We start from the raw sequence: 57671 nt of genomic DNA on the forward strand, positions 1-57671 counted from the left end.
CCATACGGCCGGCAGCCCAAATGCGGGATCTTTGGTTATCTCTCCCGGGAGTTCACCAACCGCATTACCCGGATTAATCGCCATCCAGCGGCCGGGATAGGCTTCGCCATGACCAACCTCTACCCCTTTCATCAGAATACGATAGCTGGCAGGCTGTAGTTCCAAATTGTCACGAATATGTACAACAGGCGGCAGATAGCCCATTTCCTGAGCAAATTTCTTTCTGATGCTACGAATTCTGCCAAGCAACTCGCCATCCTGCTGAAAATCTACCATAGGAATAAGCCGATACCCCACCTCCATGCCTAATGGATCTTCCAGTTGAACATCCGCCCAACTGGCTTCAACCACCTTATGCTTTTCCATTGAGGAAGGCTCGGGAGCCACAGCGGGCATTTTCTGTTGCGCGCCGCGCATCCACCAGGCTAACCCCAACAATGACGCTGTAAAAAGCAGAAACACGAAATTAGGCATCCCGGGCACCAGGCCTATTAATCCTAGTACGGCCGCACTTAACACCATCACCCGGGGATTGTTAAACAACTGGGTAACCATCTGCTGACCGACGTCCTGATCGGTGCTGACGCGCGTCACAATCACACCAGCGGCAGTCGAGATAACCAACGCCGGAATTTGAGCCACCAGACCATCGCCGATGGTCAGTAGGGTGTAACTTTCAGCGGCCTGGCCCACTGGCATATTATGCTGAATGACGCCGACCAGTAATCCGCCAATAATATTGATCACCATAATCATCAGGCCGGCGATGGCGTCGCCACGCACAAACTTGCTGGCGCCATCCATCGAACCGTAGAAATCCGCTTCCTGGGTTACTTCGGAACGGCGTTTTTTTGCCTCATCTTCCCCAATCAGTCCAGCGTTCAGATCGGCATCGATAGCCATCTGTTTACCTGGCATACCATCCAACACAAAGCGCGCGCCCACTTCGGCGATACGTCCGGCGCCCTTGGTGATAACCATAAAGTTAATTAACACCAAAATGATAAAAACCACGATACCGATGGCGAAATTACCGCCGACCAGAAAGTGGCCGAATGCTTCAACGACTCGCCCCGCCGCCGCAGTCCCGGTGTGACCTTCCAGCAGGATAATACGTGTCGACGCCACGTTAAGAGATAAACGCAGTAGTGTTGAGAACAACAGGATGGTGGGAAAAGCGGCAAACTCTAGCGTCCGCTGGGTAAACATGGCGACCAGCAACACCATGATGGAAAGCGCGATGTTGAAAGTAAATAACAGATCCAGAATAAACGGCGGCAGTGGCAACACCATCATAGACAAGATCAGCAGGATCAAGACTGGTCCGGCTAATATTTGCCACTGAGTGCTTTTAAAGTTACCTGGTAAACGTAATATAGAGGCCAAATTAGCCATCAGCAGTATTCTCTTTAGCAAAATCCAGTGCATCCGGCACCGGTAGGTGTTTAGGTTTTCTCGGGATTAATCCACCTTCACGCTTCCAGCGTTTCAATTGATAAACCCAAGCCAAGACCTCTGCAACAGCAGCATACAACGCGGCCGGAATATGATGTCCGACTTCAGAATGACGATACAACGCACGAGCCAAAGGCGGAGCATCTAAAACAGGTATTCTATGCTCAGCACCCAGTTCGCGAATGCGCAAAGCAATTTCTCCGGCGCCTTTTGCCAACACCTTGGGCGCGTTCATTTTTTTCTCGTCATATTGCAATGCAACGGCATAATGCGTCGGGTTGGTCACTATCACATCGGCTTTAGGCACATCGGCCATCATTCTTCGTTGAGCCATGGCCCGCTGCTGCTGACGAATTCGACCTTTAACATGGGGATCGCCTTCGCTTTCCTTGTGTTCATCACGAATCTCTTGTTTAGTCATACGCAATTTCTTGATATGGCTCCAGATTTGCCAGAACACATCAAATGCCACCATTGGCACAAGCCCCATAATGACAAGAAAGCCGCAAATCACCGCCAGATTTAATGCGTGCCCCAGAGCAGCCATAGGCGGCTCCGATATCAAATGCAGCATCTGTGGCCAGTTATGCAATAAAAACCATGTGGTTACTGTCCCCACCATCAATGATTTCAATATCGCTTTAAAAAGTTCAGCTAATGACTGTGATGAAAATAGCCGTTTTAAGCCAGATATCGGATTTAGCTTTTTTAAATCAAATTTAATTGATTTAGCACTGAATAATACCCCGCCTAATAGCATCGGCGCGGATAAAGCGACCAACACCGAGCCCAACATAATGGGGATCAGCGCCATCACCCCCAGCTTCAGTAATACGCCAATATGGCGCAGCATCTGAGTCTCATCGCCGATGGTTTCGTAATTAAAAGACAGTCCCTGGCTAACCATTAAGGCCAACTTACGCGCCATCGTTTCTCCGCCCATCCATAATATGGCTAACCCCGCCATCATCATCAGAATAGAGCTCAACTCTCGGGATCGGGGGATCTGGCCATCTTCGCGGGCCTTCTCCTCTTTATGGGGAGTGGGGGATTCTGTTTTTTCCAGATCGCTATCTTCAGCCAATACCGCTTCCTGTAATTACTACTTGGGATAGGATTTTGCTGCTTAGCATGACAAATATGAAAAAACTTTATGGCTGGAACAACGGGAAAAACCTATGTTTCTTTGATGGATAGTCGCCTGGCGGGCGAAAGGGAAATTCGATTTAGCTAATTACGGCCCGATAACGCGGCCATAAAATCAGCCCAATGATGATGGATAAAATCTCACACCAACGCGTACGCGGCATCGCCACAGCACACGTTGGTTTTGAGCAACAAGACTAGAAACCCAAGCTATCCAGCAGATCGTCAACCTGATCCTGGTTAGAAACAACGCCTGCCGCGCTTTTATCGACCTGAGGACCATTCAGCAAACCATCATTGGCGCGTTTGGGAGCAGCGGTTTTCTCAGGCATATTTTCCAACAGCACCATCAGTAACTGTTTCTCAATTTCCTGAATAACATCCATCATGCGTTTGATAACCTGACCAGTCAGATCCTGGAAATCCTGCGCCATCATGATTTCCAGCAGTTGCGCATTGGTAAATGAGGTCTGCTCCGGTACGCCTTCGAGGTATTTACGCGTATCGGTTACTAATTCACGCGCGTCGGCCAGTTCAATCGGATTCTCAAACCACTGATCCCAACGGGATTTCAGCGACTTGGCATCAGCCTCTAACTGGTTCTGACGCGGTTGCGCCGCTTCAACGCAGCTCAGCGCCCGCTCTGCTGCCTGAGCCGTCATCTGGACAACATAGTCAAGACGATCGCGAGCATCAGGAATGGCTTCCGCTGCTTCCGCGATCGCACTGTCCAAACCTAATTCCCGCAGGCTGTCACGCAGCATACGGGTTAATTGACCGATACGAGAAATAATCTCTGTAGCTGACGCCGTGTCATTTACGGGCGGCATTGGATGTGGCTTCATAAGATCCCCTTACATACCCAGTTTTTCAAAAATCTTACTCAGCTTCTCTTCCAAGGTAGCAGCAGTAAATGGTTTAACAACATAACCACTAGCACCAGCCTGTGCTGCGGCGATAATATTTTCTTTCTTTGCTTCCGCCGTCACCATCAACACCGGGAGTTTTGAGAGCGCAGCGTCAGCACGAATAGTTTGCAGCAACTCCAAACCATCCATATTGGGCATATTCCAGTCAGAAATAACGAAATCGAAAGCACCAGCACGAAGCTTATTCAGCGCGTCAGCACCATCTTCCGCTTCTTCTACATTATTAAAGCCCAGTTCCTTTAGTAGGTTGCGAACAATTCGGCGCATTGTCGAAAAATCATCCACTACTAAAAATCTGAGTTCTTTATCGGCCATACCTACTCCTAAAATATTTATTGCTCACCGGGAGCTGCTATATACGTAATGCCTGTCCGGCAGAAATTTGCGCCAGCATCCGCTGGCTAACCTGGTGCAGATTCACTACTTCGTCGACGCCCCCCATAGCGATAGCTTCACGCGGCATGCCAAATACCACGCAACTTGCTTCGTCTTGTGCCAGGGTATAGGCACCGGCCTGATGAAGTTCCAACAAACCGGCAGCTCCGTCGTTTCCCATTCCCGTAAGGATAACCCCTACAGCATTTCGCCCGGCATACTGAGCAACCGAACGAAACAATACATCAACCGATGGACGGTGACGGTTAACCGGCGGGCCGTCATTCAAGCGCACCTGATAATTTGCGCCGCTGCGCGCCAGTTCAAGATGCCGTGCGCCTGGAGCAATATAGGCATGGCCTGGTAAAACACGCTCGCCATCCTCAGCTTCTTTCACCGTAATCTGACATAACTTATTCAGCCGCTCGGCAAAAGACTTGGTGAATCCTGGGGGCATATGCTGCGTAATCAGCAATGCAGGGCTTGTCGGCGGCAGAGGCTGCAACACGTGACGTATCGCCTCGGTTCCCCCTGTCGATGCGCCAATAGCGATAAGTTTTTCGCTGCTGAGCAATGGCGTATGTTGGATAATCGCCATTGGCTCATTGGTTTTACTGCGTTGCGGCAGTCGCGCCTTGGCGGCCATGCGAATTTTTTCAGCGATCAGTTCGCTGTATGCCAGCATGCCTTCGCGGATACCTAACTGCGGTTTTGTCACAAAATCGATAGCCCCCAACTCCAGGGCGCGCAGGGTGATTTCAGAGCCTTTTCCCGTTAGAGACGACACCATAACCACCGGCATTGGGCGTAAACGCATTAATTTTTCAAGAAAATCCAAGCCGTCCATACGCGGCATTTCGACATCCAGCGTTAATACCTGCGGATTGAATTTTTTAATTAAATCACGGGCGACTAATGGATCAGGAGCCGTCGCAACCACTTCCATATCAGGGTGGCTGTTAATGATTTCGGTCATGATCTGACGCATAAGGGCAGAGTCATCAACACATAGCACTTTAATTTTGTTCATTATCTTTCCTTAGCCAGTCCATAAACCGTCTGCCCGCGCAAATAGAATTCTCGACTAATCTGACTAAAATTTTCTGAATGTCCGGCAAATAGCAACCCGCCTGGCTTAAGCAGCGGAACAAAGCGACGCAAGATACGCTCCTGCGTTTCTTTATCAAAATAAATCATTACGTTACGGCAAAAAATAGCGTCAAAAGGCGCAGGGACGGACCACTCGGGCGCTAACAGATTTAATTGCTGAAAATGCACCATGGCCGCCAGTTCCGGCCGAACGCGCACCAGCCCGCTATGCGGCCCGGTACCACGTAAAAAAAATCGCTGTAATTGCTGTGGAGAAAGCGAACGTAATTCTTCCTGACGATAGATTCCGGCCGTCGCTTTTTCCAACACCTGCGTATCAATATCACTGGACACAACCTTACAACTGCTGTCGGCCCGGTTGCCAAACACCTCGGCAAGCGTCATGGCAAGGGAATAAGGCTCCTCGCCCGTTGATGCCGCGGTACTCCAGACGGAGTAGCCATTAGGCCGCTTGCGGGCATGCTCAGCTAATATCGGAAAGTGGTGAGCTTCCCGGAAAAATGCCGTCAGATTGGTTGTCAGCGCATTAATAAAAGCCTGCCATTCAGCGCTGTTAGGGTCGGACTCCAATAGTGCAAGATATTGGCCGAAATCGTGAATCCCAAGCAAACGTAAACGCCGGACTAAACGGTTATAAACCATTTCTCTTTTGTGATCGGCCAGCACAATACCAGCACGCTGATAGATTAGCTGGCTGATGCGTCGGAAATGGACATCCGACAGCGGCAACCGGTCTACCATCTGCGTCAAGATAGAAGCAGGCTCAGGGCGATTTTGCGATGGTATGCTTTTCATATTAAACCGCCCGAATATCTATTTTTGCTATGGTCTTTTCCAATCTGAACGTCCCTTACAGCTATAGCAGGTTTGTCTTTGTTATCATTTATCAGATGTTCATCTTGTTGTAATGCAAGATTAAAAATCTGACTCTGTATTGGTCAGTGCCGCGGGCCGTTCACTTTCGGAACCGACCGCGACACGTGTTCTACTAACGCTGCATTCTGCTAGGTGGTTCTATCCATCTCAGTAACAGCTTGCACGACTTACTCAATTACCCACAAACAACTTCATAAAGAGCCTGGGGGGACACGGCTGACAAACTCGTCAAATGCGCAAACGTTCATAACAAGACCAGGGCGGCATTTTGGCCGTATCCACAAAGCGCGAGTCTTATTAGAATGTTTCCCAGTTCTCCGCTGATTGGTTTTCTTTCCTATTCTTATCACCGTTCTCAGCAACGGCTAACAGCGCCGGTTTCTGACGGTTTTCCGTTTGCGGCGCCCGGTACAGGCTCCCATTGGCATCAGGAATACGAAATACCGCAACAGCCTGGTTGAGAATCCTTACCTGCTCTTCCAACGCCACGGCGGCGGAAGCGGACTGCTCAACTAAGGCGGCGTTTTGCTGCGTTACGCTATCCATTTCCGTAACGGCCTGACTGACCTGATCGATGCCTTTGCTTTGTTCATCGGAAGCGGAGGCAATCTCGCCCATGATGTCAGTAACCCGAGTGACCGCACTGACAATTTCCGCCATCGTTTCCCCTGCACTTTCAACCAGTACAGAACCTTCATCGACACGATTTACAGAATCTTCAATCAAACCCTTAATTTCTTTTGCCGCCTGAGCGCTGCGTTGCGCCAGGTTACGCACCTCTCCCGCCACAACCGCAAAGCCACGGCCTTGTTCCCCGGCGCGGGCGGCTTCAACCGCCGCGTTCAGAGCCAGAATATTGGTCTGGAAAGCAATGCCGTCAATCACACTGGTAATATCGGCAATTTTTTGCGAGCTGCCCGCAATGTTGTGCATCGTTTTAACAACATTATCGACCACTTTCCCTCCCTTCTGCGCCGTTTCCGATGCGCTTAACGCCAACTGGCTCGCCTGCCGGGCATTCTCGGCGTTCTGTTTCACCGTCGAGGTCAATTGCTCCATGCTGGCAGCGGTTTCTTCCAGTGAAGCGGCCTGCTGTTCGGTACGAGAGGAAAGATCGTTATTGCCCGCACTAATTTCAGTGGCGCCGGTATAAATGGCATCTGTTCCGTGACGCACCGCGCTTACCGTGGTAACAAATTCACTCTGCATATTTCGCAGGCTGTCGGCCACCACGCCCATTTCGTTTTTGCTGTGGAAGTCGATCGTTTTCGTCAGATCCCCTCGGGCAAGCAGACGAATATGTTCAACGATGGCATGAAGTGGCCGGGTTATGAGTTTTTGGATGCCGAACCAAGCCATCAACACCAAAATCAGGACCAAAACAATGATGGTGCCTAATACCCAAAGCGCTGAATCGTAAGCAGCTTTGTTTTCTGCAATGCCCGTGCGATATAACTTCTCACTGTCTGCCTGATAGGCGTAATACGCCTTTTCAAAATTGTCCTGGAATGCCTGCGTAGGCTGTTCGACAAATTTTTCAAATTCATCGTTGGAAAGAAACTGGGCCAGCTCTGCCAGGGCTTGATGCAGCGCCACATAGTTTTCTTTCACCGCACTGGCAACGGTCGGATCCTGATGCGTAACAAGCGCCATTTTCTCATAATGACTAAAGTGCTCGTTCGCAGAATTCAGTTGTGATTTAGCCAAAGCGAGCAATTCATCAAAAGCCGCGCCGGTACCTTGTCCTTCTTTGTCCAGCGCAATGCGAATACCTGCCCGGTTTAGCGTATTTCGCGTTTGTAATAAATATGACCATGTGGCATCTAATTCTGATTTTTTCTGATTAATAACCTGTGTTGAACTAAAAATCTCGTTATCTGTTTTTAATGAGCTAAAGAATAAACCTGCTGAAATCAGCTGAAGTGCGCCAAAAAAAGCCAAGATAAGAATCAAACTTGTCACAACTTTTATACGACTGAACATGTCATTTCCCTTGAGTAGATCAACTTTTGCTAGTAGTAGCACTTGGTAGTATCGGCATGGTTTCGAATATCTTTACGATTTTTCGAATTAGGAGGGGCGCAAAAGAGGGAAAGCGTGGGGCCGCAGATGGCCCCACAGATAAGCGAATAACTCAGACTTTCGTCACGCTGTCGACCAGCGCCATTTCTTCACTGCTAAGCAGTTTTTCAATATCAACCAGGATCAGCATTCTTTCACCTAACGAACCCAATCCCGTCAGGTATTCCGTTGATAGAGTGACGGCGAATTCCGGCGCCGGACGAATTTGATCGGCTGTCAAGGAAAGCACATCGGATACGCCATCAACGACGATCCCGACAACCCGCTGTCCGAGATTTAAAACGATAACGACGGTATTGTCGTCGTAATCGACTTCCTGCTGAGCAAATTTAATACGCAGATCGACAATGGGCACGATTACGCCACGCAGATTAGTGACGCCTTTAATAAAGGCCGGGGTATTGGCAATGCGGGTTACCTGATCATAACCTCGGATTTCCTGCACCTTTAAGATATCAACGCCATATTCTTCATCACCCAGAGTAAAAATTAAGAACTCCTGTCCTACAGTTTCACCCGTCAGCTTCGTGACGTTTGCAAGTCCAGTCATGTTTTCCACTTTTTATCAACCTTCTATGTATTGTTAAGCTGCGGTTTCAACCACGCGTTTTTCCCGATTAAGCGCCTGTAACGCTGAAACATCCACAATCAGCGCAACACTGCCGTCACCCAAAATAGTAGCGGCGGAAACGCCTGGCACCTTGCGATAATTACTTTCCAGGTTTTTAACGACCACCTGATGCTGCCCGATTAGTTGATCCACCAACAGTGCATAACGACGTCCCGCGCTTTGCAATATCACGACAATGCCCTGGGTTGGATCGGTTTTCGCGCCATCCACATCAAAGATATGGAACAGTTCGACCAAAGGTAGATACTCGCCGCGCACTTGCAAAACACGTTCGCCACCGGCCAGAGGATATAAATCTTCGGCCTGCGGTTGTAACGATTCCATAACAGCGTTAAGCGGCAGGATGAAGACCTCGTTGTTGACCTTCACAGACATGCCGTCAAGGATAGCCAGGGTCAATGGCAACAAAATTCGGATAGTCGTACCTTTCCCCGCCTGGAAATAGATTTCAACATGACCGCCCATTTCCTGAATATTCCGTTTCACCACATCCATACCAACGCCGCGACCAGAAACATCGGTCACTTTCTCCGCGGTCGAGAAACCAGGCGCGAAGATCAACATGCCGACTTCCTCATCAGACATGTTGTCGCTTACGGCTAACCCCTGGGAGTGCGCTTTCGCCAAAATCTTTTCACGATTAAGACCGGCGCCGTCGTCAATAACTTCAATACAGATGTTACCGCCCTGATGTTCAGCCGACAGCGTCAGATTACCGACTTCCGTTTTACCCGCCGCAATGCGTTTCTCCGGCGATTCGATACCGTGGTCAAGGCTGTTGCGCACCAGATGGGTAAGCGGGTCGATAATACGTTCGATCAGACTCTTATCCAACTCGGTAGAACTGCCCAATAACGTCAGTTCCACCTTTTTATCCAGCTTGGCGGCCAGATCGCGAACCAAACGCGGGAAGCGGCTGAAAACATATTCCATCGGCATCATACGGATAGACATCACGGATTCTTGCAAATCACGGGCGTTGCGTTCCAACTGACCCATGCTGTTCAGCAAGTCGCCATGGGCGACAGGATCCAGTTCGCTCGAGCGCTGAGCCAGCATGGATTGGGTAATCACCAACTCACCAACCAGGTTGATCAACTGGTCCACCTTTTCTACCGCAACACGAATACTGGTGTCGCCCGTCTTGTGGCGCGCGCTGGGGGCGGGATGCGGTTTAGCCGCAGGCGCTGCGGCCGGAGCGGGAGCCGGTGTTGCAGGTACGGCCTGCATCACCGGCGTATCCACAGCCGGTTTCGCTTCTGCTTCTGCTTCTGCTTCTGCTTTTTCAGGCTGGCCGGACGTTGCCGACGGATGGAAATTGATTTGTTCTGGCTCCAACACGAAACACAAAACCGCGCTGATATCATCTTCACTGGCCGACGTTTCTAACGTCACCTCCAGACTGTTATCCGTTTGATGAGGATCTTTCACCGTACCCAGGTTGCCGAGTTCTTCGAGCATCTGAGGGACTTCCTGCGGCTTAAGGCCGGTGAGCGCGATACGCATCTCCCCCTGCCCTAATCCCGCCGCAGGCGCGTCAGTCACAGCCGGTTTACTCTCAGCTGTGGTTACGGTAGCCGTCTGAGATGCTGCACTTTCTGCCTGAGACTCCAGTGCCAGTTGGCGCAGGGCCTGACAGATATATTCAAAGCTCTCGGCATTGGGCTCCTGCGCGGTTTTATAGGCGTCCAACTGATCCTGCATAATGTCTTTAGTTTCCAAAAACAGGTTGATGATGTCAGTGCTAAGGCGCATTTCACCACGTCTTGCACCATCTAGTAGGTTTTCTAAAAGATGCGTTGTTTCCTGTAAGACAGTAAAGCCAAATGTCCCGGCGCCACCTTTTATCGAGTGTGCCGCCCGAAAAATGGCATTCATTTGTTCTGTATCGGGTGCTTGGGGATCGAGCAACAACAAATGCTGTTCCATATCCGCCAGTAATTCGTCTGCTTCATCAAAGAATGTTTGATAGAAAGCACTCATGTCCATGCTCACGTGGTCACCTCTGCTGTGAATCGCGGCTTATTGAGAAGGCGTCGCCTGACTGTCCGGCGCCGCAGGCAACTCGGTAGTCGGCTGTTGACGCTCTGGAGCAGGAACTCCATTTACGGGTTGTGGCGAAGTTTCGCCCTTTTCATCCATATTATTACTATTGTCGGCAGATGGACTGGCAGGTTTAGGATTTTCCAACTCCATATTTCGTAAATCCTCTGCCGACTCAACATCCGACGCCGTTTTTTCGGCATTTTCGTGTTCGATATTCCTCTGCGCTTCCTGGGTCAACACCAGCAAACTTATTCGACGGTTAATATCGGCGCTGCCGTCGGCGGCCTGTTTCAAACTCATGGTCGACGCCATACCAACAACCCGCAGAACTTTACCCTCGGACAAACCACCGATAAGCAACTCCCGACGCGAAGCGTTGGCGCGATCGGCCGATAGCTCCCAGTTGCTATAGCCACGTTCTCCCATGGCATAGGGAACATCATCGGTATGCCCGGAAATACTCAGTTTGTTCGGAATATCATTCAAAATAGGCGCAATAGCGCGCAGGATATCCCTCATATAAGGCTCTACCTGCGCGCTGCCCGTTTTAAACATCGGACGGTTTTGGCTATCAATAATCTGTATACGCAACCCCTCATCAACCATTTCAATCAGCAAGTGGGGGCGCAAGGCACGCAACCTGGGATCAGATTCGATAAGCTGATCCAACCTTTCACGCAGACGATTCAAGCGGATCTCATCCAGCCGCCTTTCCGGCGAATCGATCTTGATGTTCTTTTTAACTTCCCCTTGCTGCTGGGTCGGGTCATCGCCGCCGCCCGGAATCAGGCTTTCGCTTTCACTGGATTGACTGCCGCCGGTTAAGGCTATTTTCAGCGGAGTACGGAAATACTCCGCTATCTGGGCAAGCTGCATTGGCGTGGAAATGGCTATCAACCACATCACCAGAAACAATGCCATCATCGCCGTCATAAAATCAGCATAAGCAATTTTCCAGGAACCGCCGTGATGACCGGCATGCCCGGATTTGCGCTTTTTACGAATAATGGGATGCTGATGTTTCATGCGTCATTTTCCGATGTTTTCTGTTGAGCTGGCGCTTTCACGCGGCGTATATGCTCTTCCAACTCAACAAAAGTCGGTCGTTCTGTGGAATACAGCGTCTTACGCCCAAACTCAACGGCAATTTGCGGCGCATAACCGTTAAGACTGGATAGCAACGTGACCTTCACACACTGCAAAACCTTTATTTTTTCTGCATTTTTCTGACGCAGCAATGTTGACAATGGCGAGACGAACCCATAAGCCAGCAGAATCCCCAGGAAGGTTCCCACCATGGCGTGAGCGATCATCATGCCCAGTTCTGCCGCAGGACGGTCAACATAAGCCAAAGAGTGAACAACGCCCATAACCGCCGCCACGATACCGAACGCCGGCAAGGCATCGCCCACGGTGGCGAGACTGTTTGCCGGCACATCGCTTTCATGCTCAACGGTCTCAATTTCTTCATCCATCAGCGTTTCAATTTCAAACGCGTTCATGTTGCCGCTTACCATCAGGCGAAGATAATCGGTAACAAATTCAATGATATTGGCGTCAGCCATAAGACTGGGGTAGCTGGAAAAAATTTCACTTTCCTGGGGATTATCAATATCAGCCTCTAAAGAGAGCATCCCCTGCTGACGCGATTTGGCCATCAAACGGAAAAGCAGCGCCATAAGATCCATATACAGGTTTTTATTGTATTTCGATCCTTTCACCAGCAGAGGTAAAGCTCGTCCTGTTGCCTTTATCGCTTTGCCATTGTTGCCGACAATAAAAGCCCCCAGAGCGGCCCCAGCGATAATCAACACTTCAGAAGGTTGATAAAGCGCCCCCAGGTGTCCACCGACCATGAGATAACCGCCAAGTATCGACCCCACTGTTACGAGATAACCCAATATAACCAGCACAAGAATTCCTTATAAAAAAAGGTAGGCGGAAGATTAGATAAAAACGCAGCGGTATAAAGCCAGGAATTACTTGAGGAGAAATCTATCACTGCCCTCAATAACAAACAGTGATAGATTCACAAATCGCTACCAAGCTCAGACTGCGTGTTTTACCTGTTCATCCAGCAGTTGAGGTATAATATCGGCAAGATTTTGCGAAAGTTTACGTCTTTTTACGGCTCGGGAAGGGGGTTGACACAAGCTACAAACAAAACTGTTTTTCGGCTGATGAGCGTGGGTGATAAACATACCATTACAGCAGTTACATTCGGAGAGTTGCAGCATACCGCTGTCGACAAAACGAACTAATGTCCATGCGCGCGTTAACGCCAGCAATGGCGTATCATTTTGTGGAGGGCATTGTTCCAGATATAGACGATAGGCTTTAATCACGGCCTCAACACCACTGCATTGCCCATTTTTTTGCAAAAAACTATAAGCATTGTAGAACATTGAAGAATGAATATTTTGTTCCCAGGTCATAAACCAATCCGTTGAAAACGGTAGCATCCCTTTAGGCGGCGGGCTCCCCCTGAGTTCTTTATATAATTTAATTAAGCGACCACGGCTTAACTGTGTTTCACTTTCCAACATCTGCAAACGGGCTCCCAGAGAAATGAGCTCCATTGCCATTTGGATGTCTTTCGCTTCCTGAACGATGCTTTTTTCCGCCATTACAATGCCCTTTTTTTAGGCAGGTTTTCTTCTTTCGAAGCTAACTGTTGTAATAAATGACTCGACAGCAGAATACCGGTATGTATCTGTTGCAGATCATCCACACGCGATTCCTGAGTCAAGAGTTTGATTGTATTGTGATCGTTAAAACGGAAATGACATATCAGTTGATTAGTTTCAGCCAATTTAACCATCTGAGGCAAAGTGAGATTCATCAGCATATCGGCCATCTCTTCATCAATGCCTAAACGAAACATGGCCGAAGCCTTTTCGTCATTAATTAAACGCTGAGCCAGTAACAAATAAGACAGATTAATGTCATAAATGTGTTTGAGTAATTCAGAGGTACCCATATTTCCCATCCCAACAGGCTACGTTTAAAACATAAGTCAGGTGATAGAGCATATCGCCCGGTTTAAAAATCACTGTCCGTGAACGGCATAAAACATAACTGCCAAATACTGGTTATCTATTCTTATACTTATGTTAGACAGAATACGCTTCTGCCACCTCACCATATGCATCGACTCCGTTCGATTCATCATCTCGCGTCGCGCGTTAAAATCGTTCAAGGTTACTTCTCAAAGCCACAGCATAGGATTAATCCTAAAGCACTGCAACTGTACCGCCTAATCCGTAGCACATACAACGCGGCTAACGACTAGTTTTAGTGATTATGTGATATGGATCACAAAATTGGAAGAGCTATGAGCAACTTTTCATCTGGTAATCGCTTTTAATCATTCACTTTTAACACATGAAACTAATATTAAATGTTACAAACATGCGCATCAATTGATTAAAAAACAATCATAAATATGTATCCTAATGATAAATAAATAAAAAAATTAAGCACATAGTTCATAGGGACTATAATTCAAGACAAAGATTTATATTATTTACATAAAACTGACAATAATTAACGATTCCAGCTTAATGCCAGTCAGTTTTCATCAAGAAACGTAAAGAAATCTTTTGCATAACCACGATCGACTTACATTCGTTACATGAACCGGTAATACGCTATACGCCACCAGGCGGGTGGACGACCCCGTTCCGAATGAGGCGTTTCATAACCCTATATTGATACGGTACTATCCAGCGGTTAATCAATCCAAACTGAATAGTAATATTCACTTTTATAAGCGTTCATTGTCTATATAAAATAGATTACACAAAAGAAAAATTGTAATGATGAAAATACTTTCATTTAATAAATAATATAACACCAGACAACACATCAATTAAAATATAAATATTTACAAACCAATCTATTTTCAATCATCCAATAAACAAAAAACGCAGCTAATTAAGCCAGCGGCGTTCAGAAAAGCTATCGTTTGGACTTATTGTCAAACCAATCGGCCCGAAACTCAAGCAAACGCAACATAATGCCTAGCATAAGCTGACTTTTTTTATTTTTCCATCAATCAGTTATCGTTCTGTGCATTGTTCGGCAATTTGCTATTGCTTTCTTCTGAAAGATTCAAAACGTGACAGAGATCCCATGGAATTTTATTAAGATTTGCCGATATGTGCCGATTACATTGCAGATTGAACATTTAAAACAATTGATATCAGCGTATACATTTGAGTTCAAGACACCACGCGACCCAACACGTAGCACGGGAAATATAATGACTTTTCCTGAAAATGAGCGGATAGATATGAAAATAAATTCAAGAGCTGAGCAACAGGGTAAAAATGGTTTGTTAAGTAATTTACGACTGGTTCCTTTATTTATCATTATTCTAGGCGGCATTATGCTGCTGTTCGCCTTATCGATCGGCACGTCCAGCTACTTTTTGCACAGCAGCAACCGTTCACTGGCAAATATCACCCAAGAAAGCGATGTTCGCATGGAGATTGCCGACAGCACCAATCATTTGCGTAGCGCCCGTTTGTTATTGATACAGGCTTCAGCCGCGGCCCGTATTGGTGATACCGATGTCTTTAATGAAAACTTAAAGCTGGCGATGGAACGAGTGGAACGCGCCAAGCAGGCCTTTCTATTTTATGAACAGCGCGCAGTAAAGAGCGAACAAGAAGCCGCTTTGGATGCCGAACTGCGGAAATCCTATGACGCCTATATCAATCAGGGCATCCTGCCGTTGATCAATTCAGCAAAAGAGGGGCTATTTGAGGAGGTGCTATCACATGAAGCCGAAGAAACGCGCAAGCTGGATCTGGCGTATAACATCCCGCTGGATAAAGCGATAAGTTATCGAGTGCAGCACGCGCGATTGCTCAATGAAACGGCAAATGACAACGCCATACTCGGATATTCGCTGATGGGAGTCAGCTTTGCTATCTCTGTCATTTTAACATCGCTGACATTCTTACTCCTGCAACGGGCGCTGATTAAACCGATGAACCGGCTAGTCAGCCGCATCCAACGGATCGCGCAAGGAGACCTCACCCAACGGATGGATCGTTACGGCAAGAATGAAATTGGAACGTTAGGTGAAAATGTTCAACAGATGCAGCTCTCGCTGATAACCACCGTAACAACCGTCCGTGAAAGTGCCGACTCCATCTATCAAGGCTCAACGGAGATTTCCTCCGGCAATACCGATCTTTCCTCACGAACGGAACAACAGGCCTCGGCGCTGGAGCAAACGGCGACAGGTATGGAACAGTTAACGGCAACCGTGAAGCAGAACTCTGAGAATGCGCATCACGCCAGCCAGCTTGCCGCCGATGCATCACAAAAAGCCCGAAAAGGCGGAGAGATCGTTGCTAACGTGGTTAATACCATGAATAACATTTCAGGAAGTTCGAGGAAAATATCTGAAATCACCAGCGTCATTAACAGTATCGCTTTCCAAACCAATATTCTGGCACTGAACGCAGCGGTTGAAGCCGCTCGCGCCGGGGAGCAAGGCCGCGGCTTTGCGGTTGTGGCAGGTGAAGTGCGTAACCTGGCGCAGCGCAGCGCTCAAGCGGCAAAAGAAATTGAAACGCTGATCTCGGAATCGGTGGGCTTAGTTGATAACGGTTCGGTACTGGTTGATCAGGCGGGCCAAACCATGAAAGAAATCGTCGATGCGGTCACCAACGTAACCGACATTATGGGAGAAATCGCCTCTGCGTCTGACGAACAAAGACAGGGGATTACTCAGGCGAGCCAGGCCATTTCAGAAATGGACAGCGTCACGCAGCAAAATGCCGCGCTGGTGCAAGAGGCCAGCGCGGCGGCGGCCTCTCTGGAAGAGCAAGCGGCATTGTTAACCCGAGCCGTGGCAGCATTTAATTTGTCCGGCCAGCAGCCCAAAGCAGCAGCAACAACACCGGTCACCCCGGCTCCCTCTTCCCTGGCGTTACCCCGGCAACAGGCCACGCCGAGTAATGGCAACTGGGAAACCTTTTAATTTAACCGACTGATGTCCGCGGCAGGTATTGACCGACAATAGCGCATTACATTACTTGCTGCGGGTTACTCGTCTGAGGGGTGTTTAAGCTCTACGAACGTTCCATCTTTGCTCTCAACTTCGTTAAAGAACCACACTCCGGCAGGATAATCTTCCAACGATACTAAATACATCGTGCCTTCCTGAAACTCTTCAACCGCCAGAATAACCCCTTCTCTCCGGGCTCTTCCGTCTGTTTTAACTGTTACTAAATCATTAACTTTCATAGCATTTTCTCAAAATACACGGCAAATAAGACATTATTTCCATTGATAAAAAACAACAAATGGAGAACATAACGTGCGGTTAACTTATTTTAACGATTCCCGATACCTTTTAGAAATTCCTCTTCATAGCCTGCCACTCAGGCTAAACTAATCGCTTCCCCTACCCTAGAACACGACTCATAGCCGTAGAAGAGATTGAAAGTTGGACGACCTATTGAATTCTAATCGACAAATAGCAAATGAAGAAACGAGCGATAATCAAGTCATCCTGTCCGAATGGAAGAAATTGATATCGATAACATCTCCAGATGCATTCCGTCTGCTGCATACCCTATCAAAGCAAAAGTCTTCTACTCTGGCGGGTGAGTTTTATTCACATATGTTAAAGGATCCGGAAGCATCGCATTTTCTCTCAAGTCAGCAGGTTCATGACCGACTTTTCTCTTCTATGCAGAAATGGATTGAAGTTATCCTGACTAACACCGGCGAAAATTTGGATGAGTTGATCGACCATCAGAAAAAAATCGGCCTGATTCATGCGCGTATAGGCATTCCAATTGAATTGGTCGGACGCGGCGCCCGGCGCTTAAAATGGAAGCTCTACGAATATGTGTCGCAACAAGCCAGCGACAAATCCCTCTGTTTCGAAGCTATACGCTTTGCATCGATATCCATGGATATCGCAATAGAAATAATGAGCACAACCTATTCGAGCTCTCACGATACGGCGGCCAAAAGCGAAGAGTCATATCGTCTGTTATCGTTGCTGAATAACGCAGATGTCGAACGGGAACGTCAAAATGCGGCACTGCTGAACTGGGAAAACACCTTTATTTTCAATGTTGCCACCGGAGCGCCGCTGATCACTACGCAAACGTTCGAAGATTCAGAGTTTGGCCTCTGGTTTAACCATAAAGGAAAACCTTCCTTCGGAAATGCTCAGGACGCGCAAACCATCAGTGAGATGATAAAAGCTGTTGATGAAAATATCGGACATTTCAATAACAGTATTCCTCTGACGCAGGAGGCGTACGCGCCATTACTCAAGTCGGTGAGGACCCGGATCCATAAGATCCATGTATTCATGGATTCCTTATTTGACGAAGTGCAAAAATTGGAAAGTGGTAAGGATACCTTAACACTTCTACTGAATCGTCGCTTCCTGCCGACCATTTTACGGCATGAAACTTCATTGGCTATGCGTAAAAATGTACCGCTGACCATCGCAATGATCGACATTGACCACTTCAAGGTCGTTAACGATACCTACGGTCATACAGTCGGTGACGCGGTGTTGAAAAATACCGCTGAAATTTTTCATGAAAATACCAGAAGCAGCGATTATATATTTCGCTATGGCGGAGAGGAATTTATGTTTGTTTTGATCGAAACCACGCAAGATGAGGCTTATACATTTATAGATCGGCTCAGGGAAAAGATTCAGAACCATAAAATCCGCCTGCAAAACAATGAAGTGGTAACCATTACCATTAGTGCGGGTATTGCCATGTATAACGGGCATCCTGATTATGAATATTTAATTAACGCAGCCGATATCGCGCTTTATCAGGCCAAGGCTAATGGCAGAAATCGTATTGAATTCGCTCAGCAGTAGCGCTTTACAATAATTATTCATTTCAAATAGCGGCCTATTCGATGATAAGGCTATTTTTCATCATCTCATTATTAGCATGCTAACCGATATTAGTATGCTAATAATCAATCATCGTTTCATTTTTATACACTTCTGTAACAACCGTTAACACTAATTAGAATAAATAATTGTAAATACCATGAATTTAGCCTTTTGTATGCCGATAACAAAAATGCAAGAGATATACCGTCATGGACCATTGATCAGCCTGCTGAATATTCACAGACATGCTGACATCTGCAGGGAAACGCGAATAGCGATCCTGTCTTCTTAGGATTAATCGTCTTATCATTTAACCACCAGGATTTACACTATGGGTTTTATACGCAATATTAAAATCAGAACCATGATGATTCTGATCCTTATACTATTTTCTCTACTCTGGGGAGGCGTGTCTGCGTTTGCATTGTATTCGCTGAGTCAATTAACCACTGAGTTGAAATTAACCAACGTGCAGCAAAATAATGGCGATATCATCAATGGCGCTAATGCGCACTATTATCGTATCATCAGCGCCCTTGAACGCGCCGCCCGTGCAAAACAGAACAACAACGCCGCGGAAGTCGATATGGAACTTCGATTAGTTAGCAGCGAGTTGGAAAATATCAAAAATGGTCTGAATGAGTTTAAAACGACCGATCATGCCAATATTGACTCCGCCACCATTGACAATATTTATAACAGCTCCTACCAGCTTTACACTAATGGCGTGCTGCCGCTTTATGAAGCCGTCAAAGCCGACCGTATTGATGACTTCGTGCAATATGCAAGTCAGACCTATCGGCCTCTACGCCAAAATTTCACCGATGCTATCGAAAAATATAATGTGGTTATCGATGGGTTGAAAACCGAGGCGCAAACGCGAATCGATACCTGGGTCGACTGGTGTCAGAAGATCCTGATTGTGGCGCTGGTTATCGGCCTGATTATTGTGCTGCTCACCGATCGCTATTTGTCCCTTTTCGTGGTCAAACCGCTTGAGCTGATTAAAAAGCACCTTCAGGTTCTTTCCACGGGGCATCTGCACACCCACATTATGGATGTAGGCAAAAACTGCGTAGGACAGTTGATTCCTTTCCTCCAGCAGATGCAAAACAACTGGGTAACAACGGTATCTGAAATCCGCGACAGTGCGGGCGCGATCTACCGTGGTTCTGGTGAGATCTCCTCCGGTAACACAGATTTATCTTCGCGCACGGAAGAACAGGCATCGGCATTGGAACAGACCGCGGCCAGTATGGAACAACTGAGCGCCGTGGTAAAACAGAACGCGGACAACGCCAGTCAGGCCAGTGTCCTGGCGCAGAATGCGTCCAAACTGGCGAACAATGGGGGCGATATTGTCAATGACGTCATCAAGACAATGGGAGAAATTACCAGCAGCTCTCAGAAAATTGCCGATATCATCGGTGTTATCAACAGTATTGCTTTTCAGACCAATATTCTCGCGTTGAATGCGGCGGTAGAAGCGGCACGAGCCGGAGAACAAGGACGCGGATTCGCCGTGGTCGCCAGCGAAGTGCGCAATCTGGCGCAGCGAAGCGCTCAGGCGGCCAAAGAGATTGAAGGATTGATCGATGAATCCGTTAATAATGTCAAAACCGGCTCCAGCCAGGTAACACTGGCCGGCGACGCCATGGAAAACATTGTGAAAGCCGTGACCAACGTAACCGACATCATGGGTGAAATTGCGTCGGCCTCAAATGAGCAGAGCAAAGGGATTAGTCAGGTTGGCCAGGCAGTGATCGAAATGGATAGCGTAACGCAACAAAACGCCGCATTGGTTGAGGAATCGACCGCAGCATCGGCGTCACTTGAAGAACAAGCGCGCCGTTTGACTGAAATTGTCTCTATTTTCAAACTTTCCGATGCCGCAGAAAAACAGGCGGGAAACAAGACGATAAAGCCAATACCGACGCTGCCGTCAACCCCCACAAAGAAAACAAGTACCGATAATACGAATTGGGAAACGTTTTAATCAACACGAATGCGGGCGATATCGCCCGCATATCACTCGCGGCCGCTGATGGAAATAGCCATCGGTTGAGTCGCCGACAAGATGAAACTCTGGCTAGATTCAATAAATAAGCATGATCATTGACAACACGACGCGCTTAAAATCCTATATAGTTCCACCTAACGTTCCACACAAAGGAGGGGGAGTCATTGCAGCGGCAATCGGTATCATCATCAAGAATTCGTTCGGTTGGATACGATCCTGAAACGCATATTCTTGAAATAGAGTTTCATAATAAAGACATCTACCAGTACATTGGGGTTCCCAAGCGCATTTATGGGAAATTCATCTCTGAATCGGTTATCTCTAAAGGCCGTTTTTTTGATGGAGTAATAAAAGACAAATTTTTGTGCCGGAAAATAAAAAAACCATAATAATTAACCGGATAAAAGCTGCCGACACGTGTTATAGCACGTAACCCTCCCCCGCATTGTTAGCGCATAACTTAACCATAATTACCCGGATTTTGCGGAGAGGATACGCCGGGTAATCTCTCCTGAAAAATAACGATGAAGCGCAGAATACCTGTGCCGCATCTATCCGTCAGAACAAGTACCGGATAGCCTTGCGGGTAGCGACTTTGAGCATCTTTTGAAAAGAAGGGCATTCCAGATGATTGACGTGTGGGCTGCCCGCGGTATGTGGCAGATCGTCACCCACGGCTGTAAACGTTGGTACGGCCAGTTTTGCCATGCGACGCGTTTTTCATTCCCTAACAAGTCGTGGAATAGTCTGGTAAAGTTTTTCAAGCAATGCATTTTTATTCACTGCGTAATGCATAGCACGGTGACAGTTTGGACAAAGCGCCGCGGCGTTCTCCACGGTATCAGAACCGCCATTCGCCAGATACTTAAGATGATGCACTTCAAGAAACGGTAATCCATCGGCTTGCGCAAAAGGGGCGGGGTTGCGGCAGCATTCACACACGCCGTTTGCTTCCTAGAGCACATAGGCTTTTACTTCCGGATCGCGAATAACTGACGTTGTTTGTGTGGTTTGCTTGGGCGGATTGCGGTTGGTCACCATTCGGTTGCGTTTCCATTTCCCAAACGCAAAAAAACCGCTTATTAAGCGGCTATCAATATCTGACTAACTTCTTGTTTTTATTTTAATCGATGGTGCCCGGGGCGGGACTTGAACCCGCACAGCGCGTACGCCGAGGGATTTTAAATCCCTTGTGTCTACCGATTCCACCACCCGGGCTTAGAAATTGGAGGCGCGTCCCGGAGTCGAACCGAGGTAGGCGGATTTGCAATCCGCTGCATGGCCACTCTGCCAACGCGCCTTACCTTTAAATCGCTCTCAGCTTTGGTTGCTGAAAATATTGGAGCGGGAAACGAGACTCGAACTCGCGACCCCGACCTTGGCAAGGTCGTGCTCTACCAACTGAGCTATTCCCGCATCATAACGAACATGCTGATTTTTACTAACTTTCAGCAAACCAGCGTTGCTGTTGATGCGGTGCATTCTACTGACCTGACGCAATGAGTCAATAGAATTATCCACTCAGTATGTTCGTTTGCTGGTTTTTAAGGCGCTTCGATCAAGGTTCAAGCAAATCGTGTCTTGCCGCGTTCAAATATTGAAACATTGACCAGAAAGTCAACACCGCCGCGACATACAAAGCGATCACGCCCGCCCCTTCCACCAGGCGTTCCGGCCGCCATAACAGAGCCACCAGAGCCAACATTTGCGCCGTTGTCTTTACCTTGCCAATCCAGGACACGGCCACGCTACTCCGTTTACCAATCTCAGCCATCCATTCCCGCAAGGCAGAAATAATGATTTCACGCGCGATCATCGTGGCGGCAGGTAGTGTAATCAACCAGGAATGATAATGTTCAGCCACCAAAACCAGCGCGACCGCGACCATTACTTTATCGGCAACAGGGTCAAGAAACGCGCCAAATCGCGTAGTTTGCTTCCAGCGTCGGGCCAGAAAACCATCAAACCAGTCGGTAACGGCGGCAAAAACGAAAATGACTGCACATACTAGGGGTGCCCAGACGAATGGAAGATAAAACGCCAGCACAAAAAACGGGATTAAAGCAACACGAAACAAAGTCAGCAACGTCGGTATATTAAATTGCATAGCGCTTAGATAACTATTTGGCTGGAGTGGATATTACGAGTATGTTGCTACATTGTCCCTAGTGTTTCAACGCATGGAAGATCTTTTCTGCCAACGCGTATGAAATACCCGGCACATTTGCAATTTCCTCAATGCTGGCATTCATTAAAGGCTGTAATCCCCCCATGAACTTCAATAGGGTTTGCCGGCGTTTAGGCCCGACGCCTTCAATGAGCTCTAGTGTACTGGTATTTTTAACTTTTGCTCTTTTCTTACGATGTCCGCCAATCGCATGATCGTGAGAATCGTCACGAATGTGCTGAATGACATGCAACGCCGGAGAATCAGGAGGTAAAGCGATACCTTCCCCCGTGGCTTCAAAGAATAGCGTCTCCAGCCCTGCTTTACGATCGCTACCCTTAGCAACGCCAAGTAACAGCGGCTTATTTTTATCCCAGGGTACCTGTAGCGAATCAAACACCGCTTTGGCCTGACCGAGTTGCCCTTTACCGCCATCAATAACGATGACATCAGGGATTTTACTGTCATCCAACGCTTTACCGTAACGACGCTTCAGAACCTGCGTCATCGCGGCATAATCATCGCCGGGAGTAATCCCGCTAATATTATAGCGACGATATTCTGAACGCAGCGGTCCATTTGCATCGAATACGACACAGGATGCCACAGTCTGCTCTCCCATAGTATGACTGATGTCAAAACACTCCATGCGATTAATTTCTGGCAATTGTAAAACTTTCGCCAGTTCAGACAATCGCTGATGAATAGTTGATTGTTGTGACAATTTCGTCACCAGTGCGGTTGCGGCATTGGTTCGCGCCAGTTTCAGATAACGAGCGCGATCGCCTCTAGGCCTGGTCTGAATCTGTACTTTGCGCCCAGCCACCTCGGTTAAGGATTCAGTAAGCAGATCTTTATCCGGCAGCGCAAAATCAAGCAGGATCTCGGCGGGCAACGTTCGGGCCGAACTCCCCTGCAGATAAAACTGTCCCACAAAGGTTTGTACCACTTCCCCCAGTTCCGTTCCGCCCGGAACTTTCGGAAAGTAACTTCGGCTGCCCAACACCTTTCCCTGACGAATGAACAGCACATGAATACATGCCATGCCAGCCTCAAAGGCCACGCCAATGACATCCAGATCCTCACTGTCGCCGGAGACAAATTGCTTTTCCGTCACCCGCCGCACCGCCTGGATTTGATCGCGAATACGCGCGGCTTCTTCAAAGTTCAGTTCACGGCTGGCCGCTTCCATTCGTGAAACGAGCTGATTAAGCACCTGCTGATCCTTCCCAGACAAAAACAGACGCACATAGTCGACCTGCTGCCGATAGTCTTCTTCGCTAACCAACCCGCTAACACATGGACCAAGGCAGCGGCCTATTTGATATTGCAGACAAGGGCGAGACCGATTCCGATACACGCTGTTTTCGCACTGTCGAATCGGGAACAGCTTTTGCAACAACATCAGGGTTTCCCGTACCGCATTGCCGTTGGGGAATGGCCCGAAATATTCACCTCTGGCATGTTTGGCGCCACGATGAACGGCCAGGCGAGGATGTTGATCGGAACTGAGGAAAATCATGGGATAAGATTTATCATCACGCAGTAACACGTTATAGCGTGGCTGATAAAGCTTAATATAGTTATGCTCCAGCAATAGCGCTTCGGTCTCAGTATGCGTGATCGTTACATCGATCTGCCTGATACTTTTTACCAAAGCCTCTGTTTTACGGCTGGCCACGTTGCTGCGGAAATAGCTGGAGAGTCGCTTTTTTAAATCTTTTGCCTTTCCGACATAGATCACCGTATTCGCGGCATCATACATACGGTAAACCCCAGGCTGGCTGGATACCGTCTTGAGAAATGCCGAGGCATTGAAACTGTCACTCACTACTTAACAACGTCTCCGCATTAAAAAGGCCGTGGCGAATCGCCAGATGCGTTAGCTCAACGTCACCACTGATGTTCAGTTTATTGAACATCCGGTAACGGTAGCTATTCACCGTTTTCGGGCTCAGATTCAACTGATCTGAAATTTCTGTTACTTTCTGCCCTTTGGTGATCATCAGCATAATCTGCAATTCGCGTTCAGACAAACACTCCAGCGGTGTCTCCGCCTGCGGCTCTAACTGGCTTAATGCCATTTGCTGCGCAATATCGGAAGCGATATACCGTTTCCCCGCATGCACGGCCCGAATGGCACAGATGACTTCCTGCGGAGCCGCTGCTTTACTGACATATCCAGCCGCACCCGCCTGCATTACTTTAGCAGGTAATGGATTCTCTGTATAAATAGTTAGCATGATAACTTTTATATCGGGAGAAAATCGCAGAATTTTTCGCGTGGCCTCAAGACCGCCGATCCCCGGCATATTCATGTCCATGAGGACAACATCGACATTATTGTTGCGGCACCACCTAACGGCATCTTCACCACATGACACTTCGCCAACGACTTTGAGACCTTTGATATCGTCAAGAATGCGCCGTATCCCTGCCCGCACCAGTTCATGGTCATCAACAAGAAAAACGCTAATCAAAGAATAATTCTCCAAAAAAGGGAGTAGCACTTACATAACGAGTTGCTTGCAGGTGATACTACGTTGGTTTCAAAAAATAATGAATACGGATTTATATGAATTATGTATTTTTAAATATGCCATGCAGCAATAAACAATAGAAACCACATCATGATGATAGCAATATGTCACCGTCCTCAAAATGTGTATTGATCATATTATTAACATTTCAGATAATGACTCTTGACTATCCGAGCCCCACCCATCTTTCATCTGCAACACCGATAAAGGAACAACAATCAATGAGATAGATTGGTTCTGCTCTCGATACGACAATAAAAAACACCGCAATTATCTGTTATATCAGTGTTTTTCACAGTCTAGCCTGCATTATATAATCACTATCCGGCAAGAAAACACCCGCAGGAAAGCTTCATGTATTCTATCGCCCGCATGCAGCCGTAGGCTCACTATATAAATCCAGGCAATTAAATACAATTGAAAACAAGTTAAATGCATAAAAAACATCCACTACATAGTTATCCCTCATTAATAATGACCGTCAGCAATAGACACTATGTTATACTCCCGACCATCTGACTGTCGCCGCCGCTTGTCCTTTTAAGCCAGCGGCGGGCAGACTAAAACACATTTTTTGCCGTTTCTTGTTAAGGAGAAAACATGAGCAATGTAGATTTTTCCACTCCCGCTTCCGTAGAGTCATTAGCGCACGAAGTCACCTGTCTGAAAGCAACTGTTACACTGTTGTTAAAAGCCATTGGGCAGGCTGATGCGGGCAAAGTGATCGTTAAAATGGAAAAATATATTTCTCAGTTGGAAGACCCAGAACAGGCCGAGGCGTTGAGCACCACCATCAACCAAATCAAACACGCCTATCGCCAATAACCGCGAATCATGTTCCCGTCGGCTTTGCGCTTTTTGATGCCGACGGCGTTTTTCTGGCGCTCCCGGCCACCCGCTGTTTTACCCTTTAGATAAGATAAAACCGCTGTCGCCCTCTTAACAAGATGGCAACCACCCCACTTCCCCCACGATATCCTTATGCTGCTATCGCCGGCACATTTTCTCCTGACGCCCTTCGCACAGCATATTTACTGTATTTTGTTATTTTATAGTTATCAAAAAATCAAATAACTAATCAGCCGTTTAAGCTTGATTAAACATAATAATAAATAACACTCTATCGTTTAAATAAAATATTATAAATAATAAACCTATTAATTATTGCGGATATTTCATATAGCACATTATTTCAAATAGCGTATTTTTCAAGCGAATGCGTTCCACCCTAAATAATTCGCGTTACGAAGGCGGCGATACGGCAAATCCTCAGGAGCATACTGAAGTCAAGTGACTGAATCGAGCAAGGGAAGCCAACACGCATGCCACCTGAAATATGACGGATATAGATGAAAGCAAATAACAGAGAATAAAGGATTAACTTGATAGTGCAGTAGACAAGATTCAGCGCACGGTTGCAACTGATTGGAGTGTTGGTGGGTCGTCGGGGGCTCGAACCCCGGACCAATTGATTAAGAGTCAACTGCTCTACCAACTGAGCTAACGACCCAACGGCGTGGATTATTCTCCACTTGGCGGCGGCTGTCAAATAGTTCACATTGATTTTTTCTTATTTTTTCTCATTTTAAAATTATATTGAGCACGATTCATAGTTTTGTTAACCTGAGCGCCGATAAGCCTACCCATTTCATATTACGACAATCCACTTTGCCAGAGCAAAAAGCGTACAGAATCACATTGTGCAATTATTCACCGCCGTTATACCAACCACTTCTATAATCAGTACAGCGATTACGCTATCTTACCCGTGCCCGTATTAATGAACGAGAGAGCCGCTTAAGAGCTCAAAACAACATCACATAAAAAAGGAAATTATATTAAATGGTAGATCAATCAAAAGAGGTGACAGACCTTGCCGAGTCCGGCAGCAACGGATTGCGGCGAAACCTGACTAACCGTCACATTCAGCTTATTGCCATTGGCGGAGCCATTGGCACCGGATTATTTATGGGGTCAGGAAAGACCATCAGCCTGGCTGGGCCATCGATCATCTTCGTTTATATGATCATTGGTTTCATCCTGTTCTTTGTTATGAGGGCGATGGGAGAATTACTGCTTTCAAACCTGAACTACAAATCATTCAGCGATTTCGCCACCGACCTGCTTGGCCCCTGGGCCGGTTTTTTTACCGGCTGGACTTACTGGTTTTGCTGGGTCGTTACCGGTATTGCCGATGTGGTGGCTATCAGCGCTTATGCCCAATTCTGGTTTCCCGACCTGTCACAGTGGATATCCTCGCTTCTCTGCGTTCTGTTGTTACTCTCGCTTAATCTGGCGACGGTAAAAATGTTTGGCGAGATGGAATTCTGGTTTGCGATGATAAAGATTGTGGCCATTGTGGCCTTGATTGTCATCGGCGTGGCGCTGATCATAATGAAATTCCCCTCGCCATCAGGCTCGGTTGCTTCTTTCAGTAATCTTTGGAATAACGGCGGTATGTTTCCTAAGGGGATTGGCGGATTTTTTGCCGGATTTCAGATAGCGGTATTTGCTTTCGTCGGCATCGAGTTGGTTGGCACCACGGCGGCGGAAACGAAGAACCCCAAAGTCGTACTGCCCAGGGCGATCAACGCAATACCGATTCGTATCATCATGTTCTACGTTTTTTCATTAATCGTAATTATGTCGGTGACGCCTTGGAGCGCAATTGCCGCCGATCGCAGTCCCTTTGTTGAAATGTTTATCCTGGTAGGATTACCCGCTGCCGCCAGCGTGATCAACTTTGTGGTATTGACGTCTGCTGCATCTTCAGCCAATAGCGGCGTATTCTCTACCAGCCGGATGTTGTTTGGATTAGCCAAACAGGGGGATGCGCCAAAACGTTTTGGTGTGTTGTCCAAACGCGCGGTTCCTTCTGCGGGATTACTGTTTTCCTGCATCTGCCTGTTATCCGGCGTGGTGTTGATTTACCTGATCCCGAATGTGATGACGGTATTTACGCTGGTAACAACCGTTTCCGCCATTCTGTTTATGTTCATCTGGAGCATTATTCTCTGCTCTTACCTGACATACCGTAAAAAAAGGCCGCAGTCACACGCCAGCTCACAATATAAAATGCCCTGGGGTATTTTTATGTGTTGGGTTTGTCTGGCCTTCTTTGCTTTTGTGATTGTTCTACTGACGCTGCAGCACGATACCTTGCAAGCGTTGGTGGTAACGCCGTTATGGTTTATTATCCTGGCGATTGCTTATCAGTTTTTTCGCAAGAAGAAGCAACTCGCTTAATATAGGCGACAATCATTACACTGGGCGCTGACTATAAGTCGGCGTCTTTATTTTATATTCAAATTGCAATACTAATCTTAGTGACCTATTAGACAAGTCATCATAAAAACCATCATCAAGATGGCGGCGTTCGTCATTTAATACCATTACGGTAATAATATTATAGAATTAGTTTTTGATTGAGGTAGTAGTGAAGCGATTAATACTACGCGTCAACAGTTCGATGGTTAAGCCGGCATCTTCCCCCTTATACTGCGGTACTTCGGCCAATACGCCTTCCACTTTTTTCGTTAACTCATTAATTTTATTATCATCTAACACAGATATAATGGAAAATACCAATATTTCTAACAATTCAATTTTTGCATAAAGTTCTTTTTCTCCGACTTCTTTTTCAGCCAATTTCATTAAGAGCTGAGAGAGAAGATTATTCATTTGAACTCCTTAAAAAATAACTGCTATAGCAACCCGATGGGGAAATCGGTACGTTACGAGTAGGGTTGGATAAAGCGATGTGAAGCTCAATGTAACATCTAAACCAACTTCACCGCTAGTGTATATCACAGCTTTGCCATCGCAATATACATTGTATAACAATAAAGTTAAACGTTTGGAGAACGAATACTACAGATAAAGAGATAAGCGGGGCAATAGGTATGAAAGGTTGTATATATAGCCAGCCATCGTGAGAATGGCTGGCTACTCAAAAATCTATACGTTTACCGACTGTCTAACTCCATTCACTGCACTTTTAGCCTGCTCACATTGATACAAAATAGCTTGCGCATGTGAATAAAGGATTTTCCCCGCTTCAGTGGGAGTAACTCCCCGTCTGCTACGAACCAGCAACTGTTTTTCCAGCTCACCTTCCAACGTAGCAACTTGCTGGCTCAGCGCCGGTTGTGCGATGTGCAACAACTCAGCAGCCTGAGTCAAGCTACCGATATCAACGATTTTCACAAAGTACTTGAGCCGTCTAAGATTCATTTCTGCCTCCTGAGTAGTTACCCCGTTTAAGGTAGCAAGATCCGAGCCAGATTGAGTTTGTACTACAATGAAAAACTGATACCTGGTTGATAAGCCAAGGGTAAAATAAGGAAAAGAAATGGTTCACTGCCTAAATCAAGCTCATGAAATGTGGGTGATATTGATTTTCTTATGCCAGAACATGCACCACGCTAATGCAATCACTGCCATATCAAGGTGCAAATTCTCCAGCCAAAGTAAAGATCAACATCAAACGCCACATGCAACTTGCGCAGTAATTTCAACATGTTGATTATTACTTCAGCAATCAGTCGCGATAAAGCATAACAGCCTTTGACAAGGTGAAAGGCTCCCGCTATTATCCCCCGCAGTTAACCGATTCCTCTGTAGTTCAGTCGGTAGAACGGCGGACTGTTAATCCGTATGTCACTGGTTCGAGTCCAGTCAGAGGAGCCAAATTTAAAAAGCCCGCTTAAGGAAACTTAAGCGGGCTTTTTGCTTTCATGCATCCTTGGTACGGTGATTCAACAGGTTAGCGTGAAAATCCTTCCTGATGCGTTTCTAGTTTTCCCTCCGCATCGGGAAAAAATGGTGGTCAGATTTGGGGTCAAGTTGGTTCGATGACGGAGTGACCCCCAAATGTCTCTTAACGACTCAAAAATCCGCAGTCTCAAGCCAACATCCAAATCCCACAAAACAAACAATGGCGGGTTCAATTCATTTCCGACCAATGAGAAAAAATGCGAGTGCCGCAGTTTACTGCCGATGCGCTTATTTCATGCACACTCAACCGCCCTCTGAAATAGTAATTAAAACAAGTAAACAAATGCAGTCTGAATAGTAGAATAGCAAGCACTAAATTCAATACTCTCATCCACACCTTATAGCTTATCTATGATAAGGCGTGGACGAATATCCAATGTATACGCCGTTAGCCGGCGTTCGCCAAAATAGCCATCAATGATTAAAGTAGTTTTTTTCCAGTATTGATGCGCCATCGTCAATCGCTTTATGAATGGATTTCACGCAGCGTTCGCTGTCCCCTTCGGCCAGAGCCAGGAGTAACTCATCGTAATTATGCTGGCTGCTGGCGGTATCCGCGGATTGGGGATAAAGAAAGTTAAAACAGGGGCCAATCTGCACCCACAATTGTTCAATCAGGGAAACCAGCGTCGGCATTTCGGCATACCCATAGAGCGTGAAACGAAATTCGCGGTTGGCCTTGAGGGACTCTTCAATATTCTGCACGATCTTGGTGGATCGGAACTGGCTGTTCAGCGCCGTCAAATGCGCCAGTTTGTCGGCATCCATCGCCTGGGCGGCCTGCGCGACCGCCAGCCCTTCCAGCTGTTTTCGAATCTGGTTAATTTCCTGGAACTTACTCAACGGCATCGCCGGAACCAAAAATGCTTTTGCCGGGGTGGCATCCAGCGCGCCGGCCGATACCAGCCGCACCAAGGCTTCGCGCACCGGCGTCACGCTGGTGCCCAACTTCGCGGCGATCTCATTGGTCACCAGACGCGCGCCGGGTTTCAGCATGCCGACAATCAATGCGCTTTTCAGCTTCGCCTCGACTTGCATGGTCAGACTAAGGCGCTGAGCTTTCCCCATCTCGAACATATAACTTTTTCCTTTAGTTAAAAGATGATTTTACTTTTGCAGTTTAATCGTTAGCTTGCTAAAAACATATTATATAGGATATATCGTGTATTTTGCAGTTGGGCAGCATTCGTCCAAATCTGTGACGAATAGCGTACATCAATGCTTACGTCAGCCCTATGGGGCTTTGCTTTGGGAATGACCGTAAATGAACAAACCTGCCTTAACATTCGTTTCGCTGGCGCTGCTGTCCGGCCTGCTATCGCCGCTGTCGATCGCGTCGGAACTGACGATCGCCCAACCTGCTTCCGCTACGGCGATGGATCCCGGCTTTCTGAAAGAGTCCGCCACCCTGGTCGATAATGTCTTCGATACGCTGGTACTGCGTGACGCGCAGATGAAACTCCAGCCGGGTTTGGCGACGTCCTGGAAATCGCTCGATGATACAACCTGGGAATTCGATATTCGTCAGGGCGTGACATTTACCAATGGCGAACCGGTCAATGCGCAAGCCGTGAAATTCTCCATCGACCGCATCCTCGATCCGGCTAATCATGCACCGACTATATCCTATATCCGCACCATTAAATCGGTAGAAGTCAGCGGCGAATATCGCGTGCGTTTTCATACGGACGGACCGGATCCCCTGTTGCCCACGCGACTGAGCCGCTATCCGGCCTATATTGTGCCGCCGGAATATGTGACAAAGGTCGGCGCATCGGAGTTTGCCCGCAAACCCATCGGCAGCGGCGCTTATCGAGTCGAGACGTTCATTCCGGATGAAAGAGTGGTGATGCAGGCAAACAGCGATTACTGGCGCGGCAAGCCGGCGATTGATACCGTCACCTGGCGTCCGATACCGGAGGCCACGGCGCGGATAACCTCGCTGTTGACCGGCGAAGTCCAGCTCGTCGATAGCGTGCCGGTAGATTTGGTACCGGCGCTGAAAAACAAACCGGGCATCCATTTGGAGCAGGTAAAGGGCGGCGGGCTGACGATCTATCTGGGCCTCAAAAACGATCAACAACCGTTGGATGATGCGCGCGTCCGCCAGGCGCTGTCGCTGGCGTTAAACCGGGACGCCTATACCTCACAGTTGCTGCATGGTTTCGGCACCCCGACCGGCACCATGGCCGGTGAAAAAGATTATGGTTATCAGCCGATACCCGCGCCGGCGCAGGATATCGCCAAAGCCAAATCACTGCTTGCGCAAGCCGGCTATCCGGACGGATTTACTCTGCGCTTCCAGGCGCCGCGCCGCTATATCGCCAGCGCGGATGTCGCCCAGGCTATCGTGCAGGATCTTGCCGCGATCGGCGTCAAGGCGCAGTTGGAAGTGCCGGAATGGTCGGTTTATACGCAGCAGGTCGCGGCGAAAAAACAGGCGCCGATGTATATGCTGGCCTGGGGTTCAACGCAAACATTGGATGCCGATGCGGCGTTGTATCCGATCCTACATTCGGGTGAGCCTTACTCCACGGTGAGCCTGCCTGAGCTGGACAAGCTGCTCAACGAAAGCCGCAATACGGTGGACGCCGCGAAACGCGAACAAATATTACGGCAGATCCAGGATATCGTCGCACAGCAACAGCCGCTGATTCCGCTCTACCGGGAGGATTCACTCTATGCCGCCAGCGATGCCCTGACCTTCACCGGCCGTGCCGATGCCCGGATACCGTTGTTCGACCTGAGGCTGAAATGATTGCCCCAGGTTCTGCGTTAAAGAGAAAACCGCGCCGCCATTTTTACGGCGACGGCATCATCGGCGGGTTACTGCTGACGATAGCGATCGCCGCGGCGGCACTGTTTCCCTGGCTGCCCTTACCCGATCCTCTGGCCAACAATCTGGCGGACGTTTTCATGCCGCCGGGCAGCCATACCGATTCGGGTATGCACTGGCTGGGAACCGATCAACTGGGGCGCGATATGCTGTCGCGCATCCTGTCCGGCACCCGGCTATCGTTATTCGTCGTGCTGATGGCGGCGGCGATCGCCGCGGTTATCGGCAGCCTGCTGGGGATGCTGGCGGGATATGTCGGCGGCTGGCTGGATGCGGTGATTATGCGTCTGATGGACATTCAGCTGGCGGTTCCGTTTATTCTGCTGATCCTGCTGGTGATGGCGCTGTTCGGCACCTCGCTGAGCAATATCATCATCATTATGGGCGTGAGCAGTTGGGCCATTTACGCCCGCGTCGCCCGCGCTAAAACGCTGGAAATCCGCGAGCTGGAATATATTGAATCGGTGCGCGCCATGGGTTTTTCCACCCCGCGCATTCTGCTGCGCCACGTATTGCCCAACCTCGCCACGCCGCTGATTGTCCTGCTGACGCTGGATATCCCGCGCCTGATCGTTCTGGAAGCGTCTATCGGCTTTCTCGGCATGGGCATTCAGCCCCCGACGCCGACGCTGGGCAACCTGGTCGGTGAAGGCCGCTCCTATATGCTGCTGGCGCAGTGGCTGGTGTTATATCCGGGGCTGGCGGTTGCCGCGCTGGTGGTCGGCTGTAATCTTCTGGGCGACAGCCTGCTGCGTAAAACCCGAACGAGGCTCGACTGATTATGCTGAGATACGTGCTGTCCCGCGTCGGGCAAGCTGTTCTGGTAATGTTCGGCGTATCGATCCTGATTTTTTACAGCCTTCACCTGACCGGCGATCCGGCGGCGGTGATGATGCCGCCCGGCTCCAGCCAGCAGGAGATCGACCATTTTCGTCACAGTATGGGCTTCGATCGCCCCCTGCTGTGGCAATACGGCCACTACCTGTATGGCGTCTTACAGGGCGATCTCGGCGACTCGCTGCGCTACAGCCAGCCGGTCGCCACCCTGATCGGCGATCGCGTTCCCGCCACGCTGTTATTAGCCGTTACCGCCCTGTCATGGAGTACCGCCGTTGGTTTGACGCTCGGAATTATCAGCGCGCTGTGGCAAAACAGCCTGTGGGATTTGCTCTCGCGCCTGCTGGCCTTTTCCGGTCAGGCCATACCCGTGTTCTGGCTGGGGCTGTTGATGATTCTGCTGTTCAGCCTGGATCTGCGCTGGCTGCCATCCGGCGGTTACGGCAGCCTGAGTCACCTGATTATGCCGGCCGTGAGCCTCGGCGCGTACTACATGAGCGCGATTGCCCGGCTGGTGCGCGCCAGTCTGATCGACGTCATGCAGCAGGACTATATCCGCACGGCCCGCGCCAAGGGGCTGAGCGCCTGGCGTATCGTGGTGCGCCATGGATTGCGCAATGCATTGATTCCGGTGGTCACGGTACAAGGCATGTACTTCGCCTCGCTATTAGGCGGCGCGCTGGTGACGGAAATCATTTTTGCCTGGCCGGGTATCGGCCGTTTGGCGGTGCAGGCGATCCAGAACCGTGATTTTCCATTGGTACAGGCGATCGTGCTGCTGGCCGCGCTGGTGTTCGTGACCATAAATCTGATTATCGACCTGTTATACGTGTTGCTTAACCCGAGGATACGACTGTGACTATGACTTCAGCGGCGATGCTGCAAGCGACGCTGGCGCTACTTGAACAGATCACGCCGTTTCGCAGCGTTTCCGGTCAGATTGAACAGCAGCGTGCGCTGGCGCAATGGCTGGAAACGTGGCTGGTTCAGGAGATTGGCGCTCGGCAGGTGTCGCCGGTGGCGCAACAACAGCGGCAAAGCGCTCCGCCGTTGGTTCATGTCCGCCTCGAGCGCGGCGCTCATAAAACGCTGGTGCTGTATAACATGTACGACGTCATGCCGGCGGATGAGGACGGTTGGGAAGTCCCGCCCTTTATTGGCGGCGTCCGCCGCTGGCCGGAACTGGGCGACGTGTACATTTCCCGCGGCGCGGAAAATAACAAAGGCCCGCTGGCGGGAATGCTCACAGTGGTCAAAACGCTGCGAGATAGCGGCAACCTTACGGTCAATCTGGAAATTATCCTGGAAGGCGAGGAAGAGATCGGTAGCGGCCGGCTGCGACGCTATCTGGCGCAAACACCCTGCCCGATCGCGCCAGCCGATGCGGTGCTGTTCCCTTCTCTTTGCGAATACGGCGGCGGCCAACCGCGCGTCTATCTGGGCTTTACCGGCCTAAGCAACGGGCGGCTAACGGTTAAAGGCGGAGACTGGGGCGGCCCACAGGCGGCCATCCACGCCAGTAACGCCAGTTGGATCGCCAATCCGGCCTGGCGGCTGGTGCAGGCGCTGCACGCCATCGCGCCGCCAGAGAATAACGGCGTTCTGGCGGCCATCAAACCTGATGACGAAGCCAATAAGCTGCTAGCCGAACTGGCCGACAATTTCAGTATCGACGACGAGCTGCGCTTCCGCCGCAGCCGGCGTCTGACGTTGACCGGCGATACGCTGAGCTGCCTGCAAACCTTTATCGGCAGCGCCGTACTCAACCTGTCCGAACTCAAAACGGCGCCTACGGGGGCGCGCGGAGTCATTCCACCGTTTGCCGAGGCGGAGCTGGCATTCCGCACGCCTCCCGGTATCGACGGCGCGCAACTGATCGATGCCGCTTATGCGCGTCTGGCCGCGCCGGCATTGGCCGGCGCCGAACTGACGCTGGATGACAGCTATCCCGGATACCGATTCACCCTCGACGCGCCAGGCGTTCGCCAACTGCTTGCCAGCTATCGCCGGCTTGGCGCCCAACCGCAGATTTGGCCATGGGCGCCAGGCTGCGCCCCGGCCTATGCTTTTGCGCCGATTGCGCCCGCCTTTTTGATCGGCGGTCTGGGTCATGGCGGCAATGCGCATGGGGTAAATGAATTTGTCACGCTGCGCGGTCTGCAGCGTTTTATTGAGTCACTGACCGATTGGCTGACCCGTTTTACCGAGTCGGCCGAAAGCCAGCCGCTCACTTAGCCAGCACCAGGGAAATCATTGTCGTGGATTTCAGGATAATATATGAAAAATGTTGATAATTATGAACGCGTTACATTAGGCTTTTTCCCAACGCCGCTGGAATCGCTGCCCCGATTCGGCGACGAACTGGGGATCAAACTAAACATAAAACGTGACGATTACACCGGCTTCGGCGGCGGCGGCAATAAGGTGCGGAAGCTGGAATACCTGATGGCGGACGCCTGCCGCCGGAACGTCGACGTGGTGATTACCACCGGCGGGCATCAGTCCAACCATGCGCGCATGGTGGCGGCGGCGGCGCGCAAATTTGGCATGAAGCCGGTGCTGGTGCTACGAGGCAATCCGCCGCAAACCTATCAGGGCAATCTGCTGCTGGATAAGCTGTTCGGCGCGGAATTGCAGTTTCTCGATCCCGATGAATACTTCACGCAAATTGACGGCGCGATGCAGGCCCATGCCGAGGCCGCCGCCGCCCGGGGGGAAAAAGCGCTGATTATTCCGTTAGGCGGCGCTACGCCGCTGGGCGCACTCGGCTATGTGCGGGCGATTGAGGAGATGGATGCGCAGTTGAAGGCCCGCGACCAACAGCCGCCGCAGTTTATCGTCGCGCCTACCGGCTCCGGCGGCACGCTGGCCGGGCTCTATGTCGGCGCCCGCCAGTACTGGCCGGAGACAAAAATCGTCGGCATCAGCGTCAGCGCCAAAGCGCCGTGGTTTCAGGAACGCATCTCCGCGATGGCGCAAGACTGCGCCGATCTGCTGGAATGGCCGCAGCGCTGGAAACCGGAGGATATCTGGATAGAGGACGATTACGTCGGTACGGCCTATGGCGTTCCCTCGGAGGGCGGCATCGACGCCATTTATCGCGTCGCGCAGAGTGAAGGCGTGCTGCTGGATCCCGTCTACACCGGCAAAGCGATGCACGGGCTGATCGGGTTGGCCGGACAAGGCAAAATCCATCCCGGCGCCAGCGTGATATTTATTCACTGCGGGGGATCGCCGGCGCTCTACCCCTTCGCCCAAACCTTGCTGGAACGCTAGCATGTCGCCCGCGTTGCGATATATGGACCGTCAGGCCGTTATCCAGCTTGGCGGAACCGATCCACGGCAAGCCTTTAACGATGTGGTGGAGGTGGTCGGTCTGATGCGGCGCGGAGACGCGCATATGACGCCGGAATCCCATATCGACCTGGCGACGCCGCGGGGTAAAGCCTATGCGCTGCCGGCCAGCGTGGGAGGACGGTTTAATGCCGCAGGGGTGAAATGGACCGCGCACCGCCCGCAAATAGCGGATCAATGGCCGCAGGCGATGGCGATAACGCTCATTAACCGCCTTACCGACGGCATGCCTATCGGCATGGTGGAAAGCGCGGCGCTGACCGCGACCCGCACGGCAGCCGTGTCGGCCGTCGCATTACGCTATGCCGCGCCCCAAAAAGTGCGGCGCGTGCTGCTAATCGGCGCGGGCGTTCAGGCGCAGGCTCACATTGAAATGTTGCGGGTGCTGTTTCCAACGCTGGAAAAACTGACGTGGTGGAACCGGACCCCGGACACGCCGCAGCGCATTTTTGCCGCGCTGCCCGCTTTGCCCTGGCCGGTGGCGTTTCCCGACACGCTCCATCAGGCGCTGCTGACGGATTATGACGCGCTGATCGCCTGTACCAGCGCGGCGACCCCGTTTCTGGGAGCGGATGCGCTACGACCGGGCGGTATCGTATTGCAAGTCGGCTACCATGAAGTGAGTTTTAGCGCTATCCGCCAAGCCAGCAAAGTGGTGGTCGATCTGTGGGGCGAGTTCTGCCAAACCAGCGCGAAAAGTCTGTTCCAGATGTACCGCGCCGGCGAATTCGATCCCCAACGGTTGTCCGCCGATCTCGGCCAGTTGCTGCTCGATGGCTGGCGCTGCTCGGCGCACGATAGCGTCTATTTCTCGTCGTTCGGACTCAACGTGTTCGATATCGCGCTGGCGGCGCGCGTTTTGCAGGATGCCGCGCTCCACGCTTCCGGCGCCATGCTGCCTTTTTTGCAGAGGAATAATGATGTTGATTGAAGCCGATGATCTGCTGCGCCGTCTGCGCGCCGGTGAACGATTCGCGTTGCTGGATACCCGCGATCGCCACGATTGGCTGGCCGGTTCATTACCAGGCGCCGATCATTTCAACGTGTATGATTATTTTATTGATGAGTGTAATGAGGCAGGCATCGCCGCAATGGCCGATGACGTCATGGTTGGCTGGCAACGGCTGGACGTGGCTGACGACATTACCCCGGTGTTTTTCGAACAGCAAACCGGCATGCGCTCGCCTCGCGGCGTCTGGTTTGCCTGGCTGATCGGCCGTTCCGATGCGCTGGTGCTAAACGGCGGCGTGGATGCCTGGCTGGCCGCCGGCGGATCACTCTCTCCGGGAACAGGCGTTGACAGCGCGGTGGAACACCAGTTGATTCGCGGCGTGGCAAAGAATTTTGTGCGCGGCCTCACCGCCAGCCGCCAACAGGTTCTTGACGCCGATGGCCAGCAGCGCGTGATCCTCGATGCCCGCCGCCCCACTGAATTCGACGCAAGTTTTGTGCATGACTGCTGCCACCGTGCGGGGCGGATCCCCGGCGCGCATTTACTGTTTTGGGAAGAGATCATTGAAGACGGCGCGTTCCGTTCACCGGCGGATATCGCCCAACGCGCCGCCGCGGCGGGACTGCACCCAGAACAGCAGTTGTATATTTATTGCCATCGCGGCGCCCGGGCCGCCACCGTTCTGGTCGCGCTGCGGCTGGCAGGCTATCGGCATCTGGCAGTCTATGTCGGCTCCTGGCATGAATGGGCGGAACATGCAGAACTGCCCATCGTCCAGGAACGCTCAACCGGCCTGACGTAAGCGCAGGGCTTGACGGATGTCCGGCGCCGCGGCGAGCAGTTGACGGGTATATTCATGCTGCGGCGCATTTAGGATCTGCTCGGTGCCGCCGCTCTCAACAATATTGCCGCGATACAACACCACCACCCGGTCGCACAACTGGCGGACGGCGCTCAGATCGTGACTGATAAACAGCACGCTCAACCCCAACTGGCCGCGCAAACGATCGAGCAACGTCAATATCTGACCGCGTACCGATAGATCCAGCGCCGAAACGGCCTCGTCCGCCACCAGCAAATCCGGCTCAAGAGCCAGCGCGCGGGCAATCGCGATGCGCTGGCGCTGCCCGCCGGAAAAGGCGCCCGGCAGGCGCCGCGCATGATGGGGTTCAAGCCCGACCAGCGCCAGCAGCTCTTCAACGCGCGCCGCAACCTGCGCGGCCGGCCGCAGTTTATACACACGCACCGGTTCGGCGATCTGTTCTCCGATAGTGATTTTCGGGTTCAGGCTGGCATACGGATCCTGGAAGATAATCTGCGCCCGACGCCTTAACAGGCGCTGCTGCTGGTTGCTTTGCGCATTCACTTCATGACCGTCGAAAATAATTTTCCCGCCGTCCACCGGGATCAGACCGATGGCCGCGCGGCCAAGCGTGGTTTTCCCCGATCCTGATTCGCCAATCAGGCCGACGATTTCCGCTCGGCCGATATCCAATGAAGTGGGGAATAAAACGGTATGCCGTTTTGCCGGAAAAAACGGCAGGCTCTGTTTTTGCGGGTAGCTTTTCGTTAAGCGTTCAATACTGACCAGCGGCGCGGCAGAACCGCCGTATTGTTGCGTTGACCTTGGCTGAGTCTGCGAGGCGGCGATCAGTTTCTGCGTATAGTCATTCTGCGGTTGCGTGAGCAGCGCCGGCACATCGCCCTGTTCAACGATGCGGCCCTGATGCATCACGCAGGCGCGATCGGCATAACGCGCGACTACGCTGAGATCGTGAGTGATTAACAGGATCCCCATCGCCATCTCACGCTGCAACGTCTGCAACAAGGCCAGAATTTGCGTTTGGATGGTGGCGTCCAGCGCCGTGGTCGGTTCGTCGGCGATCAACAACGACGGCTTGCAACTGATGGCGCTGGCGATCATCACCCGTTGGCGCATACCGCCGGAAAGCTGGTGGATATACTGTTTGGCGCGTAGCGCCGGATTGACGATGCCGACGCGATCCAACAGCGCCACGGCCTCTGTCTGCGCCTGTTTCCAACTGAGTTTTTGGTGGCGAACCAGAACTTCGGCAATTTGTTCTCCGACTTTCAGCACCGGGTTCATGCTGGTCATCGGCTCCTGAAAAACCGTAGCCATGCGATGGCCGCGTAGATGAGAGGCGAACGGCAAGCCCGCTCCGGCTATCGTCTGCCCCTCAAGCCGGATTTCTCCGCCGGTTTGATGTACGCCCGGCGGCAGCAATCCCATTAGCGACAGTGAACTCAAGGTTTTGCCGGAACCCGACTCGCCAACCAAGGCGACGATTTCGCGCCGCCGCACAGAAAAACTGAGGTCATTGACCAGCGACATGCCGCTTTCCGTGCCGATGCTAAGGCTGCTGACTTCAAGCAGAGAATCCGACTGCGCCATATTCCGCCCCAAAACAGTTGCTTAGATTATGAACTAGAGAATATATCCTATATTCTTCGCAGACAAGAATCGGGTTAGGCCGTTTTGTTATGGCTCAGATCTGAAAATGTACGCCTTTTCGCTATTTAGCCAGCACCGTCTGGATAGCCGTCGCCAATTCGTTGATTTCGAATTTCGCGACATAGGCATCCGCCCCCACCTTGCGTACATGATCTTCGTTCGCGCTACCCGACAGCGAAGAGTGGATAATAACCGGAATATTTTTTAGAAAATCGTCGTGCTTTATATTTCGCGTCAGGGTAAAGCCATCCATCTCCGGCATTTCCAAATCGGTCAGTACAAAGGCGATTTTGTCCGAGATCGGCCGGCCTTCCGCTTGCGCCTCTTGCGCCATCGCCCTTATCTTCTTCCAGGCTTCCAGTCCGGTAACATGCATCATCGCCGGAATCGACATCATATTCAGACCCTGTTCAAGCAGCGAACGCGCGACTTTAGAATCTTCAGCGACAATGGCGACTGCCCCCGGCTTCATGGGGAATTTCTTCGTTTCCACATTATCGATATGAACATCGCGATCCACGGGAATGATGTCATGCAGAATCTGTTCGACATCCAAAACCAGCGCCAGGCGATTGCTCTCTTTATCGCTGTCGAGGCGGGCGATACTGGTAATATGGCGGCTGCTGACGCCGGCTTCGGCCGTCAGCACCTGCCCCCAGTCAAGGCGGACGATATCGTCAACGGATTCCACCGCAAATGCCTGGGTACTACGCGCATATTCCGTCACCAGAAGAATATTGAGCCCGGTGGTCGGCACACAGCCGGCCACCGCCGGCAGATCGATAACGGGAATGATTTGTCCGCGAATGTTCACCATACCGAGCATCGGGGGTTTCATGCCCGCCGCCTTGGTCAACGACGGCATAGGCACAATTTCACGCAGCTTAAACACATTGATGCCGAACAACTCGGATTTTACGTCGTGCTCTGAGTTTCCCAATCGGAACAGTAATAGTTCAAACTTATTAGCCGAAGTGAGATTTGTTCTCTCATCAATTTCTTTTTGAAAATTATCCATGCTTTCCTCAATACGAATAATTAATGATTGGGCCTGACAAAACGACATTCATGATGCGAGCAAATAAGGCCCAACATCTCCTTTTCACACGGTACGCGATTGGCTGCGCGTTTCACTGTTGCTTATTCTCCAGTTTCAGAAAGAAAAAAATGGTTTTCCTTTACCTATTTTCGTCCTCCTGAAGTTAAAGTTTAGTGAAATATTGTGCGGAGATTAGTTCGCATGCAGTTGCCGGATAATGGCGTAATAACCATCTGCCGCACGCGTAAGCTGTTCTATCTCAATATACTCATCAATAACGTGGGCCAGGTTTTCGCGTGAGGGGCCGAATCCGATCGTCGCAATCCCAGCTTCCCCGGCATAATGGCTGCCATTGGTGCAGAACGAATAGGTAGCGACTTTCGGCTGACGGCCATTGTGCGTCAACGCGGTTAATGCGGCTTCGACTAACGGATGCCGCGTGTCCGTTATCCATCCCGGAAAGAAACGCTTACCGTCGATCGTGTTGCCGGTGTAACAGGTTTCCTGCCCCTGTGCGTAGGAAACCTGAGCGCGGAACTGCGGATCTTCGGCGCTGAGCGTATCGATCAACTCACGTAAAGGCGCCAGTACGCTCTCTTCCGTTTCGCCCACCAGCAAACGGCGATCGGCCGTCGCCCGGCAATAATCGGGAACCACCGAAGCGCCGGGATAAGGCGACGATTTGATATCGGTAATTTCCAGAATGCCCGGTCCCAATAGCGCATGCTCCGGCGCGGCCAGCGCGGACAAACGGTTAATCAGCTTGCTCATGTGATACACCGCGTTAATCCCTTTGTGGGGATTCGCCGAGTGTGCCGGTTTCCCGAAGGTTTCAAAAACGATTTCCGCGCGTCCCCGCTGACCGACATTGATATTAAGCTCCGACGCTTCGCCGATAATCACAGAGTCAGGATGGTAGCGTGCGCTGATGGCCCGCGCCGCAACGCCCTCAAAACACTCCTCGTGCACAACGCAGGCGACGTAAATCGCGCCGCGGAAATTGCGCTGGCAATCCTGGGCGAAAAAACCGACGGCGGCGATCATGGCGGCCACCGCCCCTTTCATATCAGACGTGCCGCGCCCGTAGATTTTCCCGTCGCGGATCTCCGCCCCCCAGGGCGCCTGACTCCACTGGCTCTCATCCACCGGCACCGTATCAATATGGCCGTCAAGCAGCAGTACCTCACCGGGCTGATTGCCGACGATCCCGCCGATAATATTGCCGAAATCGTCAACGTGAATATCATCAAACTGAAAGTGCTCCATGATGCGGCGGATCTCGTCAACCACCCCAGCCTCATGGCCGGAATAACTTTTCTGCCGCACCAATGACTGGCAGTATTCGATGACTTGCTGATGACGCTGTTCAGTTAACATAGCTGTAATTCCCCGAAATCAATGTATTGGACGTTCTTAACGCGGCTTATCCGGCGATCGATGCGCCGCCTCGCTGCCGTTCCGCCATCTCGACCCTTAAGCGTGCGGCATCAGCGCAAAGCTCGGTTCTTTTCCGCCCCAGACGACATCAAGGTAATGCGCAGGATCGGTATCGCCTTCGGTACTGATAAGCAGCACCCTGGCGCGGTCATTCAGCCCAAGCTGTTCGCGCAGTTCGGCGAGATCGGGCGAACGCATAATCAGCGCCAGCGCCCCGGCCGTCACCGCGCCGGACTCGCCGGAAATAATCGGTTTATCGCCGGCGAGCGGATGTCCGAGCAGGCGCATGCCGTGCGCGGCGATATAGTCCGGGCAGGCAAGGAAACTGTGCGAGTAATCACGCAGCATGCCCCATCCCAATTGGTTGGCCTCGCCGCACGCCAGCCCCGCCATGATGGTTTGCAACTTTCCGCCGACCGTAACGGCGTCGCCGGACTGCCGTTTGGCCGAACGATGCAGGCAATCAGCCTGATCGGATTCCACGACGATCACCCGCGGCGCTTTCTCGCCCCATATCTCGGTAAAGACGCCCTGCACCATACCGGCAAAGGCGCCAACGCCGGCCTGCACCAATACGTGCGTCGGCATGTTGCGCTGCAACCGATCGCAGGCTTCCAACAGCAGCGTGCCATATCCCTGCATAATCCAGCGCGGCACATCCTCGTAGCCTGGCCACGCCGTATCCTGCAACACCACCCAGCCGTCTTCGACGGCGCGTTGCGCTGTCATTCTCACCGCTTCGTCATAATTCATATCGACAATCGACGCCTCTGCGCCTTCACGGCGTATCGCTTCCAGCCGCTGCCGCGACGATCCCCTCGGCATATAAATCACCGCTTTTTGTCCAAGCTGGCGCGCCATCCATGCCACGCCGCGCCCGTGGTTGCCGTCCGTCGTGGTGGCGAACGTCACCGGAGGAAGACGGCGTTTCACCTCATCGCCGATCATCACCGGAAATGGCAGCGTACTTAGCGGCTGCCCCAGCGCGCCGGCGACATACTTCGCCATGGCGAATGAAGCGCCCAACGCCTTGAAAGCGTTCAGGCCAAACCGCCATGATTCATCTTTGACAAAAATCGAGCCTAACCCCAGGTAATCCGCCAAGTGCGTCAACTCAACCAATGGGGTTTCCTGATAACCGGGAATAGTGCGATGAAACTGCCGCGCCTCTTCCAGCGCGTCACGCCGAAAATCGGCGGTACTGGCCGTCGGATGACGGGAAAAGTCGGTATCGTTGATGAAATACTGCATTAGTTTCGTCATAACGCTGAATAAATCCGTAATCAAGGTGATAAAAAATAGCCAGCAGGCATCGATGGCGGATGTCTATATTCATCCACCGGAGCGTCGTTCTGGCTGAAATAAAATTCGCTTAGTCGGTGTGCCGATAAACCCGGCGAAGGAAATTTCTGGTACGCTCTTGCTCCGGCGCGGTAAACAGCTGTTCCGGGTGGCCCTGCTCCACCACCACGCCGTGATCCATAAACAGCACCCGGTCTCCCACTTCACGGGCAAACGCCATTTCATGCGTGACGACCAGCATGGTCATCCCCTCATCGGCCAGCCCCTTCATGACCGACAGCACTTCATCGACCAGCTCTGGGTCAAGCGCGGAGGTCGGCTCGTCGAACAGCATGATTCTGGGGTTCATCGCCAGCGAACGGGCAATGGCGGCGCGCTGTTGCTGCCCGCCGGAAAGCTCGCGCGGATAGCTATCGATTTTTTGCTTCAACCCAACCCGTTCCAGTAACTTAACGGCCTGCGTATGAGCCTGGTCGCGCGGCGTCTTTTTAACAATCACCGGCGCCGCCATCACATTTTCCAGCACCGTTTTATGCGGAAAAAGATTAAAGCGCTGGAACACCATTCCCACGTTCATCCGCAGATAGCGGAGATCGGCCTTATCATGCACTTCATTATTATCAAAGATGATATTCCCGCTCTGAATCGTTTCCAGATGGTTGATGCAGCGTAAAACCGTGCTTTTACCGGAACCGCTTGGGCCGATAATGACCACTTTTTCACCCGGCTTGACCATGAGGTGGAAATTTTTTAATACCTCCACCTCGCCGAAGCGTTTACAGACGTTGTGCATTTCAAGGATATAACTGCTCATGATCTCGCCATCCTTTTTTCCAGCCAGGCAGCAATCAGCATGAAAAAGGTATTCATGATGAGATAAAGTGCGGCAACCGTGGTATAGACTTCAAATGATCGGAACGTCGCCGAGTTAATGCGGTCAGCGACATGAAACAGCTCGGCAATCGTCACCAGTGAAACAATGGACGAGTTTTTCAACGTCATAATGAACTGGTTCACCAACGCGGGAACGCAGAATTTGATGGCCTGCGGCGCGATGATATGGAACATGGACTGGCCGCCGTTCATGCCCAATGACGCCGCCGCTTCCGATTGCCCCCTATCCACCGACTGTATGCCGCCGCGAATAATTTCCGTGATGTAGGCGCCGGCATTCACGCCCAATCCGATAATGCCGGCCTCCATGCTGCCCATCGGCAGGCCGATGGCCGCCAGACCAAAATACAGAATAAACAACTGCACCAGGAACGGCGTACCGCGTACCACCCAGACATAGAGGAATGCAGGCCAGCGTAATAATGGATTGCGTGATAAACGGCAGAGCGCACCGACAATACCTGATGCCATTCCCAGTAGGAGCGCGCAGGCGGAGACCTGTAGCGTTACCACGCAACCATCCAACAGCAGTGGAAACTTACTCAGAACCACACCATAGTTAAGATCGATGCTCATCATTTAAACCGCCTTATGATTACTTACCGATGATCCATTTGTTGTATAGCGCGTCCAGCTCGCCACTTGCCCGCATTTCATTGATGACGCTATTCACCAGTGAAACCAACTGCGTATCCCCCTTCTTGACGGCAATGCCCAGAGAGGCCTCCGTGAATGATTTGCCGACGACTTTGACATTGTCGAAAACCTTATTCAGCTCCATTTGATTCAGCAGATCGTTAATACCGGCGTCAATCCGCCCGGAGGTTAAATCCAGCGTTTGGGCGCTGGTGTCCTGATAGGCTTTAATGGTAAACGGCGTGGTTTCGCTCAGTTTTCGAGCCACCTGCTCACTGGTTGCGCCCGCTTTGGCTCCGACGGTCAGCCCTTTCAGATCTTCGGGACCGGCGATGGCGTTGTTGCTTTTCTTCACCACCAGCACCATACCGGTTTTTAAATAGGGTTCAGAAAAATCGACCACCTTCTTACGTTCATCGTTGATATACATGGCGGCGATGACAATATCCGCATGACCGCTTTGCACCGACGGAATCAGCGAGGTAAATTGCATATCGTTGACTTTCAGTTTCACCCCTAATTTTTCGGCGATCTTTTGGGCGATATCAATGTCATATCCCACCATCTTATTATTATCGTCATAATATTCGAACGGGCGATAATTACCGGTCGCGACGATCAATTCGCCCCGTGCCTTTATTTTAGCGATAGCGGAATCATCGGCCTGCGTTACCGTGCTCATACCGACGCTCAGCAGGATAGTTACGGCACAAAAACATTTTTTAAAAAACATATTCATGATTTACCTCGTTAGTAACAAGCAATAAAGCCCCTGGTGCTGATAAAATCATCAGTCATTTATTTAATAAAATGGTTGGACATACCCAATAAACGATGGGTTTAATTAATTATCATTTTAACCACGAAAAATACGGCGTTGGCCATTGGCGTCAAGCGTCTCTCCTTTATATTGCGTAATAGGACCATAAGCAGCGGGCTGCCGGTGAATATCAAAATTAAATGTCGTCTTTTTATATTTCTGGCAAAAATCCAAATCACAATGCGCAATAGCGACTTCATCATGTTTGCTAATGCAGGAAGCGACTATCTCCCCCGATGGCGCGATAATGCAGCTTCCGCCGATCTGTTCTATCCCCTCTTCACAGCCGGCTTTGGCCACCCCGACCACCCAGGTTCCATTCTGGTAGGCGCCGGCCTGTAAAGACAGCTGGTTGTGAAACAGCGATAAATCATCATGTTCCGGCGCGGGCGCGTTATGTACCGGGGTGTTATAGCCGATCAGCACCATCTCCACTCCCTGTAATCCCATGACCCGATAGGTTTCGGCCCAGCGCCGGTCGTTACAAATCGCCATGCCGAAGACGCCGCCAAACGCCGGATAGACATCAAAACGGTTTCCCGGCTCAAAATAACGTTTTTCCAGATGCTGGAATGCCCGCCAGGGTTCATTCTCCCGGTGGCCGGGTAAATGAACCTTATGATATTTGCCAATAATCTCGCCGGTCTTATCCACCAGAATAGAGGTGTTGTAATGTTTGACCTCGCCGTCTTCGCGCGCTAATTCCGCATAACCGAGATAAAAGCCTATTTTCATCGACTTGGCCAAATCAAACAGCGGCTGCGTCGCCGGATTCGGCATGGCGGTTTCAAACCACTCATCAATAGTATTCTGGTCTTCAATATACCAACGGGGAAAAAACGTGGTTAACGCCAATTCGGGATAAACAATAATATCCGCGCCAAGACTTTTGGCTTCCCGCATCATTTCCATCAGCCGAGCGACGACATCTTGTCGGCTATCTGCTCTATTAACCGGCCCTAATTGACCCATAGCCACATTGACATAGCGGGGCATAATCTACTCTCCTGTATTTCAAACCTGTTCATCATTGCTAATAAATAAATCACCGGTCATTTGATGTATTTTCTCAATCTCTTTCATTCTCTCGCGCGCTTTTTGCGGATGTTGTAATGCCAGCTCGCCCGCCAGAAAATTAATCATGCTGATACTGACCGAATAAGAATCAAAAATGGTTCGGCTGGCCGTATTACAGGCCAATACCACATCCACTTGCGCATTCAGTGAAGAAATCAGGCTTTCGCATAAACAGATAATTTTGATGTTTTTACTTCTGGCGACTTTAACAATTTTATCCAGCATGTTGACTCGTCTGGGGAAATCCACCACCAGCATGACATCGTCTTCGTGCAAATCGGCCAGATTATCGACAAAGCGCCCGGCGCTATCGTTGACCAACCGGACGTCACGACAAATATTGGAAAATATCGACAGCGCATAATAAGCCGAGATATAGCTGTTTCTGAATCCGGTGATCCAGATACGCCGCGCGCCGCCCAGCAGTTTGACCGCATTCGCCAGGTTATCGGCGAAGACATTATCCAGGGCGTTATCCAGGTTGTGCTTATCCGTTTCAACGTGAGCCACCAGACGATCGTAGGTGTTCTCGACCCCCGGCGCCGTATTCTCAAGATGGGTCAACGGTGATTTGCCGGTGACCATCGCGGGACGAAACGTACTGCGAAAATGATTAAAATCGGTAAAGCCAAGATGACGAAAACAGCGTGCCGCCGTCGATTTCGACACCCCAGCCAGCTTGGCGAGTTCAGTTGCGCTATAGCTGGCCAGGTTATGCTGATAGCGCAGCAGAACCTTAACGAATTTTCTCTCAGCCGGAGAGAGCATCGGATGAATTTGGCGGATTAAATCCTGTAACTCACCGATCGCTTCTACAGAATTATTGTCTGGATAGCCGATCATGCTGTTTTCCTTTCTGGCACTATTGTTTCTTTAAAAAATAACTCATGAAACGCATGAACCATAAAAAGCAATTAGCAGGCCAGTTATAAAAATAAATTTATAATTATTTAATAAATATGAATTTTATTTTTTAACTTTGCTTAAAGATGGGATATTTGCGATCGTTTCGCCCCAATATGATGCATGACATGCACCACAATGTAACGAAGACCGTCCCTTTCAGAGAGATGAAACCGCGGTGCGATGCCCTTGCCCGTTTCAGCGATGAACCGGCTCGCGAAAAGATTTTTGCACCGAAGGGAAAACAAATCAGGCGATGTCGCGTTCCCGGAGTCGATGGCAACCGCAACGTCTGCGCTGATTAATGTGAACGACCGGCAGGTAAAACCCTACCGGCCAACGAGGCCAACGCCGCTAAAATCCGTTGCGTACTAGCCCAATATTTTCGCTACGCACGTTTTAAACACGCTGACGCCGATGTTGAGCGCGTCGAGATCGAAACGCATGTCGGGATGATGCAAGCCCGGCGTCAGGTTGGCGCCTAATCCCCAGAATCCGGCTTTAATGGCCGGACGCTGAATCGGGTAGTGGAAAAAGTCCTCGCTCCCCGGCGTGGTTTTCGGCCCGGTCAGCCCGTCTTTGCCCAGCACCTCGGTAATGGCTTCCGCAATCAGGGCGGTCATCTCATCATCGACCTCCGCGGCGGGCATTTCCGTTAAAATACGCACCTGCGCGGTGGCGCCCAGCGCCTCTACGCTGCGGGTAATGGCCTGAATAACCTTGGCTTTCAACGCATCCATCGGTTCATTGTATTGCGAGCGCAGATCCCAGCACACCACGGCTTTATCAGGAATAGAGTTGGTCACGCCGGCATCGCAAAGAAAACGGGTCGCTTTTGCGCTGTAGTTCAGATTCGGCGCCAGATGAATGGCATTGACCGCCTGTACCGCGCTGGCCGCCGCATCCAAGGCATTAATGCCCAGATGAGGACGGGCCGCGTGGGCCGGGACGCCGGTAATCGTGGCTTCAAGCGTGGTGTTGGCCGAATACAGCATGGCCGGCACCGCCAACCCCAGCGGGCACTCTTCCTGCGGACGAAGATGAAACCCGATCAGCATATCGACATCGTCAATGGCGCCGCCTGCCACCATCGCCAGCGCGCCTTTTCCCAACTCTTCCGCCGGCTGAAAAATGATCTTCAAGCGCCCTTTTTTAACCAGCCCTTCTTTTATTACTTCCTGCGCCGTGCTCATCACCACCGACGAATGCCCGTCGTGTCCGCAGGTATGGCGGGCAACCCGCTCGCCGTCAATAATGTGTCCGAGGGCATCCATATCGGCGCGTAGCGCCAGCACCGGCCCGGGCCGGCCGCTATCCAGCTCGGCGACAATGCCGGTGGTGCCATTCAGATTGCGGGTAACCTGATAACCGGCCGCTTCCATTACCCCGGCGATATACGCCGACGTTTTAAACTCCTGAAATCCTAATTCGGGAATCTGATGCAAATAACGGTAATGCTCCAGCGTATTACTCATGCCCTGCTCCCCAGTGAAAACAAAAAACATCAAGTTATCGCATTCAAGATACAAGCCAACATGAGCAACGACCAATATCTTTTCTGTAAGGCCGACCGCTCCCGTTTGAATCATCCGCAATTAGCTGAATAACTCATCAATCGCATTTCCACTTTTATCAAAAGCCGAGTATATCTTTACCTGTCGTGATGATTCAGACATCCCGTTCCTCTTTTTTCAAAATGGCTTTCACACTATCAACGTAAAGCTGGTTTTGCTTATCCGTTTCCCCGCTGGCAGAGGTGATCAACGTGCTGTTTCCCGACTCACCGCTCAGCACCACCGGCTGCCCCGGCACCGGGTCATCCGAACCGATCCACACCATTTTCGGCTGGAGTTCATAATCCCCTTGTTGGTACTGATTAAACACTTGGCTGGCGCTTTGCCCATTGAATTTCTGCCATACCGCCGCCCGCTGGATGATTTTGTCCGGCGCGCCGCTTTCCACTTCGCCATTCCCAATTCGCAAATAGCCGCCGCCGCTGCTCAGGATGATTTCTTTCTTCGCGCTGATGATTATTCGGCCTTCGCTGCTTCTTATCTGCACATCTTTCAACGCATCTAACGCCATTTCGTCTCCCTGCGCCTGTAACTCCACTTTGCCTCTGGATGCAAACAGCTTCATGCCCGCTTTCTGCGCATACAGGCTTATCCGTTCTCCCGCAGCCACGGTAAACCGCTTCAATGCGCTGAAATCCGTATTCTCGCCGCTGGTGGCCGTCAGATTCTCACCCGCCGACAGTTGCACGCTTTTCGGCGTTATCTGCGCGATGCCCGCAGGAGCCGACAGCAATAAAGCCGCCTGTTTTAACTCTTCCAAACTTTCCGTCAACAGCGTCTTTTGCCGTTCCACATCCGCCAGTTCCGCTTGCGCCGTTTCCGCCGCCGCACGCAACGATTCAGCCAAATGCAGCGCCTGCTCCAACTGCGCTATCGCTTCCTGCATATCCAACTGTTCGGAACCGGCGCGCTCCCGCCTCTCCGCGCTGATGAAAATCCCTTTCCCCGCCCGTATCGCCCCCCACTGGTCGGTGCGCAGCTCAAACCCTTCCCCCCGCTGCTCGCGGCTGCCGTCCACCAGATGCCCCAGGTTCAACTGCGACTTGCCGCCGTACTCGGTCGACAGCTTGATATGCTCTTTGCCCCGCTCGTCTTCCATCCGCAGCTTGTTGTTGGCCGGCGTGCGGATAACGTTGCGTTTGTTGTTCGCCTGCGTCACATGGTCCGGGTGCCGTGAGTCATGCAGCGCATAGGCGATATACGGCCGGTCCGGGTTGCCCTCTTCAAACGTTATCGCCACCTCCGTTCCCGCCAGCAGCGGCAGGTGCATGCCGTAGGTGTCGCCGCTGTAGGGTTTGGCGAGACGCACCCACAGGCTTTCGTAGCCCGTCTTCCAGTTATCCAGGTCGAAGTCGAACTTCACCCGGTAACGCCCCATCTTGTCCAGATGCGCGTATGTGTCGCCCGCGGTAATACTCGTTACCCGCGCTGGCAGCGTCCCCGCTATCCTCGGTCGCGCTTCTGGCTTCGGGCGGAATCCCACCGTCTCGCTGTAGGGAATGCCGGTAAATTTCAGCGTATAGCTGCTGTCGCGCCGCGCGCCGGCGCTGATAGTAGTGATGACTATCCCTTTGGCGAATATCGCCGGCACGCTACCCGCGATTTCCAGCATCTGTCCCGGTGCCAGCGTTGAGGCATTGCTCTTCCCGCTCAGTTGATGCTGATTATTCAGCAGCCGTTCGTGGCGCAGCCGCGCGTAGAAATCTCCCCCTTCCGCCGTCTCGCCGCCCGACTCACCGCTTTCGCCACCCAGCGTCAGGTAGTTGTCGCCGTAACGGTACACCTGTCCGTAAGTGCTCTCCCCGCCGCCGCTCACCTCTGCTTCGGTCTGCAGGCCGTCTCCCGCCTGGCGGTAGTTGTAATCCTTCACCCGCACCGACTGGCTGACCACCTGATGCGCCGAGCTCAGCCCCCATACCGACTCCACCCCGTTGTCGTTCATTCCCGACGGACTGCGCAGCGGCAGGCTCACGTCAAACTGGTAGAACTGCTGGTCGTCGGCGAACACCACCACTTCCCTTTTCAGCCGCGCGTCCATCTCGAAGCGATACCAGATGCCCACATCCGCCAGCAGCCGGTCGATAAACGCCCGGTCGCTCTCCTGCCACTGCATCACCTGCTCACGCGGCGGGTAGCTGTTGCGCAGGCGGAACTCGAACTGCCAGCCTTCGAACTGATGCTGCCGGCGCAATATCTGCTCGACTATCTCCGGCACCGACTGGTTCTGGTATATCGCCGGCCGCCCGGCATTGGCTAGCAACGCCAGCCGCGGCTCCAGCGTCAGCTGATAGCGCACCTCGTCCGCCGACGCCGACAGCCGCTGAAACTGCGTCACCACCCCGTGCACCGCCCGCGCCGAGGCCGCAGGCAGCGCCACATCGCCGAGCGTGACGCCCGGCGCATTGAAGGTAAAGGTGACGTCCTGCAACAGCATCTCGCCGGGGGCGATATCGCTGCCGCTGGTAAAGGTTATCTGGTAGCAATAGGTCTGGCTCAGCCCCTCGGTGGCGCTAAAGGACTCCACGTCCAGGTCGCTTCGACCGGAAACAGACAGTTGATAACGGTTCAGCGTGCTGGTGAGGCGGCTGGCGAGTTCGGATACGGACAGCATGTTCATACCTCTTCTTATTTCATTGGATATCGGTATTATTAATCCACAGAGATATTACCCCGTAGTTCTGGAGATAAAGAAAACCATATTTCACCTGCGGATTTAACGAATTAATAAACTTAGCTTTATTTAAAAAATATCTTTACTAGGCAATTATCATGATAAAATAAAAACATATTTACCCCATTTCACATATAAAAATGAGTTACTTAATTATCGAGAAGCTCTCGTGTTATTAGACAAAGAAAAACCCCTTCATCGTCACATCCCTTCAATAATAGTTGAATATCCTGATGGTATTGCGTCTCGCCTATCAATAATGCCAGGACGATAAAATCCGATACTGGACCGGCAGGTCCAAAAGTATGGTCGATAAGATGATAGGGTCTTTCCAATGACAGAGGAATATTCTTATCACAGGCATAAATGGATATATCCGCCATTAATTTTCTGTCTAACTTCGATATCCAGATATTTTTTATATTCTCTCTATCAACACAGGTATATTCAAACAGCATATCGAGATCTTGTGATAATGTATCGGATAACGAGGGCATCACCCTCCCCAATCCGGCTAAAATGGGAAGATTTTTTTCTTTGGCAAAAACAGGGGAAGTTATCAATTGCGCACTAATAAACTCGCTATAACTCTCGGGTTGTGAAGGCCAAAGTTGAATACTGAGAAGTAAGGCTACGCCTTTGTGCGCATCCGCGCCATACCATGATTTTATCTCTGAAAGCGACGACAAATGTTCAGGATATAAATGCCACTGTTCAAAAATGTCTTCAGCGTCTGTTTTCACGACTTCAAGCGAAATACCCGCCAGATAAATGGTATGCAGAAAACACCGATAACCAGGACATTGATGCTCTAACATTTCATCTATTTCAACCAAACGTTGTTTAAGCGCTTGGCTTTGAGTGAATAAGGGCCGACCTTTATGGGGATAAGCGGGAATGTCCTGGATATCATGCAACATGACTGCCGCATTATCTTCTTCTGGAGAAAATATTACGTTACCGCTAACCACCAACTGTTTTCTGCTCCATTTTTCCCATGCGATATGCGCGTTTTTCAGCTCGTTATCCCATACCGATTTCTTTACCTCTTTATAATAACAATACAAGGATGACGAAAAAGCAAACAGCCAGGTACAAAACGCTAATGGCAAAATATACGCGACCAGTTCTGGGACATTTTCCTGGATGAAATAAGAAATGATAAATAGAAAAATCGCGATTACGAACGAGAAAACAAGCAAAATCCAGGTACGTTTACGAGGAAGAGAAACACGATATTGCTGAGTATCAGGAATCGGCCATCCCATGATTATGCCTCAACGCTGTTATGAGGCATGGACGTTAATACACGACAGCCGCATTGACACAAACAATTATTTACTACGACCGATCTTCCGTTATCCATCATGGTATTACAACCCTCAATAATCGGATTAACGCCGTGCCACGGCTTAGGGCATGCCACCAAATCTCCCACCAGCGCAACCTGTTTTCCTTCATAGTAAAGCGTTGACGAAGCCGTAATCACTTTCCCGCCGTGATCGGTTGAATCACCAAGACAAACAATACCGCTCATAACCCTCTCCTTATTTATATCCATCATCTGGCAAGTTGTAGGCGTGTTGACTTTCTTCGCGCCTACAACATGCAAAAAAACACTGGAATTTAAAAAATATTCCAGCCGTAAAGCCAATTAACAGAACGAACGGTAAGAAAAGAAAAAATAATGACTACCGTCATCAATATAATGACATCTTTCGCGTTACGTTCCTTGTATGATTTAATAGACAAATATAAAAACACGGCCACCACAATGACCCACATCGGCCACATGTTATAAATCAACACCCGAATCATTAAGTAAATAATAAACCAAATACTAAGATCACTAAAATCCAATGTAGTTATCAAAGCTACCCTCGATATCGCCTATAATTATAAATAGTAAAAAAGAGCCGGGAAAACATATACGAATTATTTCCACATCCAACCTATGATAAACCCGGTTCCAATGGGTGAAGTAACACTTATGAGTATTTCAATAGATTTACTCATACGCCACTGAAATAGCCAGAAAACCCTGAATGACTTCAATTCAGTTTTTTCCATCCATACTGATTATTTAAACGCACCCGGCCGCAGCCGTAACGTCGAGGTTATTCGCTCCCACGCCGCGATAGCCTCTTTCGGCGGCAACTGCTCATCCGGCAGGGGCTCCTGTCGAAATAAAATACTCAGTTTGGGCGTCTTTTCGCCGCCGGTTTTTTCATTGACGTTTAATGCAAAACGATGAACGCGCTGTATCGGGTGATTAATTCCGTCGCCCTCCACCAGCCACTCCTCGCCATACAGTCCGTTGATATGGCGTGCGCCTTTTTGCAGCGTTTTCCCTGCCGACGCCGCGATAAGCTGGTTTATTTCCGCACTGCGCTCCAGCAGCGAATCTTTTTCCCGAGTGAAATTATCGGTATCAAGGTTAATCACGATTTTAGGATACTCCGGCGATGTATAACTCAGCGACACCTCCTCCTGCCGGTAATAATCCCCATCGGCAATAAACATATTTGGCCCACAAAAGCCCGGCCGATCGGGGATATCCGTTTCATTACGTCCTTCAATGCGTTTTAGTAATTCCGTTAATGCCATCAGATCTTGCGGAACGTTATTATTATAAATACGCGGGGTATCCTTTCTATCTTCATCATAACGGGATGAGAGGCCGTTCCTGGTTTTCACCTCCACCTCAACTGCTACCCCGTTGGTATAAAGATGCGCTTCCAATATCCGTGCGGCATCCGGCACGCCCGTATCTTCATTCCGTTCAAAAATCACCCCGTCCATGCCCGCGGGCAGGGAAAGCTTGCGTTTTAAAAACGGCATATCCAGCGGGTCGAGGGTTTTCTCGCCGTTTAGCTGCGCTTCGCGGCGGCGGATTTTCTGCTCAAACGCCGGATGGTATAGACGTTTGGTCGTTATCGGATGCTTGTCGATAAATGTCATCATATTACCGTCTTCCACCGCAAACGCCGCTGGGATATCAATCAGATAACGCCCCACGCAGCGCGTTTGCATCGCCGTTAAAAATGTCTCCACCACCGCTTCCTCCCGTTGCGTTAAATCCTGTTTTGGCGGATAGGGCGTTATCCATTGATAAATCCCATAACCCGCCGCCAGCAGCAACAGCCAAACGGCTATTTTACGTTTTCCTTCCCTGTGCATACCGGCCGCTTACTTAAACGCCCCCTGCCGCAGCCGTAACGTCGAGGTTATTCGCTCCCACGCCGCGATAGCCTCTTTCGGCGGCAACTGCTCATCCGGCAGGGGTTCCTGTCTGAACAAAATACTCAGTTTTGGCGTCTTTTCACCGCCGTTTTTTTCATTGACGTTTAATGCAAAACTATGAACGCGGTGTACTGGACGATTAAGCCCATTGCTTTCCTCCAGCCACTCCTCGCCATACAGTCCGTTGATATGGCGTGCGCCTTTTTGCAGCGTTTTCCCTGCCGACGCCGCAATAAGCTGGTTTATTTCCGCACTGCGCTCCAGCAGCGAATCTTTTTCCCGAGTGAAATTATCGGTAGCAAAACTGAGAGCAATGTTGGGATAATCCGGCGATATATAACTCAGCCTCATATACTCCTTTCTATAATAATCCCCATCCGCAATAAACATATTTGGCCCACAAAAGCCCGTCCGGTCGGGGATATCCGTTTCATTACGTCCTTCAATCCGTTTTAGTAATTCCGTTAATGCCATCAGATCTTGCGGAACGTTATTGCCATAGAGTTCAGGATAATCCTTACGATCGCTGTCATATTTGGATGCCAAACCATTTCTTGTTCTTACCTCAATTTCAACCGCTACCCCGTTAGTATAAAGATGCGCTTCCAATATTCGGGATGAGTCTGGAACGGCTCCACTTCTATTACGTTCAAAAATCACCCCGTCCATACCCGTAGGCAAGGGATGCTTTCGCTTTAAAAACGGCATATCCAGCGGATTAAGGGTTTTCTCGCTATTTAACTGCGCTTCGCGGCGGCGGATTTTCTGCTCAAACGCCGGGTGATATATATGCTGAGTTCTTACCGGGTGCTCGTTGATAAATGCCCTTGGTATTTTGTTTCTTAATGTAAAGGACGCTGGGATATCAATTAGATAACGCCCCACGCAGCGCGTTTGCATCGCCGTTAAAAATGTCTCCACCACCGTTTCCTCCCGTTGCGTTAAATCTTGTTGCGGCGGATAGGGCGTCATCCATTGATAAATCCCATAACCCGCCGCCAGCGCCAGCAGCGCCCCAATAACCGTTGTGCGTTTCATCCGTCGCCCTGTTTTGTGTGTTTGATTGTCTGCGCGATCTTGACGATCGCCCGCAGCGTAAAGAGCCGCGCTTTCGCGTCCTGATAGGCGGGCTCATGCTCGACCGCCACCTGACAGCGCGAACGCAGATAATTGGCCGATATCCGACCCGAGCGCAGCGGCACCGTGCCGTCGCCCGCTTCGGTGGGCGGCAGTAGCGAGTAGGTTTGCTGAATCACTTTAGACCAGCCCGTGCCGCTTAGCGGGGTCGCCACCGAACGTGTTTCGCCTGTTGCGCCCACTTTTAATACCTGCGCATTAGGCGCATCGCGCTGCCGGCCTTTATTCATCCCCCCATCGGGTGGCGGTGAGCCCGTGCGCCAGCATACTTCACCGTATGAGGGGTGCTCGCTGGCGGCGCTGTAAAATGCATGGGTATTGGGGTGATATTTACCTGACAGGTTCTCGATAAATATTTGAACATCCTCTTTTATTATTTCTGCAAACGAACGCCAATCGCTATTTAATTCCCACTGAGTACGGCGGCTTCCCG

The 57671-nt window shown here is 50.6% G+C and carries 49 protein-coding genes, 5 tRNA genes and 1 pseudogene (2 of these 55 cut by a window edge); 14 read left to right on the plus strand and 41 right to left on the minus strand.

Features of this window, described 5'->3' with window-relative positions:
- The 13 genes from flhA to flhD all read right to left on the minus strand — a co-directional run.
- Nucleotides 1–1395 carry the 5' portion of a flagellar biosynthesis protein FlhA gene (gene flhA, locus ACN28R_RS10090; RefSeq protein WP_095834304.1) on the minus strand. 687 nt of this gene lie to the left of the window's left edge, so only the first 1395 of its 2082 coding nucleotides appear in the window; it begins with the start codon at nt 1393–1395; its stop codon lies beyond the left edge, outside the window.
- Complete coding sequence (gene flhB / locus ACN28R_RS10095; RefSeq protein ID WP_095834305.1) at nt 1388–2539, minus strand: flagellar biosynthesis protein FlhB; 1152 nt, start codon at nt 2537–2539, stop codon at nt 1388–1390. Before flhB ends, flhA begins: the two co-directional genes overlap by 8 nt.
- A 259-nt stretch (nt 2540–2798) precedes the next feature.
- Complete coding sequence (gene cheZ, locus ACN28R_RS10100) at nt 2799–3446, minus strand: protein phosphatase CheZ (RefSeq protein WP_095834306.1); 648 nt, start codon at nt 3444–3446, stop codon at nt 2799–2801.
- 9 nt (nt 3447–3455) lie between these two features.
- Nucleotides 3456–3845, minus strand: coding sequence for a chemotaxis response regulator CheY (gene cheY, locus ACN28R_RS10105; protein WP_048639335.1), 390 nt, complete (start codon nt 3843–3845; stop codon nt 3456–3458).
- A 37-nt stretch (nt 3846–3882) separates the two neighbouring features.
- Entirely contained in the window at nt 3883–4935 is a 1053-nt protein-coding gene (locus ACN28R_RS10110) for a protein-glutamate methylesterase/protein-glutamine glutaminase (RefSeq protein ID WP_048639336.1), read from the minus strand.
- A complete protein-coding gene (gene cheR / locus ACN28R_RS10115) occupies nt 4935–5810 on the minus strand; it encodes a protein-glutamate O-methyltransferase CheR (protein WP_095834307.1) in 876 nt (291 codons plus the stop codon). The genes ACN28R_RS10110 and cheR overlap by 1 nt, the downstream gene beginning before the upstream one ends.
- A 378-nt stretch (nt 5811–6188) precedes the next feature.
- A complete protein-coding gene (locus ACN28R_RS10120) occupies nt 6189–7874 on the minus strand; it encodes a methyl-accepting chemotaxis protein (RefSeq protein WP_095834308.1) in 1686 nt (561 codons plus the stop codon).
- Nucleotides 7875–8025: 151 nt separating this feature from the next.
- The gene (gene cheW / locus ACN28R_RS10125; protein ID WP_048639339.1) at nt 8026–8523 is read right to left on the minus strand and encodes a chemotaxis protein CheW; all 498 of its coding nucleotides are present in this window, start codon (nt 8521–8523) and stop codon (nt 8026–8028) included.
- Between the two features lie 33 nt (nt 8524–8556).
- Complete coding sequence (gene cheA, locus ACN28R_RS10130; protein ID WP_183092128.1) at nt 8557–10587, minus strand: chemotaxis protein CheA; 2031 nt, start codon at nt 10585–10587, stop codon at nt 8557–8559.
- Nucleotides 10588–10626: 39 nt separating this feature from the next.
- A complete protein-coding gene (motB, locus tag ACN28R_RS10135) occupies nt 10627–11676 on the minus strand; it encodes a flagellar motor protein MotB (RefSeq protein WP_048639341.1) in 1050 nt (349 codons plus the stop codon).
- Nucleotides 11673–12563 (minus strand): flagellar motor stator protein MotA, encoded by an 891-nt coding sequence (motA, locus tag ACN28R_RS10140; protein WP_095834310.1) that lies wholly within the window; start codon nt 12561–12563, stop codon nt 11673–11675. Before motA ends, motB begins: the two co-directional genes overlap by 4 nt.
- Nucleotides 12564–12698: 135 nt before the next feature.
- Complete coding sequence (gene flhC, locus ACN28R_RS10145) at nt 12699–13277, minus strand: flagellar transcriptional regulator FlhC (protein ID WP_048639343.1); 579 nt, start codon at nt 13275–13277, stop codon at nt 12699–12701.
- Nucleotides 13277–13630, minus strand: a complete 354-nt coding sequence (flhD, locus tag ACN28R_RS10150; RefSeq protein ID WP_048639344.1) for a flagellar transcriptional regulator FlhD — start codon at nt 13628–13630, stop codon at nt 13277–13279. The genes flhC and flhD overlap by 1 nt, the downstream gene beginning before the upstream one ends.
- A gap of 1314 nt (nt 13631–14944) precedes the next feature.
- Here flhD and ACN28R_RS10155 point away from each other — a divergent pair.
- Nucleotides 14945–16648: a methyl-accepting chemotaxis protein gene (locus tag ACN28R_RS10155; RefSeq protein WP_095834311.1), complete on the plus strand. Its 1704-nt coding sequence runs from the start codon at nt 14945–14947 to the stop codon at nt 16646–16648.
- 65 nt (nt 16649–16713) lie between these two features.
- Here ACN28R_RS10155 and dsrB read toward each other — a convergent pair whose 3' ends face one another.
- On the minus strand, nt 16714–16914 hold the full coding sequence (gene dsrB, locus ACN28R_RS10160) for a protein DsrB (RefSeq protein ID WP_048639345.1): 201 nt from the start codon (nt 16912–16914) through the stop codon (nt 16714–16716).
- 202 nt (nt 16915–17116) lie between these two features.
- Between dsrB and ACN28R_RS10165 the strand changes: the two genes are divergently transcribed.
- The 3 genes from ACN28R_RS10165 (at nt 17117) to ACN28R_RS10175 (ending at nt 20959) form a co-directional block, all read left to right on the plus strand.
- Nucleotides 17117–18529 carry a diguanylate cyclase gene (locus ACN28R_RS10165; protein ID WP_095834312.1) on the plus strand — a complete coding sequence of 471 codons (1413 nt, stop codon included), beginning with the start codon at nt 17117–17119 and terminating at the stop codon, nt 18527–18529.
- Between the two features lie 352 nt (nt 18530–18881).
- Entirely contained in the window at nt 18882–20546 is a 1665-nt protein-coding gene (locus tag ACN28R_RS10170; RefSeq protein ID WP_048639347.1) for a methyl-accepting chemotaxis protein, read from the plus strand.
- A 188-nt stretch (nt 20547–20734) separates the two neighbouring features.
- Nucleotides 20735–20959, plus strand: a complete 225-nt coding sequence (locus ACN28R_RS10175) for a KTSC domain-containing protein (protein WP_072065903.1) — start codon at nt 20735–20737, stop codon at nt 20957–20959.
- 331 nt (nt 20960–21290) lie between these two features.
- Here the strand turns inward: ACN28R_RS10175 and ACN28R_RS10180 are convergent, their stop codons facing one another.
- From ACN28R_RS10180 to uvrY, 7 genes are all read right to left on the minus strand, one after another.
- Entirely contained in the window at nt 21291–21512 is a 222-nt protein-coding gene (locus tag ACN28R_RS10180) for an HNH endonuclease (RefSeq protein WP_072065904.1), read from the minus strand.
- A 189-nt stretch (nt 21513–21701) separates the two neighbouring features.
- A tRNA-Leu gene (locus ACN28R_RS10185) sits at nt 21702–21788 on the minus strand.
- An 8-nt stretch (nt 21789–21796) separates the two neighbouring features.
- A tRNA-Cys gene (locus ACN28R_RS10190) sits at nt 21797–21870 on the minus strand.
- Nucleotides 21871–21910: 40 nt separating this feature from the next.
- Nucleotides 21911–21986, minus strand: a tRNA-Gly gene (locus tag ACN28R_RS10195).
- A 142-nt stretch (nt 21987–22128) separates the two neighbouring features.
- Nucleotides 22129–22677, minus strand: a complete 549-nt coding sequence (gene pgsA, locus ACN28R_RS10200) for a CDP-diacylglycerol--glycerol-3-phosphate 3-phosphatidyltransferase (RefSeq protein WP_048639349.1) — start codon at nt 22675–22677, stop codon at nt 22129–22131.
- Nucleotides 22678–22735: 58 nt separating this feature from the next.
- A complete protein-coding gene (gene uvrC, locus ACN28R_RS10205) occupies nt 22736–24568 on the minus strand; it encodes an excinuclease ABC subunit UvrC (protein WP_048639350.1) in 1833 nt (610 codons plus the stop codon).
- Complete coding sequence (gene uvrY / locus ACN28R_RS10210) at nt 24561–25217, minus strand: UvrY/SirA/GacA family response regulator transcription factor (RefSeq protein ID WP_095834313.1); 657 nt, start codon at nt 25215–25217, stop codon at nt 24561–24563. Before uvrY ends, uvrC begins: the two co-directional genes overlap by 8 nt.
- Before the next feature lie 660 nt (nt 25218–25877).
- On the opposite strand from uvrY, the gene ACN28R_RS10215 reads away from it, so the two are divergent.
- Entirely contained in the window at nt 25878–26102 is a 225-nt protein-coding gene (locus ACN28R_RS10215) for a DUF2594 family protein (protein WP_048639352.1), read from the plus strand.
- 609 nt (nt 26103–26711) lie between these two features.
- Here ACN28R_RS10215 and ACN28R_RS10220 read toward each other — a convergent pair.
- A tRNA-Lys gene (locus tag ACN28R_RS10220) sits at nt 26712–26787 on the minus strand.
- 332 nt (nt 26788–27119) lie between these two features.
- Between ACN28R_RS10220 and cycA the strand changes: the two genes are divergently transcribed.
- A complete protein-coding gene (gene cycA, locus ACN28R_RS10225; protein WP_095834314.1) occupies nt 27120–28523 on the plus strand; it encodes a D-serine/D-alanine/glycine transporter in 1404 nt (467 codons plus the stop codon).
- 168 nt (nt 28524–28691) lie between these two features.
- On the opposite strand, the gene ACN28R_RS10230 is transcribed toward cycA, so the two are convergent.
- Together ACN28R_RS10230 and ACN28R_RS10235 are read right to left on the minus strand one after the other, a co-directional pair.
- Entirely contained in the window at nt 28692–28958 is a 267-nt protein-coding gene (locus ACN28R_RS10230) for a sigma-S stabilization anti-adapter protein IraP (RefSeq protein ID WP_048639354.1), read from the minus strand.
- Between the two features lie 285 nt (nt 28959–29243).
- Nucleotides 29244–29510, minus strand: a pseudogene (locus tag ACN28R_RS10235) (LysR family transcriptional regulator); the annotation flags it as partial.
- Nucleotides 29511–29890: 380 nt separating this feature from the next.
- On the opposite strand from ACN28R_RS10235, the gene ACN28R_RS10240 reads away from it, so the two are divergent.
- Nucleotides 29891–29966 (plus strand) — tRNA-Asn (locus ACN28R_RS10240).
- Between the two features lie 501 nt (nt 29967–30467).
- Here ACN28R_RS10240 and ACN28R_RS10245 read toward each other — a convergent pair.
- A complete protein-coding gene (locus ACN28R_RS10245) occupies nt 30468–31130 on the minus strand; it encodes an FCD domain-containing protein (RefSeq protein WP_095834315.1) in 663 nt (220 codons plus the stop codon).
- 187 nt (nt 31131–31317) lie between these two features.
- Here ACN28R_RS10245 and ACN28R_RS10250 point away from each other — a divergent pair, with 187 nt between their 5' ends.
- The 7 genes from ACN28R_RS10250 to ACN28R_RS10280 are packed head-to-tail and all read left to right on the plus strand — an operon-like array spanning nt 31318 to nt 38834.
- Nucleotides 31318–32811 carry an ABC transporter substrate-binding protein gene (locus ACN28R_RS10250; RefSeq protein WP_048639357.1) on the plus strand — a complete coding sequence of 498 codons (1494 nt, stop codon included), beginning with the start codon at nt 31318–31320 and terminating at the stop codon, nt 32809–32811.
- A complete protein-coding gene (locus ACN28R_RS10255) occupies nt 32808–33668 on the plus strand; it encodes an ABC transporter permease (protein WP_095834316.1) in 861 nt (286 codons plus the stop codon). Before ACN28R_RS10250 ends, ACN28R_RS10255 begins: the two co-directional genes overlap by 4 nt.
- A gap of 2 nt (nt 33669–33670) precedes the next feature.
- On the plus strand, nt 33671–34585 hold the full coding sequence (locus tag ACN28R_RS10260; RefSeq protein WP_095834317.1) for an ABC transporter permease: 915 nt from the start codon (nt 33671–33673) through the stop codon (nt 34583–34585).
- Entirely contained in the window at nt 34582–35961 is a 1380-nt protein-coding gene (locus ACN28R_RS10265) for a M20 family metallopeptidase (RefSeq protein WP_183096829.1), read from the plus strand. Before ACN28R_RS10260 ends, ACN28R_RS10265 begins: the two co-directional genes overlap by 4 nt.
- Before the next feature lie 42 nt (nt 35962–36003).
- The gene (locus tag ACN28R_RS10270; protein WP_095834319.1) at nt 36004–37002 is read left to right on the plus strand and encodes a 1-aminocyclopropane-1-carboxylate deaminase/D-cysteine desulfhydrase; all 999 of its coding nucleotides are present in this window, start codon (nt 36004–36006) and stop codon (nt 37000–37002) included.
- A 1-nt stretch (nt 37003) separates the two neighbouring features.
- Nucleotides 37004–38011, plus strand: a complete 1008-nt coding sequence (locus ACN28R_RS10275; RefSeq protein WP_095834320.1) for an ornithine cyclodeaminase — start codon at nt 37004–37006, stop codon at nt 38009–38011.
- Complete coding sequence (locus ACN28R_RS10280; RefSeq protein WP_310794039.1) at nt 37998–38834, plus strand: sulfurtransferase; 837 nt, start codon at nt 37998–38000, stop codon at nt 38832–38834. Before ACN28R_RS10275 ends, ACN28R_RS10280 begins: the two co-directional genes overlap by 14 nt.
- On the opposite strand, the gene ACN28R_RS10285 is transcribed toward ACN28R_RS10280, so the two are convergent.
- From ACN28R_RS10285 to ACN28R_RS10360, 16 genes are all read right to left on the minus strand, one after another.
- Complete coding sequence (locus ACN28R_RS10285) at nt 38817–40445, minus strand: dipeptide ABC transporter ATP-binding protein (protein WP_095834322.1); 1629 nt, start codon at nt 40443–40445, stop codon at nt 38817–38819. The two genes, ACN28R_RS10280 and ACN28R_RS10285, sit on opposite strands and share 18 nt — an antisense overlap.
- A gap of 121 nt (nt 40446–40566) precedes the next feature.
- On the minus strand, nt 40567–41523 hold the full coding sequence (locus tag ACN28R_RS10290) for a chemotaxis protein (protein ID WP_048639991.1): 957 nt from the start codon (nt 41521–41523) through the stop codon (nt 40567–40569).
- Nucleotides 41524–41736: 213 nt separating this feature from the next.
- Nucleotides 41737–42921, minus strand: a complete 1185-nt coding sequence (locus ACN28R_RS10295; protein WP_048639365.1) for a YgeY family selenium metabolism-linked hydrolase — start codon at nt 42919–42921, stop codon at nt 41737–41739.
- A 96-nt stretch (nt 42922–43017) separates the two neighbouring features.
- Nucleotides 43018–44244, minus strand: coding sequence for a diaminopropionate ammonia-lyase (dpaL, locus tag ACN28R_RS10300; RefSeq protein ID WP_095834323.1), 1227 nt, complete (start codon nt 44242–44244; stop codon nt 43018–43020).
- A gap of 109 nt (nt 44245–44353) precedes the next feature.
- A complete protein-coding gene (locus ACN28R_RS10305) occupies nt 44354–45085 on the minus strand; it encodes an amino acid ABC transporter ATP-binding protein (protein ID WP_183092127.1) in 732 nt (243 codons plus the stop codon).
- 8 nt (nt 45086–45093) lie between these two features.
- Complete coding sequence (locus ACN28R_RS10310; protein ID WP_220701788.1) at nt 45094–45756, minus strand: amino acid ABC transporter permease; 663 nt, start codon at nt 45754–45756, stop codon at nt 45094–45096.
- Between the two features lie 16 nt (nt 45757–45772).
- Complete coding sequence (locus ACN28R_RS10315) at nt 45773–46552, minus strand: ABC transporter substrate-binding protein (RefSeq protein ID WP_095834325.1); 780 nt, start codon at nt 46550–46552, stop codon at nt 45773–45775.
- 117 nt (nt 46553–46669) lie between these two features.
- Nucleotides 46670–47629: an N-carbamoyl-D-amino-acid hydrolase gene (locus ACN28R_RS10320; protein ID WP_095834326.1), complete on the minus strand. Its 960-nt coding sequence runs from the start codon at nt 47627–47629 to the stop codon at nt 46670–46672.
- Nucleotides 47630–47647: 18 nt separating this feature from the next.
- Nucleotides 47648–48553: a MurR/RpiR family transcriptional regulator gene (locus ACN28R_RS10325; protein ID WP_095834327.1), complete on the minus strand. Its 906-nt coding sequence runs from the start codon at nt 48551–48553 to the stop codon at nt 47648–47650.
- Nucleotides 48554–48984: 431 nt separating this feature from the next.
- Entirely contained in the window at nt 48985–50088 is a 1104-nt protein-coding gene (locus ACN28R_RS10330) for a M20 peptidase aminoacylase family protein (protein ID WP_095835775.1), read from the minus strand.
- Between the two features lie 193 nt (nt 50089–50281).
- Nucleotides 50282–52798: a type VI secretion system Vgr family protein gene (locus ACN28R_RS10335; protein ID WP_095835776.1), complete on the minus strand. Its 2517-nt coding sequence runs from the start codon at nt 52796–52798 to the stop codon at nt 50282–50284.
- Nucleotides 52799–53007: 209 nt separating this feature from the next.
- Complete coding sequence (locus tag ACN28R_RS10340) at nt 53008–54126, minus strand: hypothetical protein (protein WP_095834328.1); 1119 nt, start codon at nt 54124–54126, stop codon at nt 53008–53010.
- A gap of 2 nt (nt 54127–54128) precedes the next feature.
- Nucleotides 54129–54395, minus strand: a complete 267-nt coding sequence (locus tag ACN28R_RS10345) for a PAAR domain-containing protein (RefSeq protein WP_095834329.1) — start codon at nt 54393–54395, stop codon at nt 54129–54131.
- Between the two features lie 542 nt (nt 54396–54937).
- Nucleotides 54938–56038: a T6SS immunity protein Tli4 family protein gene (locus tag ACN28R_RS10350; RefSeq protein WP_095834331.1), complete on the minus strand. Its 1101-nt coding sequence runs from the start codon at nt 56036–56038 to the stop codon at nt 54938–54940.
- A gap of 9 nt (nt 56039–56047) precedes the next feature.
- A complete protein-coding gene (locus tag ACN28R_RS10355; protein ID WP_095834332.1) occupies nt 56048–57139 on the minus strand; it encodes a T6SS immunity protein Tli4 family protein in 1092 nt (363 codons plus the stop codon).
- Nucleotides 57136–57671, minus strand: the end of a protein-coding gene (locus tag ACN28R_RS10360) for an esterase/lipase family protein (protein ID WP_095834333.1). The gene runs 1066 nt beyond the window's last position; 536 of the gene's 1602 nt are visible here — the last part of the coding sequence; its start codon lies off the right edge, out of view — the gene reads right to left on this strand; it ends in the stop codon at nt 57136–57138. Before ACN28R_RS10360 ends, ACN28R_RS10355 begins: the two co-directional genes overlap by 4 nt.

Origin of the sequence: Brenneria goodwinii (assembly GCF_002291445.1) — a bacterium.
In the GTDB taxonomy this organism is placed as follows: domain Bacteria; phylum Pseudomonadota; class Gammaproteobacteria; order Enterobacterales; family Enterobacteriaceae; genus Brenneria; species Brenneria goodwinii.

What these genes read in the sequence shown, in the direction of transcription:
- cheZ (WP_095834306.1), bottom strand. Translation starts at nt 3,446, where the DNA reads ATGAAGCCACATCCAATGCCGCCCGTAAATGACACGGCGTCAGCTACA.
- cheY (WP_048639335.1), bottom strand. Translation starts at nt 3,845, where the DNA reads ATGGCCGATAAAGAACTCAGATTTTTAGTAGTGGATGATTTTTCGACA.
- ACN28R_RS10110 (WP_048639336.1), bottom strand. Translation starts at nt 4,935, where the DNA reads ATGAACAAAATTAAAGTGCTATGTGTTGATGACTCTGCCCTTATGCGT.
- cheR (WP_095834307.1), bottom strand. Translation starts at nt 5,810, where the DNA reads ATGAAAAGCATACCATCGCAAAATCGCCCTGAGCCTGCTTCTATCTTG.
- ACN28R_RS10120 (WP_095834308.1), bottom strand. Translation starts at nt 7,874, where the DNA reads ATGTTCAGTCGTATAAAAGTTGTGACAAGTTTGATTCTTATCTTGGCT.
- cheW (WP_048639339.1), bottom strand. Translation starts at nt 8,523, where the DNA reads ATGACTGGACTTGCAAACGTCACGAAGCTGACGGGTGAAACTGTAGGA.
- cheA (WP_183092128.1), bottom strand. Translation starts at nt 10,587, where the DNA reads ATGAGTGCTTTCTATCAAACATTCTTTGATGAAGCAGACGAATTACTG.
- motB (WP_048639341.1), bottom strand. Translation starts at nt 11,676, where the DNA reads ATGAAACATCAGCATCCCATTATTCGTAAAAAGCGCAAATCCGGGCAT.
- flhC (WP_048639343.1), bottom strand. Translation starts at nt 13,277, where the DNA reads ATGGCGGAAAAAAGCATCGTTCAGGAAGCGAAAGACATCCAAATGGCA.
- flhD (WP_048639344.1), bottom strand. Translation starts at nt 13,630, where the DNA reads ATGGGTACCTCTGAATTACTCAAACACATTTATGACATTAATCTGTCT.
- ACN28R_RS10155 (WP_095834311.1), top strand. Translation starts at nt 14,945, where the DNA reads ATGAAAATAAATTCAAGAGCTGAGCAACAGGGTAAAAATGGTTTGTTA.
- dsrB (WP_048639345.1), bottom strand. Translation starts at nt 16,914, where the DNA reads ATGAAAGTTAATGATTTAGTAACAGTTAAAACAGACGGAAGAGCCCGG.
- ACN28R_RS10170 (WP_048639347.1), top strand. Translation starts at nt 18,882, where the DNA reads ATGGGTTTTATACGCAATATTAAAATCAGAACCATGATGATTCTGATC.
- pgsA (WP_048639349.1), bottom strand. Translation starts at nt 22,677, where the DNA reads ATGCAATTTAATATACCGACGTTGCTGACTTTGTTTCGTGTTGCTTTA.
- ACN28R_RS10215 (WP_048639352.1), top strand. Translation starts at nt 25,878, where the DNA reads ATGAGCAATGTAGATTTTTCCACTCCCGCTTCCGTAGAGTCATTAGCG.
- cycA (WP_095834314.1), top strand. Translation starts at nt 27,120, where the DNA reads ATGGTAGATCAATCAAAAGAGGTGACAGACCTTGCCGAGTCCGGCAGC.
- ACN28R_RS10230 (WP_048639354.1), bottom strand. Translation starts at nt 28,958, where the DNA reads ATGAATAATCTTCTCTCTCAGCTCTTAATGAAATTGGCTGAAAAAGAA.
- ACN28R_RS10245 (WP_095834315.1), bottom strand. Translation starts at nt 31,130, where the DNA reads ATGTTCGAGATGGGGAAAGCTCAGCGCCTTAGTCTGACCATGCAAGTC.
- ACN28R_RS10250 (WP_048639357.1), top strand. Translation starts at nt 31,318, where the DNA reads ATGAACAAACCTGCCTTAACATTCGTTTCGCTGGCGCTGCTGTCCGGC.
- ACN28R_RS10255 (WP_095834316.1), top strand. Translation starts at nt 32,808, where the DNA reads ATGATTGCCCCAGGTTCTGCGTTAAAGAGAAAACCGCGCCGCCATTTT.
- ACN28R_RS10260 (WP_095834317.1), top strand. Translation starts at nt 33,671, where the DNA reads ATGCTGAGATACGTGCTGTCCCGCGTCGGGCAAGCTGTTCTGGTAATG.
- ACN28R_RS10270 (WP_095834319.1), top strand. Translation starts at nt 36,004, where the DNA reads ATGAAAAATGTTGATAATTATGAACGCGTTACATTAGGCTTTTTCCCA.
- ACN28R_RS10275 (WP_095834320.1), top strand. Translation starts at nt 37,004, where the DNA reads ATGTCGCCCGCGTTGCGATATATGGACCGTCAGGCCGTTATCCAGCTT.
- ACN28R_RS10280 (WP_310794039.1), top strand. Translation starts at nt 37,998, where the DNA reads ATGATGTTGATTGAAGCCGATGATCTGCTGCGCCGTCTGCGCGCCGGT.
- ACN28R_RS10285 (WP_095834322.1), bottom strand. Translation starts at nt 40,445, where the DNA reads ATGGCGCAGTCGGATTCTCTGCTTGAAGTCAGCAGCCTTAGCATCGGC.
- ACN28R_RS10290 (WP_048639991.1), bottom strand. Translation starts at nt 41,523, where the DNA reads ATGGATAATTTTCAAAAAGAAATTGATGAGAGAACAAATCTCACTTCG.
- ACN28R_RS10295 (WP_048639365.1), bottom strand. Translation starts at nt 42,921, where the DNA reads ATGTTAACTGAACAGCGTCATCAGCAAGTCATCGAATACTGCCAGTCA.
- dpaL (WP_095834323.1), bottom strand. Translation starts at nt 44,244, where the DNA reads ATGACGAAACTAATGCAGTATTTCATCAACGATACCGACTTTTCCCGT.
- ACN28R_RS10310 (WP_220701788.1), bottom strand. Translation starts at nt 45,756, where the DNA reads ATGATGAGCATCGATCTTAACTATGGTGTGGTTCTGAGTAAGTTTCCA.
- ACN28R_RS10315 (WP_095834325.1), bottom strand. Translation starts at nt 46,552, where the DNA reads ATGAATATGTTTTTTAAAAAATGTTTTTGTGCCGTAACTATCCTGCTG.
- ACN28R_RS10320 (WP_095834326.1), bottom strand. Translation starts at nt 47,629, where the DNA reads ATGCCCCGCTATGTCAATGTGGCTATGGGTCAATTAGGGCCGGTTAAT.
- ACN28R_RS10325 (WP_095834327.1), bottom strand. Translation starts at nt 48,553, where the DNA reads ATGATCGGCTATCCAGACAATAATTCTGTAGAAGCGATCGGTGAGTTA.
- ACN28R_RS10330 (WP_095835775.1), bottom strand. Translation starts at nt 50,088, where the DNA reads ATGAGTAATACGCTGGAGCATTACCGTTATTTGCATCAGATTCCCGAA.
- ACN28R_RS10335 (WP_095835776.1), bottom strand. Translation starts at nt 52,798, where the DNA reads ATGCTGTCCGTATCCGAACTCGCCAGCCGCCTCACCAGCACGCTGAAC.
- ACN28R_RS10340 (WP_095834328.1), bottom strand. Translation starts at nt 54,126, where the DNA reads ATGGGATGGCCGATTCCTGATACTCAGCAATATCGTGTTTCTCTTCCT.
- ACN28R_RS10345 (WP_095834329.1), bottom strand. Translation starts at nt 54,395, where the DNA reads ATGAGCGGTATTGTTTGTCTTGGTGATTCAACCGATCACGGCGGGAAA.
- ACN28R_RS10350 (WP_095834331.1), bottom strand. Translation starts at nt 56,038, where the DNA reads ATGCACAGGGAAGGAAAACGTAAAATAGCCGTTTGGCTGTTGCTGCTG.
- ACN28R_RS10355 (WP_095834332.1), bottom strand. Translation starts at nt 57,139, where the DNA reads ATGAAACGCACAACGGTTATTGGGGCGCTGCTGGCGCTGGCGGCGGGT.